Here is a 57,241-nt window from a genome sequence, read left to right on the forward strand (position 1 = left end):
TCAGAAGTGAAACGCCGTAGCGCCGATGGTAGTGTGGGGTCTCCCCATGCGAGAGTAGGGAACTGCCAGGCATCAAACAAGTGAAGAAGCCCATCCTGACGGATGGGCTTTTTTGCGTCTGTGGTCTGCGGAAAATGCCGGATGGCGCTGCGTTTCTCAGACCAGATCCGGTATACGGGTTAGTCGATCCTGCTCTGGCTTATACCTCTAAATCGTTGGCCTGCTAATTAAAAGCTAGATTCCTGTCACATATTTATATATAACAATTATATAACATTTTATTCACTTCAAGTGACAATAATAAGCGCCGATATTTTCGGTTGGATCCTTGGCAGGAGTACAATTCTAATGACTGAAAGCAGTGTAACTGCGAACGGGTCACTGACTGACAGTGATACCCGTCGTCGCATATGGGCTATTGTGGGGGCATCATCCGGGAATCTGGTCGAATGGTTTGATTTCTATGTGTACTCGTTCTGCTCTCTCTACTTCGCCCACATTTTCTTCCCATCAGGAAATACGACGACTCAGCTTTTGCAAACTGCCGGCGTTTTTGCCGCAGGGTTCCTGATGCGTCCTATCGGTGGATGGTTACTTGGTCGCATTGCCGATAAACACGGCCGTAAAAAATCGATGCTATTGTCGGTTTGTATGATGTGTATGGGATCGCTCGTGATCGCCTGCTTGCCCGGCTATGAGACCATTGGCACCTGGGCTCCGGCGCTTTTGTTACTGGCTCGTTTGTTTCAGGGCTTGTCTGTTGGCGGGGAGTACGGAACCAGTGCAACCTATATGAGTGAAGTGGCCGTAGAAGGCCGTAAAGGGTTTTATGCCTCATTCCAGTATGTCACGTTGATCGGCGGACAACTTCTGGCATTGTTGGTTGTTGTGGTTCTCCAGCAAACTCTGGATGATGCCGATCTTAGATCATGGGGCTGGCGTATACCGTTTGCGTTGGGGGCGGCATTGGCCATTGTCGCGTTGTGGTTACGTCGCCAACTGGATGAAACGTCTCAGCAAGAGACGCGCGCTCTGAAAGAGGCGGGCTCGTTGAAGGGATTATGGCGTAACCGTAAAGCGTTCATGATGGTGCTGGGTTTTACCGCTGCAGGTTCGCTCTGTTTCTACACTTTCACAACATATATGCAGAAGTATCTGGTCAATACCGCCGGAATGCATGCCAACGTGGCAAGCGGAATTATGACGGCGGCATTGTTCGTTTTTATGCTTATTCAGCCTTTGATTGGCGCGCTATCGGATAAAATCGGGCGACGGACATCAATGTTATGTTTTGGCTCTCTGGCAGCTATTTTTACTGTGCCGATCCTCTCGGCATTGCAGAACGTCACTTCGCCTTATGCCGCTTTTGGACTGGTCATGTGCGCGTTGCTCATCGTGAGTTTCTACACCTCAATTAGCGGGATCCTGAAGGCTGAGATGTTCCCGGCACAAGTGCGTGCGTTAGGCGTTGGTCTTTCTTATGCCGTGGCGAATGCGTTGTTCGGGGGTTCTGCTGAATATGTTGCGTTGTCGCTGAAGTCCATTGGTATGGAGACATCATTCTTCTGGTACGTTACGGCTATGGCTGTCGTGGCATTTTTTGTTTCATTGATGCTGCACCGTAAAGGCAAAGGTCTGCGCCTTTAGTCGTGAGCCATTTGCCAGACGGCGTAACCTGTGGTTGCGCCTGCGACATCCCAGGCAAAATCTTTCCAGCTCCAGCCGCTTCCTTCGGGGCGGCTGTCCCATAATTCTTTTGATGCTCCGAGGCTGACAGAAAACATCAGACCGAATGCGGCACTGCGATCGTGACTCATTCCCTGGCGTTGAGCGTATTCATTTCCTGCGGCGGAGAGCATAGCAGAAGCGATAAAATGTTGTGCTTTATCCTGTCCGCTCCAGCGATCATTAGCCATATGGCTACAACCGGTAAGAAGCAGAATAACGATAAGGATAAAGAAGCGCACCGACACCTCCACAGGAAAAACCCCGTCACTGGACGGGGTTTTGTTTACAGAATACGGCTAATTAATTTGTCGATTCGAATGCGGCGTAGTCGACGGATTAGCTTGCGGACTTTAACGGGGTAGTCGGCAATACTCTGCAGGTCGCGATAGTGCTTAACAATCGTGGTATGCGTGCGGATAAGCTCCAGCTCTTTCTCACGCTGAGGGGCTAATTCCTGTTTTGGATCGTGGATCAAAATCGCGTTTTCAAGATCCAGACGCCAGGCCCGAGGGTTCAGGTTGTTACCGGTGATGAGCATCCATTTGTCATCGACCCACATCCCTTTCAGATGATAAGTATTGTCGTCATCCTTCCACAGGCGCACAACGAGTTGATCGGTATTAACGTAATATTGCAGACGGCTCAGGAAGCGACGCAGGTTAATCTCGTAAAGATAAGGAAGCGCGCCGATGATTTTGAACGGTTCATTCTCGGGGATGAAAAAGTCGTTCGCCGTTTTATCACCGACAATGATCTCGACCTTTTTGCCATCACGCAGTAACTGAATAATGCTGCGCACCAGAACTGCAGGCAGGTTGAAATAAGGTGTACAGATAGTGAGCTTTTGCTCCGTGCACGGCATAAGATGGAAAATCGTCTTGTTCAGCAGACTGGATTTCCCTAATCCGACCAGGGGTGTCACGGACAGTTGCTCGTTATCGGCATCTCCCTGGAAATGGTATGACGCATCGCGTAGCTCCTGGCGGAACAAACGGATGTCATTTTTAATCTCAGGGCTTTTCGGACGATGCATATCATCCAGGCGGTTCACGCCACGGCCGTTCATCAAATTCTGAGTGACCCACTCATACATGATGTCCGCCATTTGCGCATTGCGAATGAGCTGATAACGGTCGTAACGGTATTTATCATGTTGATGCAGATAAACATCGTTCAGGCTGGCGCCGCTATAGATGACGCTGTCATCAATAATAAAGCCTTTAAAATGCAGGACACCAAGCGCTTCCCGCGTGTTAACCGGTACGCCGTAGACGGGGATCTCAATACCGGGGTTTTCTTGCGCCACTCGGCAATACCAGTCAGCGTTGGTGTTGGACGCTGCTGCGCCAATACGCCCACGCTGCGCACGATGCCAGTCGACAAGCACCCGGACATCCAGCTCGGGACGCTGCCGTTTAGCCGCATAAAGCGCGTCGAGTATGCCTTTGCCACCATCATCCTGTTCAAGATACAGGGCAATAATGCAAATACGTCGTGTCGCGCTGGCTATTTTCTCCAGCAGAGCCTCCCTGAAATTAGCGGGAGCATAAAAGAAATCTACATCATCAACTGACTGAGAAATCTTAGGTAGTTGGGCAAGGTGTTGTTGATGTTTATTACGCTTAAATTTTGACAACATCACAGTGCATTTCTTCTCTGTTCATTGAAGGGTCCTCTGTACTATGCAGACGACATAAGCGGGCAATGATAACATCAGTACCCATTAAAGTGGTCAACATTTCCAGTACCTTACTCACGATTCCTCATGCTGGGCAAGATTAAGCGTTAGCCCAACAATTCCGTCTTCGAGCTGGATATCAACCTCAAAACCGAGCTTTCTGGCCAGTGCCACCATGCCGCGATTGTTTGGCATCGTAATACCATTGAGGCGTCTCAGTCCGTGATCCCGAGTATAAGCAATCAATTTTTCCATTAATCGACGCCCCAAACCTAATCCTTTGAGATCTGAGCGCACCAGTACAGCAAACTCAGCATCAATATTATCCGGGTCGGAGATCGCGCGCGTGACGCCGAGGATCTCTTCGGTGCTGTCATGACGACGTACGGCGACAAACGCCATTTCCCGATCGTAGTCGATCTGCGTCATGTTGGCTAAATCTTCATGAGTGAATTCGTTGATCTCGCTAAAATAACGATAATAAAGATCTTCTTTTGTGACCTGGGAAATGAACTGCTGTAGCTGCGGTTCATCCTCAGGGAGGATAGGGCGGAACAGGCAACGTTCGCCATTTTTCATCTCCACCCACTCTTCGAGATGTTGCGGATACGGACGTACAGCAAGCCGGCTTTCGTTATCGCCTTCGAAAGGAGCGATATCCAGCGTCACATCAAGCGCCGTGAATTCGTCAGCGGATGCGAGCAGCGGATGGATATCCAGACGCTGAATCTCCGGGCAATCGACGATCAGGTTCGACACCTGCACCAGCAACTGGCTTAAACCTGCGACATCCAGCGGACGTAGCGCGCTCCGACCGCGGATTTTTTTATTCTTTATTCCCTGAATCACTAAATAGCGCGCCAGGTTCATGTTTAGCGGCGGCAGCGCAACGACAGCCTGTTCTTCAGGGCGCCACTCCATGCCACCTTCGCCAAGCATAATCAGAGGACCAAAGACCGGATCGTGTTCCACCACCACACGCAACTCTTGTGCACCCGCACGGTTGGCCATGCTTTGTACCAACAGGCCGTGGATCCGCGCCTGCGGCCAGGCCATTTTTACGCGATCAAATATGGCATTGGCGGCCTGCTGAACTTCATTTGCCGTACGCAGGTACAGCATTACCCCCTGAACTTCAGACTTATGCGGAATATCCGGAGAGCGTAGTTTTAACGCCACTGGATAGCCGATTTGTTCCGCGATATGCACGGCTTCCGCACTGTCACTGGCAATCCAGGTCGGCAACGTCTGCAAGCCGTAGGCCTGCAGAATAGGCTGAACTTCATGGGTATCCAGTGACGTTGCACCGTCATCAATGGCCTGCTGCAGTAGCTTGTGCGCCTCGGTCGTATTTGACGTCAGGTTCGTCGGCAGTGCTGGCGTTTCCCGCAGTTGTTTCTGGTTCCGGCGGTATTCCACCATGTGCATAAAGGCCGTGATAGTGCCTTCCGGCGTACGATAGGTGGGAAGCCCCGCTTCGCTGAACAATTTACGGGCTTCCTGAGAGGAGAATTCGCCACACCAGTTGGTCAGCAACGAAACGTATTTCCCTCTGGGATGATGCTTCACCGCTTCAATCAGCGCGTGAGCGTTTTCGGTTCCCGGGGCGACGGCGCTGGGGGAGTGGATCACCATCAAGGCATCGAAATCCTGGCTGGCCAGCAAAATGTCTACCGTTTTGACAAAATGATCGCTGCTGGCGTCATCACACAGATTCAATGGGTTAGCGATGTTGACGTGGTCAGGCAGCGCTTCTCGCAGTCTGCTACATGTCTCTTCACTCAACGTGGCCAACTTGCCATTACGTGACCAAAGCTCATCCAACGCCAGGGCGGCAGGGGCTGCACCATTGCTAATGATCATCAGCCTGTCACCGCGGAGTGGGCGCATGTGGCTTAAGGTTTCGACCGCAGAGAAGAGTTCGTGGGTATCCCGGACGCGCAACAACCCGGCACGCTGAATTGCGGCATCCCATGCGGGATCCATCCCCGCGCTGGTGTTGAGTAATTGCTGAGCCGCCGGACTTCGACCGCTTTTAATGACCAGAATCGGTTTGTTACGCGACGCGCTACGGGCGGCAGAGACAAAGCGCCGGGCATCGCTTAAATGTTCAAGATAAAGCAGGATCGCGCTGGTCTTGCTGTCTCGTGCAAGGTAGTCCAGCAATTCATCGACATCAATGTCCAGACTGTCGCCTAGCGCGATAAAGTAGGAAAAGCCCATTTCCCGCTGCTGCGCCCAGTCCAGAATGGTATTGGAGACTGCCGCTGATTGCGAAATAAACGCGAGTTTGCCGCGCTTAATCGGCACAGGCGAGAAACTGGCGTTCAGGCCCTGCCAGGGCGCCAGTAATCCCAGACTATTTGGGCCAAGCAGCCGCATGTTGAAACGGCGGGCGCAGGACTGAAGCTCTGTATGCTGAGACGCTGGTGCCGACAAGATAATGCAGGTTTTGCACCCTTTTTCTCCCAGAGCCTCCAGTAGAGCAAGATTGCGGCTGGCATTGGTACAAAGAACCGCGAGATCGGGCGTAAAAGGCAGGCTGGCAATATCTGGCCAGGCAAGAACGCCTAAAACGGCCTTCCAGGTGGGCGTCACCGGCAGGACGGGGCCGCTGAACCCTCCGGCCAGCAGGTTGCGCATCATCAGATAACCCGCACGATGGGGCTTCATTGACGCGCCAATCACCGCAATAGATTTTGGTCGCAGTAGCGCTTCCAGACCACGCTGACTCATATCGGCTTCCTTATGACACCAGTGACCGAATGATTTTAAACGCTTTCTGATAAGTCTGCTGTGACACTCCCTTGATGTTGCGTTTTTCCTGCCAGGTAGCGCGTTTTAAAGCGGGAGAAATGTTCACCCAGGCTGCTTGCTGCGTTGGCGTCGCCAGCCAGATCCAGCAGCGCAATAGCCACTTCGGCGGTGCAGTATTGTCCCTGTGCATGGACTTCGCGCAGGTGATAAGCAGAAAGTCGTGATAGATCGACTGAAATCACCGGCAGATTGTCGAGATAAGGGCTCTTACGAAACATTTTACGCGCTTCCGGCCAGGTGCCGTCGAGCATAATAAACAGCGGTGGTTTGCCTGTTGGGGGCGTGAAAATCACCTCACGCTCTTCATCTGCATAGGAGGCAGGGAACACCACCATCGGTTGATAATCCGGGTTTTTTACCAGATCGAGCAGCGCCTGTGGCGGTTCAGTGCGCGACCATTGAAACGCAGTGGTCTCGGGTAAAATATCCGCAATTAAACGCCCCGTATTGCTGGGCTTCATCGGCTCGGTATCAAACATCACCAGACAAAAGCGGCTTTTTGCCTGAGAAGGCGTTAGCGTATCGCACAGGCATTGCTTCAATGGCAGCAGGCATCGCTGACAGCGACGAATGCGGTTACCTCTGGCAAGGAAAGGACGTGTGGCGCGCGCGAGGCGTTCGGCGCGTAACTGGAGTACAGCGTTATCAGTCATGGGAGAATGCGTTGAAAAACGCTATTGTCGCAGAGGTGAAAACGGGGCACAAGATGCGCCCCGATGAGATTACAGCGATTCGTTCAACCAGCTATCAAAAGGGGCTTTTGGCACTGCGCCATTCAGCATATCGACAACTTCGCCTTTCTTGAAAATCATGATGGTTGGGATACTGCGAATGCCAAAACGGGCGCTCAGTTCACGTTCCGCTTCCGTATTCACTTTAACAAAGCGAACTTTGCCGCTACGCTCTTCGGCGACATCTTCAAAGATTGGGGCAAAATTACGGCATGGGCCGCACCACGGCGCCCAGAAATCAACCACCACCGGAAGATCGTCCTTCAGCAGTTTATCCAGCGTTTCACCGGTCGCATTAATCACTTCTCCATCAAACAAGTCGTGACCACAGCGTCCGCATTTTGCCGCTTCCTCAATACGATCATCGGGAATGCGGTTGATAGCCTGGCAGCTGGTACAAACGGTATTCATAACTAACCTCTGGAAGAGTAGGGTAGACTTCCCGACAATCACGTCCACGTCGGTATGTTTCTATTATGTTACATATTATCGGGGAGACTGTTTTAAACAACAATGTGTTTTATTCGATGAGTACAATAGTCATTAGCTTTTAAATGAAATAATGGCTAACCGATGACACATCAGGTAATCTGCGCGCTTCGCGCAGCGCAGGTGGAGAAATGAAATGAGCGACGAACTGAAGAACAAAAACGGCAAGGTCAAAGTGATGTACGTCCGCAGTGATGATGACTCGGATAAACGCACTCAAAATCCACGTACTGGTAAAGGCGGCGGTCGCCCCGGTACTTCCCGAGCCGAAGGCGGTCGTCGCCCTGCCCGTGATGACAGAAAAGGCCCGAACAGTGAACGCGGCCGTGAACGTGGTCGTGACCGCGATGTTGAACGCGACCGTAAACGTGAAGACTCACCGTGGCGTACGGTTTCCCGTGCCCCGAGCGATGACACGACGGAAAAAGCCGATCACGGCGGAATCAGCGGCAAAAGTTTTATCGATCCTGAAGTATTGCGTCGCCAACGTGCGGAAGAGACCCGCGTCTACGGCGAGAATGCTTGTCAGGCTCTGTTCCAGAGCCGTCCGGATGCGATTGTACGCGCCTGGTTCATTCAGAGCGTGACCCCGCGTTTTAAAGAAGCGCTACGCTGGATGGCGGCAAACCGCAAAGCCTATCACGTGGTTGACGAAGCGGAACTGGCGAAAGCCTCTGGTACGGAACACCACGGCGGCGTCTGTTTCCTGATCAAAAAACGCAATGGTACGACGGTTAAACAGTGGGTAGGTCAGGCGGGGGCACAGGATTGTGTGCTGGCGCTGGAAGATATTGCTAACCCGCATAACCTCGGTGGAATGATGCGTAGCTGTGCGCACTTTGGCGTAAAAGGCGTCGTGGTGCAGGATGCCGCGCTGCTGGAGTCTGGTGCGGCGATCCGTACTGCTGAAGGTGGCGCAGAGCATGTGCAACCTATCACGGGCGACAGCCTGGTTGACGTGCTGGATGATTTCCGTCAGGCGGGTTACACCGTGGTCACGACGTCCAGTGCTCAGGGTAAACCGCTGTTTGCGACCGCACTGCCTGAGAAAATGGTGCTGGTGCTAGGTCGTGAACGCGACGCTTTGCCGGAAGCAGCGCTTTCCGCAGACGACCTGTGCGTTGCGATTGACGGTACGGGTAATGTTGACACGCTCAACGTCTCAGTGGCGACAGGTGTGTTGCTTGCTGAGTGGTGGCGTCAAAACAAAGCGTAATTGCGCTTTGTGTGTTAGCCGGATAAGGCGCTTGCGCTGCCATCCGGCGATGTGCCCGGTGGCGCGATGCTTACCGGGCTCACAACCTGCAATAGGTTATTCACTCTTCTCCGGTACCACGGGCATCCAGTCAATTGGCTTTTCGCCACGCTGTTCCAGCCACTGATTTGTCAGAACAAAGTGATTGCTGCCAAAGAAACCACGATGCGCGGACAGCGGCGACGGATGTGGCGCTTTCAACACGTGATGGCGCTGGGTGTCAATAATGGCGCCTTTTTTCTGCGCGTGCGCACCCCAGAGTAAAAAGACCACCCCTTCCCGATGTTCATTGATAAGACTGATGACTTTATCGGTGAACGTTTCCCAGCCGAGGCTGGCGTGTGAATGCGCCTGGCCCGCCCGCACGGTTAGAACGGTATTGAGCAGCAGCACACCCTGACGGGCCCAGCTTTCCAGATAACCATGCGTGGGGCGCGTAAAGCCAGGTATTGAAGCCTCCAGCTCTTTATACATATTTAACAGCGACGGAGGCGGGGCGATCCCGGGAAGCACTGAAAAGGCAAGACCGTGCGCCTGGCCGGGTCCATGATAGGGGTCTTGCCCCAGAATCACGACTTTAACATCACCCAGTTCAGTGAAGCGAAATGCATTGAAGACATCCTTTTGCGGTGGATAAATCGTCATTCCTGACTGACGCTCTCCAGCGACGGTATGTAGCGTGTTAACAAAGTAAGGCTGCTGCTTTTCATCAGCCAGTACGTCATGCCAGGTTAATTCGGTGGCCATCTCGCTCTCCTGCGAATTTTTCAATGCGCCTAGCTTAACTGCTTCTTTCTACGGCGCAAAATTCTGCATGCCGCAAAGCCAGGATTCGCCTAAAGAATGTTGAAAATTCATGTAAAAAGTTTATCGATGCGTGGTGTGTAAGTTGATGTAAAACAATAAAATCCACCCATTACCCTTTTTGTGGTGTGGTTTTTGTTGATTTAAATCAAAGAATCAAGGGTGTGTGAGGGGTATATATACACTCAAGCAACAATGGTTTTACCAATTGGCCGCGATAGGCCAGCCGAAATCAATTAATTTTGCCGGGGAGGCATCACATGATTACAGGTATCCAGATTACTAAAGCTGCTAACGACGACCTGCTGAACTCTTTCTGGCTGCTGGACAGCGAAAAAGGCGAAGCACGCTGCATCGTTGCGAAAGCAGGTTTCACTGCAGACGAAGTCGTTGCCGTCAGCAAACTGGGCGAAATCGAATACCGTGAAGTTCCGGTAGACGTGCAACCGGAAGTTCGTGTGGAAGGTGGTCAGCACCTGAACGTTAACGTTCTGCGTCGCGAAACACTGGAAGATGCGGTTAAGCATCCGGAAAAATATCCGCAGCTGACCATCCGTGTTTCTGGCTATGCTGTGCGTTTTAACTCTCTGACGCCAGAACAGCAGCGCGACGTTATCGCTCGTACCTTTACTGAGAGCCTGTAAGGCTCACGGGGGAATCCCCCAGTAATCCGATAATCAAAAGCGGAGGATGCAAGCGCATCTTCCGCTTTTTGCATTCCATCAGTAAAAAATCCGCACTGCGTAGTAGGCCAACAGCATTAAAGAACTGCCATTCGACACGACACCGCCTTCAATCATGGCGTTGTGCGCGCACCATGCGGGGAAAGCCGTCAGCCCGGCGATGCAGATTTTTATGGAGTGTGTTGAGGCGTGTTTTTCAGCTGGAGATAAAAAAATGCCGGGCTAAATAACCCGGCGATTCTTTTACTCTTCGTTCTTCTGCGGTGGCGTACCCGCGTTGGCAGGCTTGCGACGCTTACCGATATTTTTAGCATCACGGTGACGTTTCTTCACGCGTGGCTTCTCTTTGTCTTTCTCTTTTTTCTTCTCAGCGCGTTTAGCCAGCACTTTTTTAGACGGTTTGCCGGTCAGTTTCTCACTCGGCGCACGCGTTGTCGGGCGAAGTTCATCAATGACACGCGCTTTCAGCGGTTCTTCAATGTAGCGACCAATCTTTAACAGCAGCAGGTGATCGTGGGTTTCGACCAGAGAAATGGCGGTACCTTTGCGACCGGCGCGGCCTGTACGACCGATACGGTGCAGATAGGTATCACCACTGCGCGGCATATCAAAGTTAATGACGTGACTCACGTCAGGAATATCGATACCGCGCGCGGCAACGTCGGTGGCAACCAGTACGTTTACGCGACCGTCGGTGAGTCGCTTAATGCCTTCGTTACGTTTGATCTGCGGCATCTCGCCTTCGAGATAGCAGTTGTTGATCCCTGCGGTGCGCAGCATCCCGGCAAGTTCGTGTACGCGCTCGCGCTTACGCACAAACACGATAGTACGTGTGGCATCGTCTTGTTTTAGCAGGTGCTTCAGCAGTTCGACTTTATGCTCTAAATTATCGGCGCGGTAGTACCATTGATGGATCTTTTTACGCTCGCGAGTGGAAGGCGTGGCAGAGACTTCAACCGGTTCTTTCAGCAGGCGCTCAGCAAAATCTTTAATGGCTTCGCCTTCAAGCGTAGCGGAGAACAGCATCGTCTGATTACGCCAGCGTGTTTCCCCAGCGATATGTTCAATATCCTGAGCAAAACCCATGTCCACCATACGATCGGCTTCGTCGAGGATCAGGGTTTCGACGGCGCGGCAGTCGAAGTTTTCTTCTTTAATATACTGCAACAGGCGACCGGTGGTGGCGACCACGATGTCCTGGTTTTCGCTAAACACTTCTGCGTGGTTCATGTATGCCACGCCCCCGGTGATGGTTGCGATATCCAGATGGGTGTTTTTCGCCAGTTCACGGGCGTGATCGGCAACCTGCATCGCCAGTTCGCGGGTCGGCGTCAGAATCAAAATTCGCGGCGGACCGGATTTTTTGCGCGGGAAGTCGAGCAGGTGCTGCAACGCTGGCAGCAGATATGCCGCCGTTTTACCGGTGCCTGTTGGCGCAGAACCGAGGACATCACGGCCATCGAGCGCAGGCGGAATGGCGGCAGCCTGAATGGCGGTCGGGCGAGTGAAACCTTTATCCTGGAGTGCTTCCAGCAGGCTTTCATCGAGTTCAAGTTCGGAAAAAGTCGTTACAGTCATGTTCTACCTCTGTGTGGGGCGCTGATTATAGACGTTACGGCTGCAATCTTCATCTGTTTGTATGGATATCGCTTCTCAGGTATTGTTTTCACTCGGTGCTATTGCCGTTTTTCCTGCAAGGTTGTGTTTTCATGCCCCAGTCTACATCCGTCGTCCGTCGTAATGGATTTACTTTTAAGCAGTTTTTTGTGGCGCACGACCGTTGCGCGATGAAAGTGGGAACTGACGGCATTCTCTTAGGTGCCTGGGCGCCAGTCGCGGGTGTAAAGCGAGTCCTTGATATTGGTACGGGTAGTGGGCTGCTGGCGCTAATGTTAGCGCAGCGTACTGACGAAAGCGTCATCATTGATGCTGTAGAACTGGACGCCGCCGCCGCCGAACAAGCGCAGGAAAATATTTTACAGTCACCGTGGGCGCATCGCGTGACGGTACACTGCGAAGACGTTGTGCAATGGGTTCCTCGTCAGACCGTTCGTTTCGATCTGATCATCAGTAATCCTCCTTATTATGAGCAGGGGGTGGAATGCGCCACACCTCAGCGTGAACAGGCGCGTTATACCACGACGCTGGATCACCAGACGTTGCTGGCCAATGCCACGGAGTGCATCACGGAAGAGGGATTCTTTTGCGTTGTGCTGCCAGAACACATTGGCAACACATTCACGCAACAGGCGTTAAGCATGGGCTGGCATTTGCGACTGCGGACCGACGTTGCGGAAACGGAAGCTCGCTTGCCGCATCGGGTGCTGTTGGCGTTCTCTCCGCAGGCCGGAGAGTGTTTTAGCGACCGGATGGTGATCCGTGGGTCAGACCAGCGTTACTCTGAAAGTTACACGGCACTGACCCAGGCTTTTTATCTGTTTATGTGAGTGCTTAATGGAGAGAGCACCGACGGGCCGGATTCAGGCAACAAGGCGGGATAATCCAGCGTGTAATGCAAACCCCGGCTCTCTTTACGTTGCATCGCACAGCGGACGATAAGTTCAGCCACCTGCACCAGGTTACGCAGTTCCAGTAAATTGTTCGACACGCGGAAATTGGCGTAATACTCGTCGATCTCTTGTTGCAGCATGGTGATGCGGCGCAGGGCGCGCTCCAGACGTTTTGTGGTGCGGACAATACCGACATAGTCCCACATAAACAGGCGCAATTCGTGCCAGTTATGCTGAATGACCACCAATTCATCCGGATTCTCAACGCGACTTTCATCCCAAGCCGGGAGTTGATTAACGCCACGGGCATAGGGCATGCGGCGGTCAATATCTTCAGCCGCTGACCAGCCGTAGACCAGGCATTCCAGCAGTGAATTAGAGGCCATGCGGTTTGCGCCGTGCAGACCGGTATAGCTCACTTCTCCGATCGCATACAGACCATCGACATCGGTGCGACCAAAATCGTCCACCATGACGCCGCCGCAGGTGTAGTGCGCGGCAGGAACGATGGGCACGGGCTCTTTGGTGAGATCAATCCCCAGGCCTAACAGCTTTTCGTAAATCATCGGGAAGTGCTGACGGACAAACTCAGCGGGTTTATGACTGATGTCGAGGAACATACAATCTGCGCCAAGACGCTTCATTTCATGATCGATGGCTCGGGCGACAATATCGCGTGGGGCCAGTTCGCCACGCGCATCAAAGTCCGGCATAAATCGTGTGCCGTCAGGTCGTTTAAGGTGCGCCCCTTCGCCGCGCAGCGCTTCGGTGAGCAGGAAATTTCGCGCCTGTGGGTGATACAGCGCCGTGGGGTGAAACTGATTAAACTCGAGGTTGGCGACGCGACATCCGGCGCGCCAGGCCATAGCAATACCATCACCCGAGGAGATATCCGGGTTGGTGGTGTATTGATACACCTTTGATGCCCCGCCCGTTGCCAGTACAACCGACTTGGCGTGGCAGGTTTCGACGGCTTCTTTATTACGATTCCAGATCCATGCGCCAACCACTCGCCGGGTTCCCGGCAAGCCGATTTTGTCGGAGATAATTAAATCAACGGCATTGCTGCGTTCCAGAACACGGATATTAGGATGGTTTTGCGCCTTGCTGACCAGCGTGGTTTCGACTTCTTTGCCGGTGGCATCGGCAGCATGCAGAATGCGGCGATGGCTATGTCCACCTTCACGGGTCAGGTGATAGCTTTCTTCCCCATTAGCCTGAACGTGGGTGTCAAACAGGACGCCCTGATCAATCAGCCATTGAACGCATGGGCGGGCATTGCTGGCGACGAACTCCACCGCGTGGCGATCGCAAATACCGGCGCCTGCAACCAACGTATCTTCGACGTGGGAGTCAATACTGTCGGTCTCATCGAAAACGGCGGCAATACCGCCTTGCGCATAAAATGTCGAGCCTTCGCTGACCGGTCCTTTACTCAGGACAATGACCTGATGCTTTTCAGCCAGGCGTAGTGCCAGAGAGAGTCCGGCAGCACCGCTGCCAATAATCAACACGTCACAGGAAAGTTCAGGAATCGTATTCATTGCGTTTGTTTAATTTACTAAACAGTGTTTGGTCAGCATAGCACCACACTGCGCTTTACAGCACGTTTTATTTTAAATTCGTTGCAACCACTAAACATGAAAGGATAAGACAGTGAGCGGTAGAATAGGGAAAATATTTTGCGAAGCAGGTCGTTAGCGCCAGATTATGTGATGAAATAAAGGCGCTGTTGGGTTACTCTGCAAGCGACTAAATGGGCATTTCTAAACAGATAGTGCGTTGTTCAGACTCTGTAGACTTATAATGAGAGATAATGACCTGTCTACAACATGACAAACAAAAACAAATGCGTAACGGAACTTTACGAAACTCTGACACTCTAACCCATTGCTTGCTCATAGTGCAGCTGATGGAGTGGCGTTTCGAGAGCGCGTGGAAATTTGGTTTGGGGAGACTTTACCTCGGATGAGCGAGCAGTTAACGGACCAGGTCCTGGTTGAACGGGTCCAGAAGGGAGATCAGAAAGCCTTTAATTTACTGGTGGTACGCTACCAGCATAAAGTGGCGAGTCTGGTTTCCCGCTATGTGCCGTCGGGCGATGTTCCCGATGTGGTGCAAGAGTCATTTATTAAGGCCTATCGCGCGCTGGATTCTTTCCGGGGAGATAGTGCTTTTTATACCTGGCTATATCGAATTGCAGTCAATACAGCTAAGAATTACCTGGTCGCTCAGGGGCGCCGCCCGCCATCCAGTGATGTGGATGCGATTGAAGCAGAAAACTTCGAAAGTGGCGGTGCGCTGAAAGAAATTTCGAACCCTGAGAACTTAATGTTGTCAGAAGAGCTGAGACAGATAGTTTTCCGAACTATTGAGTCCCTCCCGGAAGATTTACGCATGGCAATTACCTTGCGGGAGCTAGATGGCCTAAGCTATGAAGAGATAGCCGCTATCATGGATTGTCCGGTGGGTACGGTGCGTTCTCGTATCTTCCGAGCGCGGGAAGCTATTGATAATAAAGTTCAACCGCTTATCAGGCGTTGACGATAGCGGGATACTGGAAAAGGTATTAGGCATGCAGAAAGAGAAACTTTCCGCTTTAATGGATGGCGAAACGCTGGATAATGAGCTGCTTAAAGCGCTGACTCATGACCCGGAAATGCAGAAAACATGGGAGAGTTATCACCTGATCCGCGATTCCATGCGCGGAGACACAGCTGATGTTCTCCATTTCGATATTTCCGCGCGCGTTATGGCCGCGATTGAAAGCGAGCCCGTACGCCAGGCGACGCCGTTGATCCCTGAAGCCCAACCCGCACCGCACCAGTGGCAAAAAATGCCTTTCTGGAAGAAAATGCGTCCGTGGGCGGCGCAACTCACCCAAATGGGCGTAGCGGCATGCGTATCGCTTGCAGTTATTGTTGGCGTCCAGCACTATAACGGACAATCTGAAACGTCCCAGCAGCCTGAAACGCCGGTATTCAATACCTTACCAATGATGGGTAAGGCGAGCCCGGTGAGTCTGGGGGTACCTTCTGATGCAACGGCCAGCGGTGGCCAGCAACAGCAGGTACAGGAGCAGCGTCGTCGTATCAATGCCATGCTGCAGGATTACGAACTGCAACGTCGACTGCACTCCGAACAGCTTCAGTTTGAGCAGGCGCAAACACAGCAAGCCGCTGTGCAGGTGCCAGGAATTCAAACTTTAGGAACGCAATCGCAGTAATGAAGCAACTTTGGTTTGCCATGTCACTTGTGACAGGTAGCCTGTTCTTTTCTGCTAACGCCTCGGCCAACCCTGCGTCCGGGGCGTTGTTGCAGCAGATGAATCTGGCCAGCCAGTCACTCACCTACGAGCTGTCATTCGTCAGCATCAATAAACAAGGCGTTGAGTCTCTGCGTTATCGGCATGCGCGCCTCGATAACCGTCCGCTTGCACAATTGTTGCAACTGGATGGCCCGCGCCGGGAAGTCGTCCAGCGTGGAAACGAAATCAGCTATTTCGAACCTGGGCTCGAGCCGTTCACCTTAAACGGTGACTACATCGTTGATTCCCTGCCTTCTCTGGTCTATACCGACTTTAAGCGACTCGCTCCCTTTTATGATTTTATCTCTGTCGGAAAAACGCGTATCGCTGACCGTTTGTGCGAAGTGATCCGTGTTGTTGCGCGTGATGGTACTCGCTATAGCTACATCGTCTGGATGGACGCAGAGACCCGATTACCGATGAGGGTTGATCTCCTGGATCGCGATGGCGAAACGCTGGAACAATTCCGCGTGATCGCCTTTAACGTGAATAATGATATCGGTAATACGATGCAGGCCCTGGCAAAAGCTAATCTGCCGCCTCTGCTTTCTGTTCCGGCGGGGGAAAAGACTAACTTCAACTGGAGCCCATCCTGGCTTCCGCAAGGGTTCAGCGAAATATCCAGTAGCCGACGCCCGATTCCGACTATGGAAATGCCAATTGAGTCCCGTCTGTACTCCGATGGGTTGTTCAGTTTCTCGGTGAACGTTAACCGTGCGACGCAAGCCAGCACCGATCAACTGCTGCGTACCGGGCGTAGAACGGTAAGCACCAGCGTGCGTGACAACGCAGAAATCACCGTTGTGGGTGAACTTCCGCCGCAAACCGCCAAACGCATTGCAGACAACATTAAGTTCAGGGCTGCGAAATGATCAAAGAGTGGGCAACGGTTGTCTCCTGGCAGGATGGTCAGGCGAGGGTGAGTTGTGATGTTAAGGCATCCTGCAGTAGCTGCGCTTCCCGTGCGGGATGCGGCACTCGGGTGTTGAATAAACTGGGACCACAAACGACGCATACGATTGTGGTACCGAGTGCTGAACCGTTGGTCCCAGGGCAGAAAGTCGAACTGGGTATTGCCGAAGGTAGCCTGCTGGGGTCAGCGATGTTGGTATACCTGTCGCCGCTGGCTGGACTTTTTCTGTTTGCTTCCCTGTTTCAGGTCTTGTTCGGCTCAGATATGGCTTCATTGAGCGGTGCGATATTAGGCGGGGTCGGGGGATTTTTGATTGCGCGTGGTTTCTCCCGCAAACTGGCAAAGCGAGAAGCCTGGCAACCGGTGATTCTGAACGTTGCCTTACCGCCGGGAATGCTCCGCGTCGAGACCCCTCCAGCCGAAACGAGCCAGTGATTTCACTGGCTTTGTTGTATTTTGCATTGCAAAAGCGATGTTGTTTCCAGTTCCCGCTATCCTTGCTCTATGAACATTTCCTCGCCTCAGCGTTGTAGTGTAGAATGCGGCGTTTCACTTAAACAGACGTTAAGCTCAGAACAGCGACTTCTCAAAGCCTGTCGAACCAGGCGTAAGGCACAATAATTACACTATATGAAGAACATACGTAACTTTTCAATCATAGCTCACATCGACCACGGTAAATCGACGCTGTCTGACCGTATTATCCAGATCTGCGGTGGCCTGTCTGACCGTGAAATGGAAGCGCAGGTTCTCGACTCGATGGATCTTGAGCGTGAGCGCGGTATTACGATCAAAGCGCAGAGCGTGACGCTCGATTTCAAAGCATCTGATGGTGAAACCTATCAGCTTAACTTTATCGACACCCCTGGCCACGTTGACTTCTCTTATGAAGTTTCCCGTTCACTGGCGGCGTGTGAAGGTGCATTGCTGGTGGTTGACGCCGGACAGGGTGTAGAAGCACAAACCCTGGCGAACTGCTATACCGCCATGGAAATGGATCTGGAAGTGGTTCCGGTCCTTAACAAAATTGACTTACCTGCCGCCGATCCTGAACGTGTGGCAGAAGAGATTGAAGATATTGTCGGCATCGACGCCACTGACGCCGTGCGCTGCTCGGCGAAAACCGGCGTGGGCGTGACCGACGTTCTGGAACGTCTGGTGCGTGATATTCCGCCGCCGGAAGGCGATCCGGAAGGCCCGCTGCAGGCGCTGATCATCGACTCCTGGTTCGATAACTATCTTGGCGTTGTTTCGCTGGTGCGTATTAAAAACGGCACCATGCGTAAAGGCGACAAGATTAAAGTGATGAGCACCGGGCAGGTCTACAACGCAGACCGTCTGGGCATCTTTACGCCGAAGCAGGTTGACCGCACTGAGCTGAAATGCGGCGAGGTAGGTTGGCTGGTTTGTGCGATTAAAGACATCCTCGGCGCACCGGTTGGCGATACGCTGACGCAGGCGCGTAACCCGGCGGATAAAGCGCTGCCAGGGTTTAAAAAGGTTAAACCGCAGGTTTATGCGGGTCTGTTCCCGGTCAGTTCAGACGATTACGAAAACTTCCGCGATGCGCTCGGTAAACTGAGCCTGAACGACGCTTCTCTGTTCTACGAGCCGGAAAGCTCAACGGCGCTGGGCTTCGGCTTCCGCTGTGGCTTCCTGGGGCTGTTGCACATGGAGATCATTCAGGAACGTCTGGAACGTGAATACGATCTGGATCTGATCACCACCGCGCCGACCGTTGTTTACGAAGTCGAAACGACCAGCAAAGAAACTATCTATGTCGACAGCCCATCCAAACTGCCGCCGCTGAACAACATTTATGAGTTGCGCGAGCCGATCGCAGAATGTCACATGCTGCTGCCGCAGGCTTACCTGGGCAACGTTATCACGCTGTGTATCGAGAAGCGTGGCGTACAGACCAACATGGTATACCACGGTAACCAGGTTGCGCTGACCTACGAAATCCCGATGGCGGAAGTGGTGCTCGACTTCTTCGACCGTCTGAAGTCAACGTCTCGTGGCTACGCTTCGCTAGACTATAACTTTAAACGCTTCCAGGCATCGGACATGGTTCGTGTTGACGTGTTGATTAACAACGAGCGTGTTGATGCGCTGGCGTTGATCACTCACCGTGGCAATTCGCAAAGCCGTGGCCGTGATTTGGTTGAGAAGATGAAAGAGCTCATCCCGCGCCAGCAGTTTGACATCGCTATCCAGGCCGCGATTGGGACGCACATTATTGCGCGCTCGACGGTGAAGCAGCTGCGTAAGAACGTGTTGGCGAAGTGCTATGGCGGTGATATCAGCCGTAAGAAAAAACTGCTGCAGAAGCAGAAAGAAGGTAAAAAACGAATGAAGCAGATCGGTAACGTAGAGCTGCCTCAGGAAGCGTTTCTCGCCATTCTGCATGTCGGTAAAGACAGCAAATAACCCTAAGGAGTTGGCATGGCGAATATGTTTGCCCTGATTCTGGTGATTGCCACACTGGTGACGGGCATTTTATGGTGCGTGGATAAGTTTATCTTCGCGCCAAAACGTCGGGAGCGTCAGGCAGCGGCACAGGCCGCTGTCAATGAGTCGCTGGACAAAGCCACGCTAAAAAAAGTGGCACCTAAGCCCGGCTGGCTGGAAACCGGCGCGTCGGTGTTTCCGGTGCTGGCGATTGTGCTGGTTGTGCGTTCATTTATCTATGAACCCTTCCAGATCCCGTCAGGTTCGATGATGCCGACACTGTTAATCGGTGACTTTATTCTGGTGGAAAAATTCGCCTATGGAATTAAAGACCCGATTTACCAGAAAACCTTGATTGAAACCGGTCATCCTAAACGTGGCGATATCGTGGTCTTTAAATACCCGGAAGATCCGCGTCTGGATTACATCAAACGCGCTGTCGGTTTACCGGGTGATAAAGTCTCGTACGATCCGGTAGCGAAAGAAGTCACCATTCAGCCAGGGTGCAGTTCAGGCCAGGCATGTGAAAATGCGCTGGCGGTAACCTATTCCAATGTTCAGCCGAGCGATTTCGTTCAGACGTTTGCCCGTCGTAACGCAGGCGAAGCCAGCAGTGGATTCTTTGAAGTGCCGTTGAACGAAACCAAAGATAACGGTATTCGTCTGACTGAGCGCAAAGAGACGCTGGGTGAGGTAACACACCGGATCCTGACCGTGCCAATCGCACAGGATCAGGTCGGGATGTATTACCAGCAGCCAGGTCAGCAACTGGCTACTTGGATTGTGCCGCCGGGACAATACTTCATGATGGGTGATAACCGTGATAACAGCGCGGACAGCCGTTACTGGGGATTTGTACCGGAAGCAAACCTGGTCGGTAAAGCGACGGCGATCTGGATGAGTTTTGATAAACAAGAAGGTGAATGGCCTACCGGCGTGCGTTTAAGCCGTATCGGCGGTATTCATTAATTCCTGATAAATGTTCATGTTGTCGTCGTAATGGCGACAACATGAATTATTTATTGGATAAATTCCCCCAGACTAACGACATCCTTTGTCGTTGTGTATAGAATATTCCCCCGAAGTTTAAGGTTGGCGCCGTCTGGTCGCCACGGCACACGAAACAGCATTGGTTTCAAATACAGGTCTGTTTCGTGTGCTGGATTGTTGACGCATTCATTTATTGGTATCGCATGAACCCCATCGTAATTAATCGGCTTCAACGGAAGCTGGGCTACACTTTTACTCATCAGGAGCTGTTGCAGCAGGCATTAACCCATCGTAGTGCCAGCAGCAAACATAACGAGCGTTTAGAGTTTTTAGGCGACTCTATTTTGAGCTTTGTCATCGCTAATGCGCTATATCACCGTTTCCCACGTGTGGACGAAGGGGATATGAGCCGTATGCGCGCCACGCTGGTGCGTGGTAACACACTTGCGGAATTAGCCCGTGAGTTTGATCTGGGTGAATGCTTGCGTTTGGGGCCGGGTGAATTGAAAAGCGGCGGCTTCCGTCGTGAATCTATTCTGGCCGATACCGTAGAAGCGTTAATTGGTGGCGTATTCCTCGACAGCGATATTCAGACCGTCGAGAAACTGATCCTTAACTGGTATCAAAGCCGTCTGGATGAAATTAGCCCGGGCGATAAACAAAAAGATCCGAAAACGCGTTTGCAGGAATATTTGCAAGGTCGTCATCTGCCGTTACCGTCTTATCTGGTGGTACAGGTGCGTGGTGAAGCGCATGATCAGGAATTTACTATCCACTGCCAGGTCAGCGGCCTGAGTGAACCGGTGGTAGGCACAGGTTCAAGCCGTCGTAAGGCTGAGCAGGCTGCCGCCGAACAGGCGTTGAAAAAACTGGAGTTGGAATGAGCATCGATACAACCTATTGCGGATTTATTGCCATCGTCGGTCGCCCGAATGTAGGCAAATCTACCCTGTTGAATAATCTGCTTGGGCAGAAGATTTCAATTACTTCCCGTAAGGCGCAAACCACACGTCACCGCATTGTCGGTATCCATACCGAAGGGGCGTATCAGGCTATTTATGTCGATACCCCGGGTTTGCACATGGAAGAAAAACGCGCCATTAACCGCCTGATGAACAAAGCGGCGAGTAGCTCTATTGGCGACGTTGAACTGATCATTTTCGTTGTAGAAGGCACCCGCTGGACGCCAGACGATGAGATGGTGCTGAACAAACTGCGCGACGGTAAAGCTCCGGTTATCCTGGCAGTCAACAAAGTGGATAACGTGCAGGAAAAAGCGGATTTACTGCCGCACCTGCAATTCCTGGCGAGCCAGATGAATTTCCTCGATATTGTGCCGATGTCTGCGGAAACCGGTATGAACGTGGATACGGTTGCGGGCATCGTGCGTAAACACCTGCCGGAGGCCATCCATCACTTCCCGGAAGATTACATCACCGATCGTTCCCAGCGCTTTATGGCTTCGGAAATCATCCGTGAAAAACTGATGCGTTTTCTGGGTGCTGAGCTGCCGTACTCCGTTACCGTTGAGATTGAACGTTTCATTACTAACGAACGCGGCGGCTACGACATCAATGGGCTGATCCTCGTTGAGCGTGAAGGGCAGAAGAAGATGGTCATTGGCAACAAAGGGGCCAAAATCAAAACCATCGGTATTGAAGCGCGTAAAGATATGCAGGACATGTTTGAAGCGCCAGTACACCTGGAACTGTGGGTGAAAGTGAAATCTGGCTGGGCCGACGACGAGCGCGCGCTGCGCAGTCTCGGCTATGGCGACGATCTCTAATATTGCATACTCTATGACTTTCGAGGTGCAGGAAGGCGGCAAGGCCGTGAATTCCCAGGAGCTTACTCAAGTAAGTGACTGGGGTGAACGGACGCGGCCAACGCACCTGCAACTTGAAAGGCGACGAGTATGATGGAAGGCTGGCAGCGCGCATTCGTATTGCACAGCCGTCCGTGGAGCGAAACCAGCCTGATGCTGGACGTCTTCACGGAAGAGTCAGGTCGCGTGCGTCTGGTCGCCAAAGGCGCACGTTCCAAACGTTCTAATCTGAAAGGCGCTTTACAGCCTTTCACGCCGCTCCTGCTTCGCTTTGGCGGTCGCGGTGAGGTGAAAACCTTACGCAGCGCAGAAGCCGTCTCCCTGGCGCTTCCTCTCAGCGGTATCACGCTTTACAGTGGTCTCTACATCAACGAACTGGTTTCTCGTGTACTTGAGTACGAGACGCGCTTTTCTGAACTCTTTTTTGATTATCTGAACTGCATACAAACACTGGCAGGTGCTACGGGGACTCCCGAACCCGCTCTGCGTCGCTTTGAGCTCGCGTTGCTCGGTCACCTGGGTTATGGGGTGGACTTCACGCATTGTGCTGGCAGCGGTGAGTTGGTGGATGACACCATGACGTATCGCTATCGCGAAGAGAAAGGGTTCATTGCCAGCGTCGTGATTGATAACAACACCTTCACCGGACGACATCTGAAGGCGCTTGAAGCAAGAGAATTTCCTGATGTTGATACATTGCGCGCAGCGAAACGCTTTACCCGTATGGCGCTAAAGCCGTATCTTGGAGGTAAGCCGTTAAAAAGCCGGGAGCTGTTCCGGCAATTTATGCCAAAACGCGCAGTGAAAACGAATAACGATTAACGAGGATTGTCATGGCTGAATTACTGTTAGGCGTCAACATTGACCACATTGCTACTCTGCGTAATGCGCGTGGCACCGCATACCCGGACCCGGTACAGGCTGCATTTATTGCCGAACAGGCGGGTGCCGACGGTATTACCGTGCACCTGCGTGAAGATCGCCGCCATATCACTGACCGTGACGTGCGTATTCTGCGCCAGACGCTGGATACTCGCATGAACCTGGAGATGGCGGTGACGGAAGAGATGCTGGCGATTGCCGTTGAGACGAAGCCGCATTTTTGCTGTCTGGTGCCGGAAAAACGCCAGGAAGTCACTACTGAGGGCGGTCTGGATGTGGCAGGTCAGCGCGACAAAATGCGCGATGCCTGTAAACGTCTGGCAGATGCAGGGATCCTCGTATCATTGTTCATTGATGCCGATGAAGCTCAGATCAAAGCCGCCGCAGAGGTTGGGGCACCCTACATTGAAATTCATACCGGCTGCTATGCGGATGCCAAAACCGACGCTCAACAGGCGCAGGAGCTGGCGCGTATAGCCAGGGCGGCGACCTTTGCGGCCGGTCTGGGGCTGAAAGTGAATGCGGGTCATGGTCTGACGTATCACAACGTGAAAGCCATCGCGGCGTTGCCGGAAATGCACGAGCTGAATATCGGCCATGCCATTATCGGACGTGCGGTGATGAGCGGCCTGAAAGAGGCGATTGCTGAAATGAAGCGTCTGATGCTGGAAGCGCGTGGCTAATGGCGATCCTGGGTTTGGGCACGGATATTGTAGAGATTGCTCGTATTGAGGCGGTTATCTCTCGGTCAGGCGATCGTCTTGCAAGAAGAGTGCTCAGCGACAATGAATGGGCCATTTGGGAAACGCACCAACAACCGGTGCGTTTTCTCGCCAAACGTTTCGCGGTAAAAGAGGCGGCGGCAAAAGCCTTCGGCACCGGAATTCGCAACGGTCTGGCGTTTAACCAGTTTGAAGTGTTTAACGATGAACTCGGCAAGCCGCGTTTGCGGTTGTGGGGGGAGGCGTTGAAGCTGGCGGAAACCCTCGGTGTTGCCAGTATGCACGTCACGCTGGCCGATGAACGACACTACGCCTGCGCCACGGTGATTATCGAGAGTTAAGCAAGGGCCGTTTTAGAGTTTGTCCGCGTGGTGCATCAGGACAAACTTATCCCACAACTGCTCCTGCGTTTCGACGTGTGCCGGATCTTTCAGAATTGTATTCGGGATCGGGCATACTTTCTGACAGGTTGGCGTGTCGTAATGACCAACGCATTCAGTACACTTGTCGCTGTTAATCTCATAGATAGCATCGCCCATGGAAATGGCCTCGTTTGGGCATTCCGGTTCGCACATATCGCAATTGATGCATTTTTTGGTGATTAACAGCGCCATCAGGATACTCTCAAAACATCACAAATCGGGCGGGCATTATACGCGCATTCTTTGCTCAGACCAGTTTTTTTACCAGCGCCTCGCTGTGTCTGATACGTCCCGGAGCGTGTTCCAAATCCTGTTGTACCAACGCCATAAAAAGCACATCAGTGAGCATCATTTGAGCATGCGTGGATGAAATAGCCCCACTACGGGTGGCCTGCTCCTCTGCAATGGTATACAGGCAATGTGTGGCGCGCTGCTGCAATGCGTTAGGCGTAAATCCGGTGATGGCCAGGATTTTCCCTCCCACCAACAATGTTTCATCTGCCGCCAGATTAAGCTCTCTGCGTTCACCCGTGTAGGAGATGGCCAGCAGCAGATCCTCTGAAGAGAGCGCCTGAACCGTCGCCAGCAGGGCGTGCATATCGCGCTCGACGACAGCATTAAAGCCTATTTTCATGAGCTTCCAGGCAAAGTTTTGCGCAACCAGGCCTGAAGCGCCAATCCCGGTCAGGACAATCCGCCGGGCGCGACGTAGCATCGTCGCGCTCTCGATCAGCTTTTCTTCGCTGTTGACGTCGAGCGTAGCGTGCATCGCCGCCACATTTTCTTTAATCAGCTTTTCGCCCACCAGACGCATAGGATCATCGCCACGGATCAGATTGTGGACGGGAACTGACTGAGGATTCGGATTGCTCACCAGCGCTTCGCTGATCGCCAGTTTCAGTGCCGGAAATCCTTTAAATCCCATTTTTTGCGCGAATTTCACCACGCTGGACTGACTGATGCCCACTTCGGCGGCAAGCTGCTGCGAACTGAGATGCCGTGCGTTATCCGGTTGCGAAAGAAGATAATCCGCAAGCCTCTTGTCGCTTTGGGCGAGATGGGGATAACGTTGACGAATACGGCTCAAACAGTTCATGGGTTCTCCTGGCGAAAACGTGATGGCGACAGCGACACAAATTTCACTCGCCTGAATGAATATAATATTCCATTATAGGCAATTAGTATGAATTAAAAATTCCTGAGGAGAAAAAATGAATCTCGGCGCGTTAGTTTCAGAAACCCGTAATCCACAGACTATGGACCTCGATGCTTTATCCACGCTTGAGCTGGTTCATCGTTTTAATCAACAGGATACGCAGGTAGCGCTCGCAGTAAAAGAGACGCTGCCGGAGGTTGCGCGTGCAGTCGATGCCGCTGCAAATGCGTTAAAGGCAGGAGGGCGCATTATTTATATGGGTGCTGGCACCAGTGGACGGCTGGGAGTGCTTGATGCGTCTGAATGCCCGCCAACTTTTGGCGTGCCGCATGGGCTGGTCGTGGGATTGATAGCAGGGGGCCCGGGCGCGTTGTTGAAGGCGGTTGAAGGTGCCGAAGATAGTCTGCAGTTAGGGGAAGAGGATTTAAAGGCGCTCAATCTGACCGCGCAGGATCTGGTGGTTGGACTGGCGGCATCAGGTCGCACGCCCTACGTGATTGGCGGCTTGAAGTATGCCAACCTGGCTGGATGCACCACGGTCGCTATTTCCTGTAATCCTGACTCACCGATCGCGCGTGAGGCGGACATAGCGATTTCGCCGGTGGTCGGCCCCGAGGCGCTGACGGGGTCAACGCGACTGAAATCAGGTACTGCGCAAAAGCTGGTGCTCAATATGATCTCCACTGGTGCGATGGTGAAATTTGGCAAGGTCTATCAAAACCTGATGGTGGATATGAAGGCCACCAACGTCAAACTGATCGACAGAGCGTGTCGCATGGTGGTGGAAGCGACAGGAATTACGCGCGAAGACGCTGAGGCGCTACTGAAACAAACCGATTTTGACGTCAAACCCGCCATTCTGATGGCGCTCTCCGGGCTGGATGCGGCAGCCGCCAGAGAAAAACTGTCGGCTCACCAGGGATTTTTACGGGCGGCATTAGAAAACTAAACAGACGAGCATACGGCGACGGGGGAGTAAGCCGTTTATCATTGATGTGACGCGACTATGCGCATTAACGATTGTTGCCGGAAAAGTGATGTTCTATCTGTTAGGCTATTTAATAGCAGTTAGCGCCAGGTTCTCGTTGACCAGGCTTCAGAGTTCAACTTTCCAGAGGTGCAGGGTTTGACCAGCCACGAGCGTCGTGTCGTATTTTTTGATTTGGATGGTACGTTGCACCAACAGGATATGTTTGGCAGTTTCCTGCGTTATCTGTTGCGTCGCCAGCCGCTGAATGTGCTGCTCGTGCTGCCTTTACTGCCGATCATTGCGATTGCGTTGATGATAAAAGGGCGCGCCGCTCGCTGGCCCGTGAGTCTCTTGTTGTGGGGATGTACATTTGGTCACAGCGAAGCGCGTCTGAAAGCGCGTCAGGCTGAGTTTGTGCGTTGGTTTCGGGATAACGTCACCGCGTTTCCGATTGTGCAGGAACGACTCACCACCTATTTGTTGAGTTCTGATGCCGATATCTGGCTTATCACCGGCTCGCCGCAATCGCTGGTCGAGCAGGTCTATTTTGATACCCCGTGGCTGCCGCGCGTTAACCTGATCGCCAGTCAGATCCAGCGAGGCTACGGTGGCTGGGTGTTGACTCTGCGTTGCCTGGGGCACGAAAAAGTCGCGCAACTTGAGCGGCAGATTGGCACGCCGCTGCGTCTGTATAGCGGATACAGCGACAGCAAGCAGGACAACCCATTACTCTACTTTTGCCAGCATCGCTGGCGCGTCACGCCACGCGGTGAGCTCCAGCAACTGGAATAGTGCAAAGCAGAGCGTCTGTGTATAATGCGCCCGCTTTTATTACTGGAGTTTCCCTTTGTCTGAAGTTGAATTTAGCCACGAATACTGGATGCGTCATGCGTTGACGCTGGCGAAACGCGCCTGGGACGAACGTGAAGTGCCGGTGGGTGCGGTATTGGTGCACAATGATCGCGTCATCGGTGAAGGGTGGAATCGGCCAATCGGTCATCACGATCCTACTGCGCATGCGGAAATTATGGCGTTACGACAAGGGGGGATGGTGCTGCAAAACTACCGTTTGCTGGACACCACGCTGTACGTCACGCTGGAACCGTGCGTCATGTGTGCAGGCGCGATGGTCCACAGTCGGATTGGTCGGGTTGTTTTTGGCGCACGTGATGCAAAAACGGGCGCGGCAGGCTCGCTGATGGATGTCTTGCATCACCCGGGTATGAATCACCGGGTGGAAATCACCGAGGGCATCTTGCGTGATGAATGCGCGACGCTGCTGAGCGATTTTTTCCGCATGCGTCGTCAGGAGATCAAAGCACTGAAAAAGTCATCGGCGACGCCTGAATAAACGTCGCGTTACTCTTCCTCTTTTTCCTTTGGCGGTAACAGTAACGTTGGCGAAGGCGTCAGGTAGGCCGAGGACGACTGCGACAAAAACGAGGAGAGGGAGAGCCTCTCTTTACCAAAGTCCTCCGCAGACACCGCCGGGTAGTCCTGCGCCAGTTTCAGTGTTTCTGCGGCCTGTTTCTCTTTCTCCTGCAGATAGCCGACCAGGCTTATCTGATACTTTCGAATATTTTCCACATAGGCGTAAGCCTCATGCCCGCGCGCATAGCCGTAGGTCAACTTACTGTAATACGGTTTCTGGCTGAGCAGCGGCAAGCGCTGTTTTACATCGGTCCAACTGTCCGGATTCCCTTTGGTTTTTACCGTTAACGCCCGGGCGTCAAGCATGTGCGCATAACCCATATTGTAAGCGATGAGCGCAAACCAGATACGCTCTTCTTCGGGAACGGTATCAGGGACTTTGCTCATCATGTCCTGTAGATAACGCGCGCCGCCGCTGATGCTCTGTTCGGCGTCGGTCCTGTCAGTCAACCCCAGACTCTGAGCGGTATTTCTGGTGAGCATCATCATGCCGCGGACGCCGGTTGGCGAGGTGGCCTGCGCATCCCAGTGCGATTCCTGATACGCGATAGCCGCCAGTAAACGCCAGTCAATCTCCTGCGCATACTTCTGAAATAGCGGTTTCAGCTCTGGCAGCACGTTATCTACAGCGCGTAAGAAGGTGCGGGTATCAACGTAATCAAAGTCGCCGCCGTGACCCAAATATTTTTCTTCCAGTCGCGCCAGAGAACCGTCTTCATTAATGGTGTTAAAAAAATCGAGCAGGGCTGCCGAGAGCGTGTTGTCATCATCCAGTTGGCTGAACCAGGTGACCGGCTGCTCATCGGTGACATCCAGCGCAACGGCCAGCTCAGGGTGTACGCGCTGGAACAAGCTGATGGCCACCGAGTCTGCGATGGTGTACTCCAGTTCGCCGCTGATCACCGCTTCCATCAGTTCCGTCGTGCCCTTTTTGTCATCGACTTTCCAGCTGAGTTCGGGGAACTTTGTCTCTTTCAGGGTGCGTAGGTCATTCAGGACCACATGACTTGGCGCAATGGTGAGTTGGTTTTCATTCACGGTGGCAAGCGTTCGCGGGCGATATTGTCCGACCCGATAGACCACTTGCTGAGAAACAGAATAGTACGTTGGACCCGATTGGTAGTTTTTCACGCGTTCGCTGTTATAGACCAGACCTGCGGCCAGCAGGTCGGCCTTGCCATTGTCCAGATCGTCAAACAACTGGCTGATGTTCTGACGTACGGTGACCTTCAGCTTTACGCCTAAGTAGTTGGCGAACAGCTGCGCCAGCTCATAATCCAGACCGTACTTTTTTCCATTGAGGGTTGAGTAGGTTAGCGGTGAGTCAATGGTACTGACGCGCAGCTCTCCCCGCGCCTGAATGGCGGCGATACGATTATCGGCTTTACCGAACCAGGGGATTGATGGCCAGAGGGCCGCTGCCAACAGCAGCGTCAGTATGCCGATGAACAGATAATTAATCTTTAATTTTTTCAATTAGTTAATTCTCTGGATCGTGCGGTTTCTCAGCCTGAAAATGTAGTGATTAAAGCCAGTGTGAGTCATTGATGTGCGGCATTTTGCGCAACAATACGCCAGTTGGCAACTAATTCGGAATCAGTGGCGCATCGGATGATAAGAAACGGCGGTGATTTTATTTCGACGCAAACGGTTTCGTCAGCGCGCCAGATTCTTTATAATGGCGCCCGTTTCCCCACTTGGGCACACCGAAAGCTTAGAAGACGAGAGACTTATGATGGAAATTCTGCGTGGTTCGCCTGCACTGTCTGCATTCCGTATTAACAAACTGCTGGCGCGTTTTCAGGCTGCCAACCTCCAGGTCAACAATATTTACGCTGAGTATGTCCATTTTGCCTGCCTGAATGCGCCGCTGAACGATGATGAACACGCGCAGCTTGCCCGTTTGCTGAAGTATGGCCCGAGCTTACGCAGCCATACCCCGGAGGGAAAACTGCTGTTGGTTACCCCTCGTCCTGGCACCATCTCTCCCTGGTCTTCCAAAGCAACGGATATTGCACACAACTGCGGCCTGCAACAGGTGAGCCGTCTGGAACGTGGCATTGCCTGGTACGTTGACGCTGAGCCACTCACCGCTGAGCAGTGGCAAAGCGTTGCTGCTGAACTGCACGACCGCATGATGGAGACGATTTTCTCCTCGTTGAACGACGCAGAAAAACTGTTTGTTCACCACCAACCGGCACCGGTTGCCAGCGTTGATGTGCTGGGCGAAGGTCGTCAGGCACTGATTAACGCAAACCTGCGTCTGGGCCTGGCGCTGGCGGATGACGAAATTGATTATCTGCATACTGCCTTCAGCAACCTGGGCCGCAATCCAAACGACATTGAGCTTTATATGTTCGCCCAGGCGAACTCCGAACACTGCCGTCACAAGATTTTCAACGCCGACTGGGTCATTGATGGCAAACAACAGCCGAAATCGCTGTTCAAAATGATTAAAAACACCTTCGAGACCACGCCGGACCACGTGCTTTCTGCCTATAAAGATAACGCGGCGGTAATGGAAGGTTCTGAAGTGGGGCGCTACTTTGCCGACCATGAAACGGGTCGTTACGACTTCCATCAGGAACCTACACACATCCTGATGAAAGTAGAAACCCATAACCACCCGACCGCAATTTCGCCTTGGCCAGGTGCTGCGACCGGTTCCGGTGGCGAGATTCGTGACGAAGGCGCGACTGGGCGTGGCGCGAAGCCGAAAGCCGGTCTGGTTGGTTTCTCTGTTTCTAACCTGCGTATTCCGGGCTTTGAACAGCCGTGGGAAGAAGATTTCGGTAAGCCGGAGCGCATTGTTACCGCGCTGGACATCATGACCGAAGGCCCGCTGGGCGGCGCCGCATTTAACAACGAATTTGGTCGTCCGGCGCTGAACGGTTACTTCCGTACGTATGAAGAGAAAGTGAATAGCCACAACGGCGAAGAGCTACGCGGCTATCACAAACCGATCATGCTGGCGGGCGGGATCGGCAACATCCGCGCCGATCACGTACAGAAAGGCGAGATCGTCGTTGGCGCGAAGCTGATCGTGCTCGGCGGCCCGGCGATGAACATCGGTCTTGGTGGCGGCGCGGCGTCTTCTATGGCGTCCGGCCAGTCCGATGCCGATCTGGATTTCGCCTCCGTACAGCGCGACAACCCGGAAATGGAACGTCGCTGCCAGGAGGTTATCGACCGTTGCTGGCAGTTGGGCGATGCTAACCCAATCCTGTTTATCCACGACGTGGGCGCGGGCGGTCTCTCTAACGCGATGCCGGAACTGGTGAGCGACGGCGGGCGCGGCGGCAAATTTGAACTGCGTGACATCCTCAGCGACGAGCCGGGTATGAGCCCGCTGGAAATCTGGTGTAACGAATCGCAGGAACGTTATGTTCTGGCGGTTGCCGCTGACCAGTTGCCGCTGTTTGATGCGCTCTGCAAGCGCGAGCGCGCACCGTACGCCGTGATCGGTGAAGCAACCGAAGAACAGCATCTTTCGATGAATGACCGTCATTTCGATAATCAGCCTATCGATCTGCCGCTGGATGTTCTGTTGGGCAAAACGCCGAAAATGACCCGTGATGTGCAGCGCCTGCAAGCAAAAGGCGACGCGCTGGATCGTCGTGATATTACCGTTGCCGATGCGGTCAACCGCGTACTGCATTTACCTGCCGTGGCGGAAAAAACGTTCCTCGTCACCATCGGCGACCGCACCGTCACCGGCATGGTGGCGCGCGATCAGATGGTTGGCCCGTGGCAGGTTCCGGTGGCGAACTGTGCGGTTACCACCGCAAGCCTTGACAGCTACTACGGCGAAGCCATGTCGTTGGGCGAGCGTGCGCCGGTCGCATTGCTGGATTTCTCCGCGTCCGCCCGTCTGGCGGTTGGGGAAGCGCTCACCAACATTGCGGCGACGCAGATTGGTGATATCAAACGTATCAAACTGTCTGCAAACTGGATGGCGGCAGCAGGCCACCCGGGTGAAGATGCCGGCTTGTATGAAGCTGTAAAAGCGGTGGGTGAAGAACTCTGTCCGGCATTGGGTCTGACCATTCCGGTGGGCAAAGACTCGATGTCGATGAAAACCCGCTGGCAGGAAGGCAATGAGCAGCGTGAAATGACCTCGCCATTATCGCTGGTGATCACCGCGTTTGCCCGCGTGGAAGACGTCCGTCACACCATCACGCCGCAGCTCTCCACGGAAGATAACGCCCTGCTGCTGATTGACCTGGGCAAGGGCCACAACGCGCTGGGGGCAACTGCGCTGGCGCAGGTTTACCGTCAGCTTGGCGACAAACCGGCAGACGTGCGTGACGTCGCACAGCTGAAAGGCTTCTATGATGCGATGCAGGCGCTGGTGGCGCAGCGTAAACTGCTGGCTTACCACGACCGTTCTGATGGCGGTTTGCTGGTGACGCTGGCTGAGATGGCCTTTACCGGTCACTGTGGCATTCAGGCGGATATCGCTGCTCTGGGCGACGATCGTCTGGCGGCGCTGTTTAACGAAGAGCTTGGGGCCGTCATTCAGGTTCGTGCGGCGGATCGTCAGGCCGTCGAAACCCTGTTGGCGCAACATGGTCTTGGCGACTGCGTTCACGCGTTAGGTCAGGCCGTTTCCGGTGACCGTTTTGTTATCGAAGCGGACGGTCAGGTTGTCTTCAGTGAAAGCCGTACCACCTTACGCACCTGGTGGGCTGAAACCACGTGGCAAATGCAGCGTCTGCGAGACAACCCTGAATGTGCCGATCAGGAACATCAGGCGAAAACCAACGATGCCGATCCTGGTCTTAATGTGAAGCTGTCGTTTGATATCAGCGAAGATATCGCTGCGCCATACATCGCGACCGGCGCACGTCCAAAAGTCGCGGTGCTGCGCGAACAGGGCGTCAACTCGCATGTGGAAATGGCAGCTGCTTTCCACCGTGCGGGCTTTGATGCAATCGATGTACACATGAGTGACTTGCTGGCGGGGCGCACTGGTCTTGATGACTTCCAGGCGCTGGTGGCGTGTGGCGGCTTCTCTTACGGCGACGTGCTGGGGGCGGGTGAAGGTTGGGCGAAATCGATCCTCTTTAACAACCGCGTGCGCGATGCGTTCGAAACCTTCTTCCACCGTCCGCAAACGCTGGCGCTTGGCGTGTGTAATGGCTGCCAGATGATGTCCAATCTGCGTGAGCTGATCCCGGGCAGCGATCTGTGGCCGCGCTTTGTGCGTAACCATTCCGACCGTTTTGAAGCGCGCTTTAGTCTGGTGGAAGTGACCCAAAGCCCATCCCTGTTACTGCAGGGAATGGTGGGCTCACAGATGCCGATTGCGGTTTCTCATGGGGAAGGGCGTGTGGAAGTGCGTGATGGTGCGCATTTGGCTCAGCTTGAGAGCAAAGGTCTGGTGGCGCTGCGCTATGTCGATAACTTCGGCAAAGTGACCGAAACCTACCCGGCGAACCCGAACGGCTCGCCGAACGGGATTACGGCGGTGACTACTGAAAATGGCCGCGTGACCATCATGATGCCGCACCCGGAGCGCGTTTTCCGCACGGTAAGCAACTCCTGGCATCCGGAAAACTGGGGCGAGGACAGCCCGTGGATGCGCATCTTCCGTAACGCGCGTAAGCAGTTAGGTTAATCAACACCTGCGAAAGGCCCGGTAGCCTGATGCTTACCGGGCCAGCTAAACGGCAGGCCGGATAAAACGAAATAGCCAACCGTGGACGCTTTTTGTCGGGGAATCACGACAAAGGGTAGTTTGCAGTGTCTCCAAAAGGAGACGTTTAATTGATTGATTTTTATAGAGTGTGCTGAGTTTGAGATTGGGTGTCTCTTTTTGACGACACAATGGCGAAATCTTACTCACTTTGGCTTTGCTGCTTTTTTGTCGTAAAGTTAAATAAAATCATGATGTTAATATAATGCTTTAACTATTGGCATGGTTTCTGCATAATACTAAGCAGTGGCTCATTCACCTTCTTATGTCAGCCCCTTCGGGACGTGCTACATAAACTTCGAATGACGCACAACAAGGTGCCTGCCGTCCAACATCTGATAATAGCGCTGCTTTATCAACCATCGGGCGAAACGTCGAGTTAGGCACCGCCTTATTCCATAACAGAGCCGGGTTAAGCCCGGCTTTGTTGTATCTGAGGTTTCCCTCAGTTAGCATCCTTCTATTCGTCTCCGATGAGAGTAACGCTTTGAAGCGCTGGTCTGTATTTCCCCGGTCATTACGTCAATTGGTTATGCTGGCATTCCTGCTGATCCTGCTTCCTTTATTGGTGCTGGCATGGCAGGCATGGCAAAGTCTCAACGCCCTGAGTGCGCAGGCGGCGTTAACCAACCGCACAACTCTGATTGATGCCCGTCGCAGCGAGGCGATGACCAATGCGGCGCTCGGGATGGAGCGCAGTTATCGTCAGTACTGTGTGCTGGACGATCCTACGCTTGCGAAGGTCTATCACGGCCAACGAAAGCGCTACAGTGAAATGCTGGACGCGCATGCCGGCGTATTGCCGGATGACAAACTTTATCAGGCATTGCGTCAGGATCTGAATGCGCTCACCCAACTACGCTGTACAAACAGCGGTCCGGATGCGGCGGCGGCGGCGAGCCTGGAAGCCTTTGCTCACGCCAACACCGAGATGGTGCAGGCGACGAGAACCGTTATTTTCTCCCGCGGCCAACAGCTTCAGCAGGAAATTGCCGAGCGCGGACAGTTCTTTGGCTGGCAGGCGCTGGTGCTGTTTCTGGTCAGCCTGGCCATGGTGCTGCTCTTTACCCGTATGATCATTGGGCCGGTAAAGGGGATTGAGCGGATGATCAATCGACTGGGGGAAGGGCGTTCGCTGGGGAATGCCGTTTCGTTTACCGGTCCCCGTGAACTACGCTCAGTGGGCCAACGTATTATCTGGTTGAGCGAGCGTTTGTCCTGGCTTGAATCACAACGTCACCAATTTTTACGCCATCTCTCACATGAACTGAAAACGCCACTGGCCAGTATGCGTGAGGGCACAGAGCTGTTGGCCGATCAGGTTGTGGGGCCGCTGACGCCTGAGCAAAAAGAGGTGGTCGGCATTCTCGACAACAGCAGCCGTAACTTACAGAAGTTGATTGAGCAACTGCTTGATTACAACAGAAAACTGGCAGATAGCGCCATTGAACTGGAAAGCGTTGAGATTGAACCGCTGGTCGATATGGTGGTTTCCGCTCACAGTTTGCCAGCCCGCGCTAAAATGATGCATACCGACGTCAGACTGGATGCGAATACGTGCCTGGCGGAGCCGATGCTATTGATGAGCGTGCTGGACAATCTTTACTCCAATGCGGTGCACTATGGTGCTGAATCCGGTAACATTTGTATCAGTAGCCGTCTGCATGGCGCCACGGTACATATTGATGTCACAAATACCGGTACCCCGATTCCAGAAACAGAAAGAGCCATGATTTTCGAGCCGTTTTTCCAGGGGAGCCATCAGAGAAAAGGGGCTGTGAAGGGCAGCGGGCTGGGATTAAGCATCGCCAGGGACTGTATCCGTCGTATGCAGGGAGAACTTTATCTGGTCGATGAGAATGCGCAAGAGGTGTGTTTCCGCATAGAGCTGCCGCTATCTGCATCGAAAAACCATTAAAAATGAAGCTAAGTCTGGTGAGTATGCCACACGTTTTTGTTCGAGTGTTTAAACGACTTTTTTCCCGACGGATGTTATTCGCGAGCGTGCCGTGTCTGGCGCTGATGGGGTGTGCCCCGCACGCGGCTAAACATCTCGTCGGCGATCCGTCTCAGGAAAAAATCCCGCCTTATCAACTGGCGGATTACCTTTCTACCGAGTGTGCTGACATCTGGTCATTACAAGGGAAGTCCACGGAGAGCAACCCGCTTTACTGGCTGCGGGCGGTTGACTGTGCCGATCGTCTGCTGCCGATTCAGTCGCGTAACGAGGCGCGTGCGCTTGAGGATGATACCTGGCAGAGTGCCTTTAAGCGTGGGATTTTACTGGCGGATGCCAAAATCTCGCCCATTGAGCGACGCGTTGCGGTTACCCAACTGGATGCCCTGAGTTCACAGATCCCCGCCCAGGTTCGCCCTCTTTATCAACTTTGGCGCGATGGGCAGATGCTGCAATTACAGCTTGCCGAAGAACGGCAGCGTTACAGCAAGCTTCAGCAAACGACGGACAGCGATCTCGATACGTTGCGTCAGCAGCATCAGCATTTACAGGCTCAGCTCGATCTCACTACCCGCAAGCTGGAGAATTTGACCGATATTGAGCGCCAGCTTTCCACGCGTAAACCCGCCGGTAACTACAATCCTGACGCGACGCGCGGCAGCGACAAACCTGACGAAACAACACCAGCGCCATCACAAGATGAGGTAACGCCATGATCAGCCGCAAACCGGCGCATTTACTGCTCGTGGATGACGATCCGGGCTTGCTAAAACTGCTCGGGATGCGACTGACCAGTGAAGGTTACAGTGTCGTAACGGCAGAAAGCGGCCAGGAAGGGCTGCGCGTACTGAATCGTGAAAAAGTAGATTTGGTGATAAGCGACCTGCGTATGGACGAAATGGACGGCATGCAGCTGTTTATTGAGATCCAGAAAGTGCAGCCGGGTATGCCGGTCATTATTTTGACCGCGCACGGTTCGATTCCCGATGCGGTAGCGGCAACCCAGCAAGGTGTTTTCAGCTTTCTGACCAAGCCGGTAGACAAAGACGCGCTGTATAAGGCGATCGACGAAGCGCTGGAGCAGTCGGCTCCCGCGACAGATGATCGCTGGCGTGAATCTATCGTCACCCGTAGCCCCTTAATGCTGCGCGTGCTGGAGCAGGCGCGCATGGTGGCGCAGTCGGACGTCAGCGTCCTGATTAACGGACAAAGCGGCACCGGGAAAGAGATCTTCGCGCAGGCTATCCATAACGCCAGTCCGCGCAGCAGCAAACCGTTTATCGCGATTAACTGCGGTGCATTGCCGGAGCAGTTGCTGGAGTCTGAATTGTTTGGTCACGCGCGCGGAGCATTTACCGGCGCGGTAAGCAATCGCGAAGGGCTGTTTCAGGCGGCAGAAGGCGGCACGCTGTTTCTGGATGAGATTGGCGACATGCCCGCACCGCTACAGGTCAAACTGCTGCGTGTCCTACAGGAGCGCAAAGTCAGGCCGCTCGGCAGCAATCGCGATATCGACATTGATGTGCGGATCATTTCTGCCACCCACCGTGACCTGCCCAAAGCGATGACGCGGGGCGAATTCCGTGAAGATTTATACTATCGCCTGAACGTGGTGAGCCTGAAAATTCCTGCTCTGGCCGAGCGTGCGGAGGATATTCCACTGCTGGCGAATTATCTGCTGCGTCAGTCGGCAGAGCGGCATAAACCGTTCGTACGCGCTTTTTCAACGGATGCCATGAAGCGGCTGATGACAGCTGGCTGGCCGGGGAACGTCCGTCAACTGGTGAACGTTATCGAACAATGCGTGGCGCTCACCTCTTCGCCGGTGATCAGTGATGCGCTGGTGGAACAGGCGCTGGAAGGGGAGAATACTGCGCTGCCAACCTTCGTTGAAGCGCGCAACCAGTTTGAGCTGAACTATTTGCGAAAACTGCTGCAAATCACCAAAGGCAATGTGACCCATGCAGCGAGAATGGCCGGGCGCAACCGGACCGAATTTTATAAATTACTCTCCCGTCACGAGCTGGATGCAAACGACTTCAAAGAGTAGTTTCCATGCCGTAAAGTAGCGTGAATTGTGGTACGGTAACTCGATTAAAAGACAGGCGACCTTTTCAAGGAATAGCATGAAAAAGATTGATGCGATTATTAAACCCTTCAAGCTGGACGACGTCCGTGAGGCGTTGGCAGAGGTGGGTATCACCGGTATGACGGTTACGGAAGTGAAAGGTTTTGGCCGCCAGAAAGGCCATACCGAGCTGTACCGTGGCGCGGAATATATGGTGGATTTTCTGCCGAAGGTGAAAATTGAAATTGTGGTGACCGACGACATCGTGGACACCTGCGTCGACACCATTATTCGTACTGCACAGACGGGTAAAATCGGCGACGGTAAGATCTTCGTCTTTGACGTGGCTCGCGTGATCCGTATTCGCACTGGCGAAGAAGACGACGCGGCGATTTAATTTCAATGCCCTCTCTGACGAGAGGGCATCTTATTGTTACAGCACCTTATGCGGGCCAAAACATTCGTAATGAATGTTTTCGTTTTTCACACCGAGATTCACCAGCTGCTTCGCGGCAAATTGCATAAAGCCGACCGGACCGCAGAGATAAAACTGCATTGCCGGATCGCTGATTGCGCCTTCCAGTTTGTTTAAATCCATCAGACCCACGCTGTCAAACCCGCCTTTGGCGCGATCGTCTGCGCTCGGCTCACGATACCAGGTATGTGCGGTAAAGCGCGGCAGCGTTTTGCCCAGTTCGTTTACTTCATCGGCAAAGGCATGTACGTCGCCATTTTCCGCCGCGTGGAACCAGTTCACCTGCGCGGTGTGATGCGTTTTCGCCAGCGTGTCCAGCATCGCCAGCATTGGCGTTTGTCCGACGCCTGCGGAAATCAGAGAAACAGGGGTATCGTTGGCAACGGCCATAAAGAAATCCCCCGCCGGGGCCGCTAAATGCACCACGTCGCCCACGTTTGCATGGTTGTGCAGCCACGTTGAAACCTGACCGCCATCTTCGCGCTTAACGGCAATACGATAGCCTTTGCCGTCCGGCTTGCGGGTCAGTGAATACTGACGAATCTCCTGATGCGGGAAACCTTCCGGCTTCAGCCAGACTCCCAGATATTGTCCAGGATGGTACTCTGCGACGGCGCCGCCATCGACAGGCTCGAACTCAAAACTGGTAATCAGCGCACTACGCGGCGTTTTATTCACGATACGGAACGGACGCGTCCCTTCCCAGCCGCCGGTTTTGCCTGCGTTCTCGCTGTAAATTTGCGCTTCACGATTGATAAAGACATTAGCCAGTACACCGTAGGCTTTTCCCCACGCATCCAGCACTTCCTGACCCGGGCTGAACATCTCATCCAGCGTCGCCAGCAGATGGGCGCCCACGATGTTGTATTGCTCGGGTTTGATCTGAAAACTGGTGTGCTTCTGCGCAATTTTCTCGACCGCAGGCAGCAGGGCCGGCAGGTTTTCGATATTGCTGGCATACGCGGCAATCGCATTAAACAACGCTTCACGTTGATCGCCATTGCGTTGATTACTCATGTTAAAAATTTCTTTGAGTTCAGGATTATGCGTAAACATGCGATCGTAGAAATGGGCGGTCAGTTTAGGACCCGTTTCAACCAGCAGGGGAATGGTGGCTTTTACAGTGGCGATAGTTTGAGCGTCAAGCATGCGGGCTTCCTTTTAATTAAATCTTTAATGATGTATATCAAATGCATCTTATAAAAATACCCCTGCATTGTAAATGGTTCTTTGTGATTTTGCGTTTGTAACGTTACAAAATGAAAAGTATGCATCACAAACCTGAAAAGAATTCCGCTAAAATCCGTAAGACCTTAATTCGGCAAAGCCTTGTGCTGCTTGAAGGTAATCGTTTGCGTAAAATCCTTTGTCAAGACCTGTTATCAACGGATGATTCAGTTATACTGTTGGTCGTTGTCCAACGGGACTGCCTTTTAAGGCCAAATTTTATCGTTAGCTGAGTCAGGAGATGCGGATGTTAAAGCGTGAAATGAACATTGCCGATTATGATGCCGAACTGTGGCAGGCTATGGAGCAGGAAAAAGTACGTCAGGAAGAGCATATCGAACTGATCGCCTCCGAAAACTACACCAGTCCGCGCGTCATGCAAGCGCAGGGTTCTCAGCTGACCAACAAGTATGCTGAAGGATATCCGGGCAAACGCTACTACGGCGGTTGCGAATATGTGGATGTCGTCGAGCAACTGGCGATCGATCGCGCGAAAGAACTGTTTGGCGCTGATTACGCTAACGTCCAGCCGCACTCTGGCTCTCAGGCGAACTTCGCGGTCTACACCGCGCTGCTGCAGCCGGGCGATACCGTGCTGGGGATGAACCTGGCGCAGGGCGGTCACCTGACTCACGGTTCTCCGGTTAACTTCTCCGGTAAACTGTATAACATCGTGCCTTACGGCATCGATGAGTCCGGTAAAATTGACTACGCCGACATGGCGAAGCAGGCTCAGGCCCACAAACCAAAAATGATTATCGGCGGCTTCTCTGCCTACTCCGGTATCGTTGACTGGGCAAAAATGCGTGAAATCGCCGACAGCGTTGGCGCGTACCTGTTCGTCGACATGGCACACGTCGCGGGTCTGATTGCCGCTGGCGTTTACCCGAACCCGGTTCCACACGCTCACGTTGTCACCACCACCACCCACAAAACGCTGGCTGGCCCGCGCGGTGGCCTGATCCTGGCGAAAGACGGCAGCGAAGAGCTGTACAAAAAACTGAACTCCGCAGTCTTCCCAAGCGCTCAGGGCGGCCCGCTGATGCACGTTATCGCGGCGAAAGCCGTGGCGCTGAAAGAGGCGATGGAGCCTGAGTTCAAAACCTACCAGCAGCAGGTAGCGAAAAACGCCAAAGCGATGGTAGAAGTGTTCCTGAACCGTGGCTACAAAGTGGTATCTGGCGGTACTGAGAACCACCTGTTCCTGCTGGATCTGGTCGACAAAAATCTGACCGGTAAAGAAGCTGACGCAGCCCTGGGTCGCGCCAACATCACCGTCAACAAAAACAGCGTACCAAACGATCCGAAGAGCCCGTTTGTGACTTCAGGTATCCGTATCGGTTCTCCGGCTGTAACACGTCGCGGCTTTAAAGAAGCGGAAGCGAAAGAGCTGGCGGGTTGGATGTGTGACGTGCTGGACAACATCAACGACGAAGCAGTTATCGAACGTATTAAAGGTAAAGTGCTGGATATCTGCGCACGTTTCCCTGTTTACGCGTAATTCTGCTCTCAGAAATAACAAAGGCCGCGAAAGCGGCCTTTTTGCTTTTAATGTCTCGGTGCCAGTTCTGACATCTATTGTTCCTGACGCAGCGCCCGATGCTTTACGGCTGCGGTTTTCATCCGTTTTTTGTGTTTGATGCGCAAAGCACCGTGCAGTTTTCCGCCAGCGGGTATTGGCCGGAAGATGCACAGCATCTACCGTTGGCGTGGCAGGCGAAAATCCCCGGGGCTGCGAATTTCGCCCATGCACAATACGGCGAGGATACCTGGCTAAATGTGGGATATTCCGGCTGGAGCGGGAAGGCGGTTATACAACGTGATGTGATGAGCGTCACGCTTTTAGCGCAAACTCCGTGGCTGATGCTTTTCAGAATGTCGGGTGGCGGGTTCCTTTGTCTTGAGCCGCAGTCGCATCCGGTCAACGCCCATAATATGCCGGGGCAACCGGGATTGCGGGTCTTGGCTCGGGGGGATAGCTGTCATTTCACTATGCAAATCATCGTCGATTAGCGTAAAAGCGCATGTTATATCACTGTTAATACTCACTTGCGCCAGCCAGCGTTTATCGCCAGACTATCGCCTCCTAACGGGAGGGAATCATGGTTTTGCACTCCACGCGCTGGCTGGCGCTCGCTTATTTCACCTATTTCTTTAGCTACGGTATTTTTTTACCTTTCTGGAGCGTCTGGCTCAAAGGTCTGGGATTAACGCCTGAAACCATTGGTCTTCTGCTGGGCGCAGGACTGGTGGCGCGTTTCCTCGGTAGCTTGCTGATTGCCCCTCGTGTGAGCGATCCTTCCCGTCTGATTTCCGCGTTGCGTGTTTTGGGCTTGCTGACGCTGGTCTTTGCCCTGGCGTTTTGGGCAGGAACACACGTTGCATGGCTGATGGTGGTGATGGTTGGTTTTAACCTCTTCTTCTCACCTCTGGTGCCGTTGACGGATGCGCTGGCAAACACCTGGCAAAAACAGATAACGATGGACTATGGCCGGGTCAGACTGTGGGGGTCGATTGCGTTTGTGATTGGTTCCGCGCTGACCGGTAAGCTGGTGAGCCTATTCGACTATCAGGTCATTCTCGCACTGCTGAGTCTTGGCGTGGCCTCTATGCTGTTGGGAATGCTGTTGCGCCCGAGCGTGTTACCGCAAGGGGAAAGTCGTCACCAGGAGAGCGCAGGCTGGCCAGCCTGGCGTGCGTTGATAACACAAAGCTGGCGCTTTCTGGCCTGTGTGAGCCTGTTGCAGGGGGCGCACGCCGCATATTACGGCTTTAGCGCGATTTACTGGCAGGGGGCGGGGTACTCCGCGTCGGCTGTCGGCTATTTATGGTCGCTGGGCGTGGTCGCGGAAGTCATCATCTTTGCGCTCAGTAATAAGCTGTTCCGTCGTTTTAGCGCCCGTGATTTGTTGCTACTTTCCACCGTTTGTGGGGTTGTACGCTGGAGTTTGATGGGCTGGAGCACCGCGTTGCCGTGGCTGATTGTGGTGCAGATCCTGCACTGTGGTACTTTTACCGTTTGCCACCTGGCGGCGATGCGTTACATTGCCGCGCGTCAGGGTAGCGAAGTGATCCGCCTGCAGGCCATTTATTCCGCTGTGGCAATGGGCGGGAGTATTGCCATCATGACCGTCTTTGCCGGGTACCTCTATCAGCATCTGGGGAGCGGCGTGTTCTGGGTGATGGCGCTGGTTGCGCTGCCCGCGATAGCCATCCGGCCAAAAGTGGCAGCGCGCTCGCCAGCGCTATGATTCGAGGATACGGCGGATCTGCTGTTGCTGATGCGTCGTTAACGCCTGCTCGGCATGAATCAGCGGGGGTGAAAAGAGCGGAAGCGGTGTGGTGTAGGGGGTGACAATCAGCGTCACCCCACGCAGCGAACCTTCTTTTTGAAACGCCAGCATGGGCATGCGTTTAATATTGAGCGGCAGAAGCGTGAGTTCACGCAGTTGCTGCTCGATGTCTTCCTCGCGGTTTTTGTCATTGCCCGTCAGGAGAACAATTTGCTTTTCGTGCAGATCGTTTTCCTGCATCAGCCATGCGCCGAAAATCACCGCGACCAGTCCGGCCTCTTCTTCAGAAAACTGCACATTGTATTCCGCCTCAAGCCCACTGAGCGCATCGCGGGTGGTACGCACCAGTCGCGGATAAAGCTTTGCGAACTCTTCAGGTAACGTATTATCGATACCGATAGCGAACATGCTGCGGTGCAACGCCTGTGCGAGATGGATGTAGAGCTGATCGTGCAACCCTTGCTCGTCGTTGAAGCGAGTGTTGCCCATCTCTCTAAAGCGCAACACCAGTCTGGCGACGGCCAGGCGTAGCTGTCGATCCTGCTGATGATTGTCGCGGATGGGATCAGGGATGCGAATCATGGAAAACAGCAGGGCGATAAACAGCGACTCATTCAGTGGCGCATTTTGCATTACGCGGCGTTGCCAGTGACGGCCAATCTCCAGAGCAAGTTGATACTCTGCGCAGGATTGCGCCCACCGTTGCTGTATCGGGTTAAATTCCGGGGAGATACCTGCATGGTGTTGCAGCAGGCAATACTGCAAAAACAGCCGCAAAAACTGGATATCACGGCACTCAAACGGTTTTTGCAACCGCCGCGAGCAGAGATTAATCAGTGCGTGAAGATTCGTGTCGTCATATAACGTACGCGCAATACCTCGCTGTTTAAGCTCGGTTTTCAGCGCATGCGTAAACTGTTGCGTAACAAACGTCGGACACAGCCGTAGGCCGCGTCGTAACCACTGTACCAGGCACAGACGTTGATTGAGCGCTGAACCTTCAATCCGGTAGCGACCGTTTTGGCCAGTGGTGATGGTGAGCTGATGATAGCGCTGGATCTCCAGGCGGGTTTCGGTGATATCCTCACGAACAATCTCATCATCAACGCCATTTAGCGCGCTGAGGGTTTCCGTAGTGGCATTTTGCCCCGGCTGGAAAAGCGTCAGTAGCACCTGGCAGCGGCGCTGGGGACCGGAAAATACAGATGGTGTAGTGAGTGTTGGCATCATCCGTCTGGCCTCCCGTTAGTATGTTAGATAAGAATAGCTAAAGTTTGCCTGTGAAAGTGGGGTTAAGGTCGCTTTACACCAGGAATGCTGAAGAGCATCACAGAATTTTTAACGTGAGGAAGAGATGCAGGTAGTGAAACGCAGCGCATTAACACACTTTTTCGCTGTTTTATCTTTTGCTTAAGGTAATAAAAACCGCCAATTGCTGGCGGGGTTGGAAAGGTGAGTAGAAATGCCCTTTCTATATCTTCTGTTCCTGGCTCAGCGTTAATCCCACATCACCGCCGGGATGCACGGCCAGCAGGGTTTCCTTTGAGTATCCACTCTCGCTCATCAGACAAGCGCAGGCGGCATCAAATATCGCCAGTACCAGAATAATTGAAGTGGTTGCCAGCATATTCAGTGGATCGGCCTCACGCTGTACTCCCGTGGAAATAACCAGTCTGGAAGCGCTGGCGATGGCTGAGTTCGGGTTTTCAGTCACGCTAATTATAGGCACATTTTTTTTGGTAAGCCCTGGCAACAGACGGGTCAGTTCATCCGAATTCCCCCCGCGTGAAAGCATGATCACCAGATCATCGGTGCGTAAAAAACCCAGGTCGCCATGCGCTGCATCAGTGGCATTGAGGTAAATCGCCGGACGTTCAACGCAGGCGAGCATATGCGCCACTTTACGCGCCGCAATACCGGAGGTGCCCACGCCGGTCACCACGATTTTCCCTGTGCAGCTACGCAGTTCGGCCATTAAAGACTGCCAGATCTGTTCATTCAGATGCTGCTGCAGACCGGCGAGGGCATCGCTGTAGAGATGCCACACGCCGGTGGCCTGAGGCCATGAATCACTCATGCCTCCTCCTGCATCAGCTGGCGATATTTCATATGGTCCTGATACATCTCGTGGAAAACCCGATATTTGCGATCGTAGTACTGCTTAATTCGGTTGGTTTGCGGGGTGACCGTTTTACCAATTCGGCTCATGGCAGACATCGCCTCAGGGAAGGTATCGAATACGCCCGCCGCGATAGTCCCCATCATAGCGCCGCCCAGCAGCATGGCTTCACTCTCTTCCGGTAGCAGCATGGCGCAGCCGGTAGCGTTGGCATGTTCCTGAACGAAAATCGGGTTTTTCGTGCCGCCGCCGCTGGCCATAATCGTATCAATGGTGTAACCGCTTTGATTCATCGTTTCGATGATATGACGAGTTCCCAGGGCAATGGACTGGATGGTCGCCAGATACTGTAGCGCCATATCTTCCGGCGTGCGGGACAGCTTAAGCCCGGTGATGGCACCCGTGAGTGTCGGGTTTGCACGCGGTGAGCGGTTGCCGTGGAAATAGGGGAGAATATGCATGTCGCGGGTCAGAAATGCGATATCTTCCGGCTCGCCGGCCATTTTGCGCAATAGCGCATTCAGCACTTCGTAAATGGTCTGTCCCTGCGATTTTGCCTGTGCCAGCAGGGTATCGTAGCAAGGGTGCGACTGAATAACATGGTCGATTAACGCCCCCGTCGCTGACTGCCCGCCTTCGTTGAGCCAGTATTCCGGCAGGACGGCAGAGTAGTAAGGACCCCAGACGCCGCCGATAAAACGCGGTTCTTTGGAAATTGCCATATGACCGGTGGAGGTACCGCCAATCAGCGCAACACGGCGGTCGAAATCTGCTATCTCGCCAGTAACGCCGCAGGCGCCAAGCGTGCCGAGCGTACCGGCGTGTGCGTCAATAATCGATACGCTGACCGCGGTTCCTGGAATCAGCCCCATTTCGCTGGCGGCACGCGTGGAGAGTCCATGACCGAGCGGCTCACCCATGGTTTTTACGTAGCGGCCAATTTTTTCCGCATCGTGCTCGAGCAAGTCTTCCAGCCCAATCTGGCGGAAATAGCTGGCATCCCATTTGTCCTCATGGCCCATATAGGTCCATTTACACACCGTTGAGCACAGTGAGCGCGTGTCATCCCCGGTGGCGCGCCAGGTCAGGAAATCAGGCAGGTCAAAATAGTAGCCCGCATTCGCCCAGGTGTTGGGCATATGCTGTTTCAGCCACAGCAGTTTTGGCGTTTGCATTTCTGGCGAAATAATCCCGCCGACGTAGTCCAGCACCCGATGATGCAGCGCGTTAATTCGCTCCGCCTGAGTGATGGCGCGGTGATCCATCCACACAATAATGTTCTGCTCGCTGCGCCCGGAGGGGCTGACAGTCAGTGGCTTACCGTCTTTATCCAGCACCACCAGCGAACAGGTGGCATCGAAGCCCAGACCTTTAACCTGAATCGGGTTGATATCTGACTGGTTAATCGCATCGCGAACCGCGTTACACACGGCCTGCCAGATATTATCAGAGGACTGCTCAACAAAATCAGCTTGCGGGCGGTAAATCTCAATAGCCCGACTGGCCTGACCGACCATCCTGCCGTTGAGATCAAACACGCCAGCACGGGCGCTCCCGGTACCTACATCCACACCGATAAAGTAACTTGCCATAATTTTTTCTCCTGAAATCAGGCTTTACGATTCTGTAATGCAATAAAGAGGATCAGCACCGCGCCCCAGAGCGCCATCGTCAGATAGCTACTGACCCCCAGCAAGTTAAGGCCGCTTTCCAGCATTTGCAGCACAATGAGCGCCAGCACCAGGCCGATAATGCGCCCGAAGCCGCCATCCGGGTTGATGCCGCCAAGTACGGAAGCAAGGATGGTAACCAGCAGGTATGATTCACCGTATCCGGCTTTTGCCGAGTTGAATTTTGCCATCATCAGAATGGCGGCAACCCAGCCGAGCAGGGCAGAAATGACGTACACGGAAATCTGCACCCGAACCGTATTCACACCGCTATAGCGGGTAGCCTGTTCATTGGAGCCGACGAGGTAAAGGCTGCGTCCCAGCGTGGTGTGCTCCAGCAGAACCCACAGCAAGATGGCCACCAGCAAAAAGAGCAACAGCGCCACAGGGATACCGGCAATCGTGGCGTTACCGAGGTATTGAATCGCGGCCGGGAACCCGGAGATGACCGTTCCGTTGGAGAGCAGAATATTAAGCCCGGAGATCAGCGTCATCGTGCCGAGCGTGGCGAGAATAGGCGAGACGCCGACCCAGGCGATCAGCGCGCCGTTCAGCGTGCCAATGGCAACCGCCACGGCGGCACCCGCCAGCAGGGCGAGAGCCAGAAAAAGTGGGTTATCCGGATGAGTGACGATCACCGCTGCCATCACTAGCGAGCAGGCGTTAGCCCCGGCGATAATCGACAGGTTAATGCCGCCGGTCAGCATAGTCATACCCATTCCCAGAGCCAGCATACCGAGGATCGGTAACTGCGAGCCGATGGACTGGAAGTTGGCTACGCTGAAAAAGCGGCTGCCGAGCAGGGCCGAGAAGACCAGCGCCACGACGATAATAATCACGCATTGCAGACGAATGATGGCATCACCGGGTAAAAATCTGGCGAACGTTTTCATCTCAAAGCTCCCTTGCCAGTTTGCGTTTTTCGTTCCAGGCCGTGGCGCTAATGCTGACCAGAATAATGGCGCCGCTGAAAACGGTGTGCCAGTAAGAGGAGACGCTCAGCAGCGTCAGGCCGTTTTGTAAGAAGGCCAGCAGAATAACGCCCAGCAGCGTACCGGTGAGCGTCCCGCGCCCACCGCTCATGCTAGTACCACCGAGTACCACTGCCGCCAGCACCGTTAGCTCAAAGCCGAGCAGAGAGTTGGGCGCGACGGATTGGGTTATCTGCGCCTGCACCACGGCGGCAACGCCCGCCAGAATGCCCATGTAGCCATACACATAGAAATGCAGCTTCAGCAGATTCAGTCCCAGTCGTGATGCAGCGTCGCGGTTGCCGCCCATGGCGTAAACCTGGCGCCCGAGGCGGGTATAGTTCATCAGCACGGCGGTAAAAATAATCACCGCTGCCAGGCACAACAGGGGCAGGGTAAGACCGTAGTCGTAGCCGTCCGCCGCGGTGAACGAAAACCAGTTGATGCCGTTCATAAACCAGTCCGGGAAGCCGTACAGCCAGGTGCCTTTGGTGGTGTAAACCAGCAGACCGTAGTAGACGTTCAGCGTGGCGATGGTAATGATGATCGCCGGAACGCGTAGCCAGTAGACCAGAAAACCATTGATAAGCCCGAGCAGCAGCCCGACGGCAATGGCGATAACCAGCGCCAGCGCGAAGTTGCCGCCGTGGCCGATAACCCAACTGGCCATCGCATACTGGGCTATGGCGGTCATGGCTGGAAATGAGATGTCGATACCGCCAGAAATCAGCACCACAAACAGCCCGCAGGCGAGGATGCCGAGTATGGCGTAGCTGGTGGCAACATCCGTCAGGTTCCCCAGTGACAGAAACTCATCGGTGCTGACGCTCAGGCCGACGGCGAGGGCAACCACCAGCAGCCCCAGCCAGAATTCATGTTGCCCAATTAAACGGGAGAAACGCAGACTATTCATTGATTACCTCGACCACTTCAGCAATCTCCTCTTCACGACAGTGATGAGGATTAAATTCCGCCACCAGTTTGCCGCGACGCATCACCAGCACGCGATGGCTGTTGTAATACGCTTCCGGAATTTCATCGCAAATCATCAGCACGGCCATCCCCTGTTCGGCCAGATCGCGGGCAATCTGGTAAATGCCTTCTTTGTTGGCGATATCGACGCCAACGGTGGGGGAGTCAAGGATCAGGATGCGCGGATGGGTTGCTACCCATTTGGCAATCGCAATGCGCTGAGCATTACCGCCGGAAAGTGTTTTAACCGGCAGGTGCGGATCGGACACTTTAATATTCAGTTCGCGGATAAGGTCGGCAACACGTTGTTGCGCTTTGCTGTGATCGAGCAGACCGCTTCGGGTATGCAGTTTGTCGAATATTGTCACGATGGTATTGTCGTAGATCGACTGTTCCATGATCAGCCCTTGCGTCAGGCGATCTTCCGAGACATAACCGATCCCGTGTTTAATGGCATCGTGATTATTACGAAGCTGGACGGGCTGACCGTTAATACGTATTTCACCGCTTTCCGGGGGCGTCATGCCAAACAGGCTGAGGCAAAGCTCGGTACGCCCGGCGCCAAGCAGGCCGACAATCGAGACAATCTCGCCGCTGTGCAGCGACAGATTAATATTCTGGTATTTTCCTTGACGACTCAGGTTGCGCAGTTCCAGCAGAGGCTCCTGCTCAATGGACGGTTTCTCTGGCAGCGGGCTGTAGTGGAAGCGCTGTCCGGTCATCAGGAAGGCCAGCTCGTTGCTGTCCAGCTCGCTGGCAGGGAAAGTGCCTACCAGTTTACCGTCGCGCATGACGCTAATGCGGTCTGCTACTTCCATGACTTCATCAAGACGGTGGCTGACAAACACCACGCAGATTCCGGCGGCTTTTAGTTCATTAACCACCCGCAGCAGGCCGTTGACTTCCTGTCGGGTTAACGAGGCAGTAGGTTCATCCATGATAACCAGACGTGCGTCGGCAGCAATCGCGCGGCAAATAGCCACCAGTTGACGGTCTGCGATAGAGAGTTTTTCGACTTTTTTATCGGGATCGATTGTCACGCCGATGCGCTTCATTGCTGCCAGCGCCTGCTGCTTCATGGCACCGCGACGCACCCAGATATCGCCACCGGGCAGGTAGCGGTTTACCGCAATATTTTCCGCGACGCTAAAATTGGGAAACAATGACAAATCCTGGTAAATAACCTGAATGCCGTAATGTGAAGAAAGCTGTGGCGTCAGATGATGGAACAATTTGCCATCGAGTAAAATCTGCGCCCCTTTTTCAGGGTGATAGACGCCAGAGATTACTTTAATGATGGTGCTCTTGCCGCAGCCGTTTTGACCCGCCAGACAGTGAACTTCGCCTTTTTTCAGCGTCAGATTCACGTTATCCAGCGCCAGCACGCCCGGGAATTGTTTGCTGATATTCTCAAGGGTGATAAATGCGGTGGTGTCTGTCATGGACAATACCCCTGCGAGCGTCCTGGTGGACGCTGAGTGTTAGTGTTGTGGATAGCGCCGACCAGGCGGTCGGCGTGAGGTTCCCTGGTGTTGGCTAAGGCCTTAGAAACCGAGCGATTGTGCGTTGTCTTTGGTGACTTCGAGGATCTTGTTAAAGCGGATCACTTTCTTCTCCATGTCGATATCGGCTTTCCCTAAACCATCAATGCTCAGATCGGCGTTGACGTCTTTGCCCTGTAACAGTTGGTCAGCAACCGTGACCAGCGCGTAGCCCGCGTCTTTCGGATCCCACAGCAGCGCTTTTTTGATATCGCCGCGCATCAGGTAAGGTGCAGCCTGTGCTGGCATGGCAATACCGACGACGGCAATCTTATCTTTGGCGCGTTTTTTCTGCACAGCCTGTCCTGCACCGATTGGCCCCAGCGAACCGAAACCAATAATGCCCTTCATCTGTGGATAGGTTTTCATCAGGTCAAGTGTCGTGGAGTAGGACTTATCGATACTCTCTGCGACCGGCAGGCGTGAGGTAACTTCGAACATCTCTGGGTATTTTTCTTTTTGATACTTAATCGCATAGTCAGCCCACGCGTTATGCAACGGCACCGTCAGCGATCCGACATAGATGGCATAACCCCCTTTACCACCCATATTTTTCGCCAGCTCATCGACGTTGGCCTGCGCGTATTTTTCACTGTCGATGGTTTCGATATCCCACTGACCAATGTGCTCGTCCGGGGATTCGTGCGTCAGGACGACGATGCCTTTCTCGCGCGCTTTTTTCAGTACCGGCTCAAGGACTTTGGCATCATTCGGTACCACGATGATCGCATTGACGTTTTTGGCGATCAAATCTTCAATCACTTTCACCTGCTGCGCCGGATCCGGCGTAGAAGGGCCGGTCTGGTAGGCGTTCACATCCAGTTTTTTTGCTGCTTCATTGACGCCGGTTTCCATCCGGTTAAACCAGGGAATACCGGTGACTTTGGCAACCACAGCAATCTCATATTTTTCCGCCGCAAAGGACGTGCCGGACAACATGCATGCAGAAACCAGGGTTGCACTGAGTAATGCGAGTTTGAATTTCATCGTTGTACCTTTAGTAGGGGGGTAGGGCATGTCACGGCGCGAGGTTAACAACGAAGGGAAGAGGGAATGAACCATAGATTTTGTAAATGTGATCTATGCCCATTTTTGTAAATACACAGATAATCCGCTGTTATTATTTAGTTAAATTCTAATGCGTTGGTATTCACTCGATTAAATTTATTGTTAATAAAACATTGAAATGAAACCACGTATTAACAACTTATTATCATTTGACGTAAGTTAACGCGTTCATGACGCCGTTTTCGTTTCACCGTCAGAAAAGAAAGTTTCAGAATTGAGAACTGAATCGAGACCGGAAAACGGTGCTCAACATTTTTTCGTTCAATGATATCCTCACCGCACTTTCGCCAACGACGTCATTTCCGTGGCGGTCTGGATTTTTCTCGTGGAGAGCTCATGCAACGCGTTAAATGTATTGCCGTAACGTTGTTTCTCGCGGTCCTGTCGTTTGGAGCCGGAGCGCATCCCCACAGCTTTATTCGGCTGCAAACAGAGATCGTTAGTGAAAATAACCAGTTTGTGGCGTTGAAAATGCGCTGGACGATGGATGAAATCACCTCGGCCGATCTGCTTTATGACGCGGGCAATGCGAAACCCGGTGATGAAATCTGGAAAAAGCTGGCGGCGGAAGTGATGGCCAACGTACTTGGGCAGCACTACTTCACCGAGGTCTGGCATCGCGGACAAAAGGTGAAGTTTAAAAATCGCCCGACGGAATACGGTATGGAGCGTGAGGAACACCAGGCGGTGCTGACGTTCGTTTTGCCTCTGGCCCAGCCGCAACCGCTTACCGGACAGACCTATCTCATTTCCACGTTCGACCCCAGCTACTACGTGGATATGAGCTACGACAAAGACAGCGATGCGACACTGCCGCAGACGTTGAACAAGCAGTGCCAGATGGTGATGCACACGCCGACGCCCAATGAAGAGACGCTGAGCTTTGCCCAGTCGCTCGATAAAGAAGATGCCCCGCCAGAGGATATGAATTTGGGCCAACAGTTTGCACAGAAGGTGACGCTGACATGTCAGTAATGTACTCATCACGTCGTCGCCCGAGACGTTGGTGGGCATTGTGGCCGCTGGCGCTCTTCGTATTACTGGCCATCGGCGGCGGATATTGCTTGTGGCAGAACTGGCCGCAGGTCATGGTGAAAAGCATTCTCTGGCAACGAGAAGTGAACCAGCAGATAAGCGGTTTGCTGAAAGCGGTGGTGGAGAACCCGACACAGGCAGGTGGGTCGCTGTTGTTGTTTAGTTTTACCTATGGCGTGCTGCATGCGCTGGGGCCGGGGCATGGAAAAGTGGTGATCACCACCTGGCTGGCGACACATCCCTCAAAGCTGAAATCCAGTATCGGCCTGACGCTGGCCTCTTCCTTATTACAGGGACTGGTGGCGATTGGGCTGGTGGTTGTGGTGCTAACGGTACTGCAACTGCCCGCGCGACAACTGCATATGAGCAGTTTTTGGCTGGAGAAAGGGAGTTATGCGTTGGTTGGCGTGCTGGGTATTTTGCTGTGCTGGCGGGCGTTGAAAAAATTACGCATGCTGATGCGTCGACCGAAATTTACCGCCTTCTCACCGCATCATGAGCATCATGAAAACTGTGGCTGCGGACATCAGCATTTGCCCAATCCTGAACAGATGCAGAGCGGGGATGACTGGCGCGCCCGGCTGATGATTATTCTGTCGATGGGGATGCGCCCTTGTTCCGGCGCGATCATGGTGCTGTTGTTCAGTAAAGTGATTGGCGTCTTTAGTTGGGGAATGGCGTCGGCGCTGGCGATGGCGGCAGGTACCTCATTAACGATAACCTCTCTGGCCTTGCTGGTGCACAGTTTTCGAACGCTGGCGGTCAAGCTGAGCGGTAACAGAACGCCGGTATTATGGCGGCAGATTGGTTGGACAACGCTGGCATTAGCCGGTGGCGCGGTGCTCATTGTTGCTGCCGTGGTGATGTGGGTGAGTGCGGTGCCGGTGGGAAGGGGATTACGACCGTTTTAAAAAAGCCGGATAGTGGCTGACGCCTTATCCGGCTTACGTGAACGGTATGCATTGATGGCCGGATAAGACGTCTCCGGCACAACAACAGATTAGCGCTTCAGCGCATCGCTCAGTTCGTCACGCATGTTCGCCAGCATCGCTTTAACGACGCGTGGGTTGCCTGCAACGATGTTACCGGTCGTCATATAGTTATGACCGCCGGTAAAGTCGCACACCAGCGCGCCTGCTTCACGGGCAATCAGTTCACCTGCGGCAAAATCCCACGGCTTGAGGCCGATTTCGAAGTAACCGTCAACGCGAGCGGCGGCGACATAGGCCAGATCCAGCGCAGCGGAACCGGTGCGACGGAAGTCGGCGCATTCGGTATACATTTTGCCGAGAATCTTCATATAAGAAGGGGCGTGCTGTTTGGCTTTGAACGGGAAGCCGGTGGCGATAATGGTGCCATCCAGATCGCGAGCGGTGCTGCCGCGCAGACGGTAGCCGTTCAGCTGTGCGCCCTGACCGCGAGTGGCGGTGAACAGTTCGTTACGCATTGGATCGTAAACAACGGCGACTTCAGTACGGCCTTTAATGCGTACTGCGATGGATACCGCGAAGTGCGGCAGGCGTTTTACGAAGTTAGTGGTGCCATCCAGTGGATCGATAACCCATTGAACATCCAAATCTTCACCAACATGTTCACCGCTTTCTTCGGTGATGATGGTGTGCTGAGGGTAAGATTTACGGATCGTTTCGATAATAATCGCTTCGGCGGCTTTATCGACGTTAGTCACGAAATCATTGCTGCCTTTCTGGCTGGTTTCTACAGAGTCTGGAGTTTCGTAGTGTTTGGCAATTACATTACCCGCCTTGCGCGCTGCGCGCACGGCGATGGTCAGCATCGGATGCATCGGTCTCTCTCACTGGATGTTAAAGAACGGGAAAACGGCGCAGAGTATAGCAGCGAGATCGGAATATGTCTTCGATTTATGATAATATGGCCGAATAATCTTTAGCTGAAGAAAGACAATGCTGCAAAATATTCGAATTGTACTGGTGGAAACCTCCCACACGGGCAACATGGGCTCTGTTGCCCGCGCAATGAAAACCATGGGGTTAACCAATCTGTGGCTGGTGAACCCGTTGGTAAAACCGGATTCCCAGGCCATCGCCCTGGCAGCTGGCGCCAGCGACGTGATCGGCAATGCGCAAATCGTTGACACGCTGGATGAAGCGCTGGCGGGATGCAGCCTGGTCGTAGGCACCAGTGCGCGTTCTCGTACACTGCCGTGGCCGATGCTTGACCCGCGTGAATGCGGCTTAAAAAGTGTCTCAGAGGCAGCCAATTCGCCTGTTGCGTTGGTTTTTGGGCGTGAACGTGTTGGCCTGACCAATGACGAACTGCAAAAGTGTCATTATCATGTCGCGATTGCGGCGAACCCGGAGTACAGCTCGCTTAACCTCGCCATGGCGGTTCAGGTGATTGCCTATGAAGTGCGTATGGCCTGGCTGGCCACGCAGGAATCCGGCGATGCGGAGGAGTACGAAGAGACGCCGTATCCGCTGGTGGACGATCTGGAACGTTTTTATGGCCACCTGGAGCAAACGCTGCTTTCAACTGGCTTTATTCGTGAAGGCCATCCGGGGCAGGTGATGAACAAATTGCGCCGTCTGTTTACCCGCGCGCGTCCGGAAAGTCAGGAATTAAATATTCTGCGCGGAATTCTGGCGTCGATTGAGCAGCAGAGTAAAGGAAAGTAAGTGCGAGCAACAGGCCGGGTAAGCGTAGCGCTATCCGGTTGCAGAAAATGGCACTGAAGGTTAAATACCTGACTAAATCAGTCAAGTAAATAGTTGACCAATTTAGTCAGGAATGTCAGACTTGGCCCTGCTATGCAATACCCCCATTTTACAATAAAAACCCCGGGCAGGGGCGAGTTTGAGGTTAAGTAAGACATGAGACTGACATCTAAAGGGCGCTATGCCGTGACCGCAATGTTGGACGTTGCGCTCAACTCTGAAGCGGGCCCGGTACCGTTGGCTGATATTTCTGAACGTCAGGGAATCTCCCTTTCTTATTTGGAACAGCTGTTTTCGCGTTTGCGGAAAAACGGTCTGGTTTCCAGCGTACGTGGACCTGGCGGTGGTTATCTGCTGGGCAAAGATGCAGGCAGCATCGCAGTAGGTGAAGTGATCAGCGCTGTTGACGAGTCGGTTGATGCGACCCGTTGCCAGGGCAAAGGCGGTTGTCAGGGCGGCGATAAATGCCTGACGCATGCGCTGTGGCGTGATTTGAGTGACCGTCTGACCGGTTTTCTCAACAATATTACTCTGGGCGAACTGGTGAATAACCAGGAAGTTCTGGATGTGTCTGGTCGCCAGCACACCCATGACACCCCGCGCAGTGCTCGCGCACAAGACGCAATTGACGTGAAGTTGCGCGCCTAATTTGCCCGTCATATTTCGTGCTGCAACTGCGTTGGCCGCACTTGCTCGCCCCAGTCACTTACTTGATGTAAGCTCCTGGGACTCTCAAGTTTGCCGCCTTGCTGCAACACGAACTATTTAGGGCAAATAATTATAAAGAATTCAGAGTCAGGCCGGGGTGTTCCGCACCCCGTTAACGCGGTCGTACATCCAGCCGGTTGCCTGACTCCTTGCATTGAGTGATGTACGGAGTTTAAGAGCAATGAAATTACCGATTTATCTCGATTACTCCGCAACCACGCCGGTGGATCCGCGTGTTGCCGAGAAAATGATGCAGTGTCTGACTCTGGACGGAAACTTTGGTAACCCAGCTTCCCGTTCACACCGTTTTGGCTGGCATGCTGAAGAGGCGGTCGATATCGCCCGTAATCAGATTGCTGACCTGGTAGGTGCCGACCCGCGTGAAATTGTTTTCACCTCCGGTGCAACCGAATCCGACAACCTGGCGATCAAAGGTGCAGCCAACTTTTATCAGAAAAAAGGCAAGCACATCATCACCAGCAAAACCGAACATAAAGCCGTGCTGGATACCTGCCGTCAGCTGGAGCGCGAAGGGTTTGAAGTGACCTACCTGGCGCCGCAGAGCAACGGTATTATCGACCTGAAAGAACTGGAAGCGGCGATGCGTGATGACACCATCCTCGTTTCTATTATGCACGTGAACAACGAAATCGGCGTGGTACAGGATATCGCGACGATCGGCGAAATGTGCCGTGCGCGCGGCATCATCTACCACGTAGACGCCACCCAGAGCGTGGGCAAACTGCCTATCGATCTGAGCCAGCTGAAAGTGGATCTGATGTCCTTCTCCGGCCACAAAATCTATGGCCCGAAAGGCATCGGCGCGCTGTACGTGCGTCGTAAACCGCGTATCCGCATCGAAGCACAGATGCACGGCGGCGGTCACGAGCGCGGTATGCGTTCCGGTACGCTGCCTGTACACCAGATTGTCGGCATGGGTGAAGCCTATCGCATCGCGAAAGAAGAGATGGAAACCGAGATGGCGCGTCTGCGCGGTCTGCGTAACCGTCTGTGGGAAGGCGTGAAAGATATGGAAGAGGTTTACCTGAACGGTGATCTCGAGCAAGGCGCGCCGAACATTCTTAACGTCAGCTTCAACTATGTTGAAGGCGAATCGCTGATTATGGCGCTGAAAGATCTGGCTGTCTCTTCCGGTTCCGCATGTACCTCTGCAAGCCTCGAGCCATCCTATGTGCTGCGTGCGCTGGGGATGACCGACGAGTTGGCACATAGCTCTATCCGTTTCTCTTTAGGTCGTTTTACTACCGAAGAAGAAATTGATTACACCATCGATCTGGTTCGCAAATCCATTGGTCGTCTGCGTGAACTTTCTCCGCTGTGGGACATGTTCAAGCAGGGCGTGGATCTGAACAGCATCGAATGGTCACATCATTAATCGGTACCGATAAGGGGAATTCATCATGGCTTACAGCGAAAAAGTAATCGATCATTACGAGAATCCACGTAACGTGGGTTCTTTTGACAACAGCGACGAGAACGTGGGCAGCGGTATGGTGGGTGCACCAGCCTGTGGCGACGTAATGAAGTTGCAGATTAAAGTCAACAATGAAGGTATCATTGAAGACGCGCGTTTCAAGACTTACGGCTGTGGTTCCGCCATTGCCTCCAGCTCCCTGGTCACCGAATGGGTAAAAGGGAAATCGCTGGACGAAGCACAGGCAATTAAAAATACAGACATCGCCGACGAGCTTGAACTGCCGCCAGTGAAAATTCACTGTTCTATCCTGGCAGAAGACGCAATTAAAGCCGCCATTGCGGACTACAAAAGCAAACGTGAAGCAAAATAAAAAGAGTTGAGGTTTTGTTATGTCGATTACACTTAGCGACAGTGCAGCAGCGCGAGTCAATACCTTCCTGGCCAACCGTGGTAAAGGGTTTGGTCTGCGTCTGGGCGTGAGAACCTCTGGCTGCTCGGGTATGGCTTATGTACTGGAATTTGTCGATGAACCGGCGGCTGAAGA

Annotated in this window: 52 protein-coding genes and 4 pseudogenes (1 of these 56 cut by a window edge); 36 read left to right on the forward strand and 20 right to left on the reverse strand. The window is 53.4% G+C overall.

Translation table 11 applies throughout. The features are described from left to right. Positions 1–348 precede the first annotated feature (348 nt). On the forward strand, positions 349–1,647 hold the full coding sequence (gene kgtP / locus AC07UY_RS11070) for an alpha-ketoglutarate permease (RefSeq protein WP_494701234.1): 1,299 nt from the start codon (positions 349–351) through the stop codon (positions 1,645–1,647). On the opposite strand, the gene AC07UY_RS11075 is transcribed toward kgtP, so the two are convergent. The 5 genes from AC07UY_RS11075 to trxC form a co-directional block, all read right to left on the reverse strand. Continuing rightward, complete coding sequence (locus AC07UY_RS11075) at positions 1,644–1,967, reverse strand: YfiM family lipoprotein (RefSeq protein WP_494701233.1); 324 nt, start codon at positions 1,965–1,967, stop codon at positions 1,644–1,646. The genes kgtP and AC07UY_RS11075 overlap by 4 nt on opposite strands. Before the next feature lie 44 nt (positions 1,968–2,011). Next, positions 2,012–3,367 carry a CDP-diacylglycerol--serine O-phosphatidyltransferase gene (pssA, locus tag AC07UY_RS11080; protein WP_203361226.1) on the reverse strand — a complete coding sequence of 452 codons (1,356 nt, stop codon included), beginning with the start codon at positions 3,365–3,367 and terminating at the stop codon, positions 2,012–2,014. A gap of 114 nt (positions 3,368–3,481) precedes the next feature. Further along, entirely contained in the window at positions 3,482–6,142 is a 2,661-nt protein-coding gene (locus tag AC07UY_RS11085) for a bifunctional acetate--CoA ligase family protein/GNAT family N-acetyltransferase (protein ID WP_494701232.1), read from the reverse strand. Between the two features lie 35 nt (positions 6,143–6,177). After that, positions 6,178–6,876, reverse strand: coding sequence for a tRNA-uridine aminocarboxypropyltransferase (tapT, locus tag AC07UY_RS11090; protein ID WP_494701231.1), 699 nt, complete (start codon positions 6,874–6,876; stop codon positions 6,178–6,180). A 69-nt stretch (positions 6,877–6,945) separates the two neighbouring features. After that, entirely contained in the window at positions 6,946–7,365 is a 420-nt protein-coding gene (trxC, locus tag AC07UY_RS11095; protein WP_192613116.1) for a thioredoxin TrxC, read from the reverse strand. A gap of 214 nt (positions 7,366–7,579) precedes the next feature. Between trxC and AC07UY_RS11100 the strand changes: the two genes are divergently transcribed. Next, a complete protein-coding gene (locus tag AC07UY_RS11100; RefSeq protein WP_203360371.1) occupies positions 7,580–8,659 on the forward strand; it encodes a tRNA/rRNA methyltransferase in 1,080 nt (359 codons plus the stop codon). Between the two features lie 96 nt (positions 8,660–8,755). On the opposite strand, the gene ung is transcribed toward AC07UY_RS11100, so the two are convergent. Further along, positions 8,756–9,445, reverse strand: a complete 690-nt coding sequence (gene ung, locus AC07UY_RS11105) for a uracil-DNA glycosylase (protein WP_203360372.1) — start codon at positions 9,443–9,445, stop codon at positions 8,756–8,758. Between the two features lie 317 nt (positions 9,446–9,762). Here ung and grcA point away from each other — a divergent pair, with 317 nt between their 5' ends. Continuing rightward, positions 9,763–10,146: an autonomous glycyl radical cofactor GrcA gene (grcA, locus tag AC07UY_RS11110; protein WP_494661046.1), complete on the forward strand. Its 384-nt coding sequence runs from the start codon at positions 9,763–9,765 to the stop codon at positions 10,144–10,146. A gap of 115 nt (positions 10,147–10,261) precedes the next feature. After that, positions 10,262–10,411, forward strand: a pseudogene (locus AC07UY_RS11115) (LysR family transcriptional regulator); the annotation flags it as partial. A gap of 17 nt (positions 10,412–10,428) precedes the next feature. Here the strand turns inward: AC07UY_RS11115 and srmB are convergent. After that, positions 10,429–11,763: an ATP-dependent RNA helicase SrmB gene (gene srmB / locus AC07UY_RS11120; protein ID WP_203360373.1), complete on the reverse strand. Its 1,335-nt coding sequence runs from the start codon at positions 11,761–11,763 to the stop codon at positions 10,429–10,431. A 131-nt stretch (positions 11,764–11,894) separates the two neighbouring features. Here srmB and trmN point away from each other — a divergent pair, with 131 nt between their 5' ends. Then, positions 11,895–12,632 (forward strand): tRNA(1)(Val) (adenine(37)-N(6))-methyltransferase TrmN, encoded by a 738-nt coding sequence (gene trmN / locus AC07UY_RS11125; RefSeq protein WP_494661045.1) that lies wholly within the window; start codon positions 11,895–11,897, stop codon positions 12,630–12,632. On the opposite strand, the gene nadB is transcribed toward trmN, so the two are convergent. Beyond that, positions 12,617–14,239, reverse strand: a complete 1,623-nt coding sequence (gene nadB / locus AC07UY_RS11130; protein ID WP_494701230.1) for an L-aspartate oxidase — start codon at positions 14,237–14,239, stop codon at positions 12,617–12,619. The two genes, trmN and nadB, sit on opposite strands and share 16 nt — an antisense overlap. Before the next feature lie 272 nt (positions 14,240–14,511). On the opposite strand from nadB, the gene rseD reads away from it, so the two are divergent. From rseD to acpS, 12 genes are all read left to right on the forward strand, one after another. After that, the gene (gene rseD / locus AC07UY_RS11135) at positions 14,512–14,667 is read left to right on the forward strand and encodes a rpoE leader peptide RseD (RefSeq protein WP_203360376.1); all 156 of its coding nucleotides are present in this window, start codon (positions 14,512–14,514) and stop codon (positions 14,665–14,667) included. Beyond that, on the forward strand, positions 14,664–15,239 hold the full coding sequence (gene rpoE / locus AC07UY_RS11140) for an RNA polymerase sigma factor RpoE (RefSeq protein WP_000003307.1): 576 nt from the start codon (positions 14,664–14,666) through the stop codon (positions 15,237–15,239). The genes rseD and rpoE overlap by 4 nt, the downstream gene beginning before the upstream one ends. 31 nt (positions 15,240–15,270) lie before the next feature. Then, entirely contained in the window at positions 15,271–15,921 is a 651-nt protein-coding gene (gene rseA / locus AC07UY_RS11145) for an anti-sigma-E factor RseA (protein ID WP_162379149.1), read from the forward strand. After that, positions 15,921–16,874: a sigma-E factor regulatory protein RseB gene (rseB, locus tag AC07UY_RS11150; RefSeq protein ID WP_203360377.1), complete on the forward strand. Its 954-nt coding sequence runs from the start codon at positions 15,921–15,923 to the stop codon at positions 16,872–16,874. The genes rseA and rseB overlap by 1 nt, the downstream gene beginning before the upstream one ends. Continuing rightward, on the forward strand, positions 16,871–17,350 hold the full coding sequence (gene rseC, locus AC07UY_RS11155) for a SoxR-reducing system protein RseC (RefSeq protein WP_494661043.1): 480 nt from the start codon (positions 16,871–16,873) through the stop codon (positions 17,348–17,350). Before rseB ends, rseC begins: the two co-directional genes overlap by 4 nt. A gap of 195 nt (positions 17,351–17,545) precedes the next feature. Beyond that, complete coding sequence (lepA, locus tag AC07UY_RS11160) at positions 17,546–19,345, forward strand: translation elongation factor 4 (RefSeq protein ID WP_494661042.1); 1,800 nt, start codon at positions 17,546–17,548, stop codon at positions 19,343–19,345. Positions 19,346–19,360: 15 nt separating this feature from the next. Then, entirely contained in the window at positions 19,361–20,335 is a 975-nt protein-coding gene (gene lepB, locus AC07UY_RS11165; RefSeq protein ID WP_192613105.1) for a signal peptidase I, read from the forward strand. Between the two features lie 224 nt (positions 20,336–20,559). After that, complete coding sequence (gene rnc, locus AC07UY_RS11170) at positions 20,560–21,240, forward strand: ribonuclease III (protein WP_162379144.1); 681 nt, start codon at positions 20,560–20,562, stop codon at positions 21,238–21,240. Continuing rightward, on the forward strand, positions 21,237–22,142 hold the full coding sequence (gene era, locus AC07UY_RS11175; RefSeq protein WP_494661041.1) for a GTPase Era: 906 nt from the start codon (positions 21,237–21,239) through the stop codon (positions 22,140–22,142). The genes rnc and era overlap by 4 nt, the downstream gene beginning before the upstream one ends. A 132-nt stretch (positions 22,143–22,274) precedes the next feature. After that, positions 22,275–23,003 carry a DNA repair protein RecO gene (recO, locus tag AC07UY_RS11180; protein WP_494661052.1) on the forward strand — a complete coding sequence of 243 codons (729 nt, stop codon included), beginning with the start codon at positions 22,275–22,277 and terminating at the stop codon, positions 23,001–23,003. An 11-nt stretch (positions 23,004–23,014) separates the two neighbouring features. Next, positions 23,015–23,746 carry a pyridoxine 5'-phosphate synthase gene (gene pdxJ / locus AC07UY_RS11185; protein ID WP_494661040.1) on the forward strand — a complete coding sequence of 244 codons (732 nt, stop codon included), beginning with the start codon at positions 23,015–23,017 and terminating at the stop codon, positions 23,744–23,746. Beyond that, a complete protein-coding gene (gene acpS, locus AC07UY_RS11190; RefSeq protein WP_203360382.1) occupies positions 23,746–24,126 on the forward strand; it encodes a holo-ACP synthase in 381 nt (126 codons plus the stop codon). The genes pdxJ and acpS overlap by 1 nt, the downstream gene beginning before the upstream one ends. A 12-nt stretch (positions 24,127–24,138) precedes the next feature. Here acpS and AC07UY_RS11195 read toward each other — a convergent pair whose 3' ends face one another. Both AC07UY_RS11195 and AC07UY_RS11200 read right to left on the reverse strand, forming a co-directional pair. Beyond that, positions 24,139–24,399 (reverse strand): YfhL family 4Fe-4S dicluster ferredoxin, encoded by a 261-nt coding sequence (locus tag AC07UY_RS11195; protein ID WP_162379139.1) that lies wholly within the window; start codon positions 24,397–24,399, stop codon positions 24,139–24,141. A 55-nt stretch (positions 24,400–24,454) separates the two neighbouring features. Beyond that, a complete protein-coding gene (locus tag AC07UY_RS11200) occupies positions 24,455–25,303 on the reverse strand; it encodes a MurR/RpiR family transcriptional regulator (RefSeq protein WP_494661039.1) in 849 nt (282 codons plus the stop codon). 115 nt (positions 25,304–25,418) lie between these two features. On the opposite strand from AC07UY_RS11200, the gene murQ reads away from it, so the two are divergent. The 4 genes and pseudogenes from murQ (at position 25,419) to tadA (ending at position 27,684) form a co-directional block, all read left to right on the forward strand. Further along, positions 25,419–26,312: an N-acetylmuramic acid 6-phosphate etherase gene (murQ, locus tag AC07UY_RS11205; RefSeq protein WP_494661038.1), complete on the forward strand. Its 894-nt coding sequence runs from the start codon at positions 25,419–25,421 to the stop codon at positions 26,310–26,312. A gap of 61 nt (positions 26,313–26,373) precedes the next feature. Beyond that, positions 26,374–26,493, forward strand: a pseudogene (locus AC07UY_RS11210) (hypothetical protein); the annotation flags it as partial. Further along, positions 26,490–27,125, forward strand: a complete 636-nt coding sequence (yfhb, locus tag AC07UY_RS11215; RefSeq protein ID WP_494661037.1) for a phosphatidylglycerophosphatase C — start codon at positions 26,490–26,492, stop codon at positions 27,123–27,125. The pseudogene AC07UY_RS11210 and the gene yfhb, both read left to right, overlap by 4 nt. Before the next feature lie 17 nt (positions 27,126–27,142). Beyond that, positions 27,143–27,684: pseudogene (gene tadA / locus AC07UY_RS11220) on the forward strand (tRNA adenosine(34) deaminase TadA). 8 nt (positions 27,685–27,692) lie between these two features. Here tadA and mltF read toward each other — a convergent pair. Further along, a complete protein-coding gene (mltF, locus tag AC07UY_RS11225) occupies positions 27,693–29,240 on the reverse strand; it encodes a membrane-bound lytic murein transglycosylase MltF (protein ID WP_494661036.1) in 1,548 nt (515 codons plus the stop codon). A gap of 256 nt (positions 29,241–29,496) precedes the next feature. On the opposite strand from mltF, the gene purL reads away from it, so the two are divergent. The 5 genes from purL to glnB all read left to right on the forward strand — a co-directional run bounded on the left by purL (position 29,497) and on the right by glnB (position 37,884). Further along, a complete protein-coding gene (gene purL, locus AC07UY_RS11230; protein ID WP_494701229.1) occupies positions 29,497–33,384 on the forward strand; it encodes a phosphoribosylformylglycinamidine synthase in 3,888 nt (1,295 codons plus the stop codon). Positions 33,385–33,949: 565 nt separating this feature from the next. Next, positions 33,950–35,380 carry a two component system sensor histidine kinase QseE/GlrK gene (gene qseE / locus AC07UY_RS11235; RefSeq protein WP_494661034.1) on the forward strand — a complete coding sequence of 477 codons (1,431 nt, stop codon included), beginning with the start codon at positions 33,950–33,952 and terminating at the stop codon, positions 35,378–35,380. A 23-nt stretch (positions 35,381–35,403) separates the two neighbouring features. Beyond that, positions 35,404–36,135 (forward strand): two-component system QseEF-associated lipoprotein QseG, encoded by a 732-nt coding sequence (gene qseG / locus AC07UY_RS11240; protein ID WP_494661033.1) that lies wholly within the window; start codon positions 35,404–35,406, stop codon positions 36,133–36,135. Further along, positions 36,135–37,469, forward strand: a complete 1,335-nt coding sequence (glrR, locus tag AC07UY_RS11245; RefSeq protein WP_271446457.1) for a two-component system response regulator GlrR — start codon at positions 36,135–36,137, stop codon at positions 37,467–37,469. Before qseG ends, glrR begins: the two co-directional genes overlap by 1 nt. Before the next feature lie 76 nt (positions 37,470–37,545). Beyond that, entirely contained in the window at positions 37,546–37,884 is a 339-nt protein-coding gene (glnB, locus tag AC07UY_RS11250; RefSeq protein WP_002914032.1) for a nitrogen regulatory protein P-II, read from the forward strand. A 36-nt stretch (positions 37,885–37,920) separates the two neighbouring features. Here glnB and hmpA read toward each other — a convergent pair whose 3' ends face one another. Then, on the reverse strand, positions 37,921–39,111 hold the full coding sequence (gene hmpA, locus AC07UY_RS11255; RefSeq protein ID WP_494701228.1) for an NO-inducible flavohemoprotein: 1,191 nt from the start codon (positions 39,109–39,111) through the stop codon (positions 37,921–37,923). Between the two features lie 325 nt (positions 39,112–39,436). Here hmpA and glyA point away from each other — a divergent pair, with 325 nt between their 5' ends. The 3 genes and pseudogenes from glyA to AC07UY_RS11270 all read left to right on the forward strand — a co-directional run bounded on the left by glyA (position 39,437) and on the right by AC07UY_RS11270 (position 42,440). Beyond that, on the forward strand, positions 39,437–40,690 hold the full coding sequence (glyA, locus tag AC07UY_RS11260) for a serine hydroxymethyltransferase (RefSeq protein ID WP_494701227.1): 1,254 nt from the start codon (positions 39,437–39,439) through the stop codon (positions 40,688–40,690). 95 nt (positions 40,691–40,785) lie between these two features. Beyond that, positions 40,786–41,202 (forward strand): annotated as a pseudogene (locus tag AC07UY_RS11265) (aldose epimerase family protein); the annotation flags it as partial. An 89-nt stretch (positions 41,203–41,291) separates the two neighbouring features. After that, positions 41,292–42,440 carry a 3-phenylpropionate MFS transporter gene (locus tag AC07UY_RS11270; protein WP_203360396.1) on the forward strand — a complete coding sequence of 383 codons (1,149 nt, stop codon included), beginning with the start codon at positions 41,292–41,294 and terminating at the stop codon, positions 42,438–42,440. Here AC07UY_RS11270 and csiE read toward each other — a convergent pair. From csiE to AC07UY_RS11305, 7 genes are all read right to left on the reverse strand, one after another. After that, positions 42,435–43,712: a stationary phase inducible protein CsiE gene (gene csiE, locus AC07UY_RS11275; protein ID WP_494661030.1), complete on the reverse strand. Its 1,278-nt coding sequence runs from the start codon at positions 43,710–43,712 to the stop codon at positions 42,435–42,437. The two genes, AC07UY_RS11270 and csiE, sit on opposite strands and share 6 nt — an antisense overlap. A gap of 241 nt (positions 43,713–43,953) precedes the next feature. Then, positions 43,954–44,559, reverse strand: coding sequence for an SIS domain-containing protein (locus tag AC07UY_RS11280; RefSeq protein ID WP_494701226.1), 606 nt, complete (start codon positions 44,557–44,559; stop codon positions 43,954–43,956). After that, positions 44,556–46,193, reverse strand: coding sequence for an FGGY-family carbohydrate kinase (locus AC07UY_RS11285; RefSeq protein ID WP_494701225.1), 1,638 nt, complete (start codon positions 46,191–46,193; stop codon positions 44,556–44,558). Before AC07UY_RS11285 ends, AC07UY_RS11280 begins: the two co-directional genes overlap by 4 nt. 17 nt (positions 46,194–46,210) lie before the next feature. Next, positions 46,211–47,164, reverse strand: a complete 954-nt coding sequence (locus AC07UY_RS11290; RefSeq protein ID WP_494701224.1) for an ABC transporter permease — start codon at positions 47,162–47,164, stop codon at positions 46,211–46,213. A gap of 1 nt (position 47,165) precedes the next feature. Next, positions 47,166–48,155: an ABC transporter permease gene (locus AC07UY_RS11295; protein WP_276294324.1), complete on the reverse strand. Its 990-nt coding sequence runs from the start codon at positions 48,153–48,155 to the stop codon at positions 47,166–47,168. Further along, complete coding sequence (locus AC07UY_RS11300; RefSeq protein WP_494661028.1) at positions 48,148–49,656, reverse strand: sugar ABC transporter ATP-binding protein; 1,509 nt, start codon at positions 49,654–49,656, stop codon at positions 48,148–48,150. The genes AC07UY_RS11295 and AC07UY_RS11300 overlap by 8 nt, the downstream gene beginning before the upstream one ends. Positions 49,657–49,758: 102 nt before the next feature. Continuing rightward, complete coding sequence (locus AC07UY_RS11305; protein ID WP_203360403.1) at positions 49,759–50,742, reverse strand: autoinducer 2 ABC transporter substrate-binding protein; 984 nt, start codon at positions 50,740–50,742, stop codon at positions 49,759–49,761. Between the two features lie 417 nt (positions 50,743–51,159). On the opposite strand from AC07UY_RS11305, the gene AC07UY_RS11310 reads away from it, so the two are divergent. Continuing rightward, positions 51,160–51,798, forward strand: coding sequence for a DUF1007 family protein (locus AC07UY_RS11310; RefSeq protein WP_494701223.1), 639 nt, complete (start codon positions 51,160–51,162; stop codon positions 51,796–51,798). Beyond that, complete coding sequence (locus tag AC07UY_RS11315) at positions 51,789–52,769, forward strand: nickel/cobalt transporter (protein ID WP_494661026.1); 981 nt, start codon at positions 51,789–51,791, stop codon at positions 52,767–52,769. The genes AC07UY_RS11310 and AC07UY_RS11315 overlap by 10 nt, the downstream gene beginning before the upstream one ends. Positions 52,770–52,858: 89 nt before the next feature. Here AC07UY_RS11315 and suhB read toward each other — a convergent pair whose 3' ends face one another. Continuing rightward, positions 52,859–53,662, reverse strand: coding sequence for an inositol-1-monophosphatase (gene suhB / locus AC07UY_RS11320; protein ID WP_203360406.1), 804 nt, complete (start codon positions 53,660–53,662; stop codon positions 52,859–52,861). 118 nt (positions 53,663–53,780) lie between these two features. Here suhB and trmJ point away from each other — a divergent pair, with 118 nt between their 5' ends. The 5 genes from trmJ to iscA form a co-directional block, all read left to right on the forward strand. Continuing rightward, positions 53,781–54,512, forward strand: a complete 732-nt coding sequence (gene trmJ / locus AC07UY_RS11325) for a tRNA (cytosine(32)/uridine(32)-2'-O)-methyltransferase TrmJ (RefSeq protein WP_494661025.1) — start codon at positions 53,781–53,783, stop codon at positions 54,510–54,512. Positions 54,513–54,707: 195 nt separating this feature from the next. Continuing rightward, the gene (iscR, locus tag AC07UY_RS11330) at positions 54,708–55,199 is read left to right on the forward strand and encodes a Fe-S cluster assembly transcriptional regulator IscR (RefSeq protein ID WP_494661024.1); all 492 of its coding nucleotides are present in this window, start codon (positions 54,708–54,710) and stop codon (positions 55,197–55,199) included. A 241-nt stretch (positions 55,200–55,440) separates the two neighbouring features. After that, on the forward strand, positions 55,441–56,655 hold the full coding sequence (iscS, locus tag AC07UY_RS11335) for a cysteine desulfurase (RefSeq protein WP_203360408.1): 1,215 nt from the start codon (positions 55,441–55,443) through the stop codon (positions 56,653–56,655). A gap of 25 nt (positions 56,656–56,680) precedes the next feature. Further along, complete coding sequence (gene iscU, locus AC07UY_RS11340) at positions 56,681–57,067, forward strand: Fe-S cluster assembly scaffold IscU (protein ID WP_002913991.1); 387 nt, start codon at positions 56,681–56,683, stop codon at positions 57,065–57,067. 19 nt (positions 57,068–57,086) lie between these two features. Continuing rightward, a protein-coding gene (iscA, locus tag AC07UY_RS11345) for an iron-sulfur cluster assembly protein IscA (RefSeq protein ID WP_003037681.1) crosses the window boundary here: on the forward strand, positions 57,087–57,241 show its 5' end (the start). Its footprint extends 169 nt past the window's final position; 155 of the gene's 324 nt are visible here — the first part of the coding sequence; its start codon is at positions 57,087–57,089; the stop codon falls past the right edge of the window.

It is taken from the genome of Citrobacter sp. GW821-FHT02E08 (genome assembly GCF_059421685.1).

Bases quoted from the DNA above. Each gene is read 5' to 3' on its own strand.
- rnc (WP_162379144.1), top strand. From the start codon at position 20,560: ATGAACCCCATCGTAATTAATCGGCTTCAACGGAAGCTGGGCTACACT.
- AC07UY_RS11195 (WP_162379139.1), bottom strand. From the start codon at position 24,399: ATGGCGCTGTTAATCACCAAAAAATGCATCAATTGCGATATGTGCGAA.
- AC07UY_RS11200 (WP_494661039.1), bottom strand. From the start codon at position 25,303: ATGAACTGTTTGAGCCGTATTCGTCAACGTTATCCCCATCTCGCCCAA.
- rseC (WP_494661043.1), top strand. From the start codon at position 16,871: ATGATCAAAGAGTGGGCAACGGTTGTCTCCTGGCAGGATGGTCAGGCG.
- rpoE (WP_000003307.1), top strand. From the start codon at position 14,664: ATGAGCGAGCAGTTAACGGACCAGGTCCTGGTTGAACGGGTCCAGAAG.
- iscR (WP_494661024.1), top strand. From the start codon at position 54,708: ATGAGACTGACATCTAAAGGGCGCTATGCCGTGACCGCAATGTTGGAC.
- pssA (WP_203361226.1), bottom strand. From the start codon at position 3,367: ATGTTGTCAAAATTTAAGCGTAATAAACATCAACAACACCTTGCCCAA.
- kgtP (WP_494701234.1), top strand. From the start codon at position 349: ATGACTGAAAGCAGTGTAACTGCGAACGGGTCACTGACTGACAGTGAT.
- nadB (WP_494701230.1), bottom strand. From the start codon at position 14,239: ATGAATACGATTCCTGAACTTTCCTGTGACGTGTTGATTATTGGCAGC.
- glnB (WP_002914032.1), top strand. From the start codon at position 37,546: ATGAAAAAGATTGATGCGATTATTAAACCCTTCAAGCTGGACGACGTC.
- iscU (WP_002913991.1), top strand. From the start codon at position 56,681: ATGGCTTACAGCGAAAAAGTAATCGATCATTACGAGAATCCACGTAAC.
- recO (WP_494661052.1), top strand. From the start codon at position 22,275: ATGGAAGGCTGGCAGCGCGCATTCGTATTGCACAGCCGTCCGTGGAGC.
- AC07UY_RS11305 (WP_203360403.1), bottom strand. From the start codon at position 50,742: ATGAAATTCAAACTCGCATTACTCAGTGCAACCCTGGTTTCTGCATGC.
- trmN (WP_494661045.1), top strand. From the start codon at position 11,895: ATGCCCCAGTCTACATCCGTCGTCCGTCGTAATGGATTTACTTTTAAG.
- lepA (WP_494661042.1), top strand. From the start codon at position 17,546: ATGAAGAACATACGTAACTTTTCAATCATAGCTCACATCGACCACGGT.
- pdxJ (WP_494661040.1), top strand. From the start codon at position 23,015: ATGGCTGAATTACTGTTAGGCGTCAACATTGACCACATTGCTACTCTG.
- trmJ (WP_494661025.1), top strand. From the start codon at position 53,781: ATGCTGCAAAATATTCGAATTGTACTGGTGGAAACCTCCCACACGGGC.
- srmB (WP_203360373.1), bottom strand. From the start codon at position 11,763: ATGACTGTAACGACTTTTTCCGAACTTGAACTCGATGAAAGCCTGCTG.
- AC07UY_RS11295 (WP_276294324.1), bottom strand. From the start codon at position 48,155: ATGAATAGTCTGCGTTTCTCCCGTTTAATTGGGCAACATGAATTCTGG.
- trxC (WP_192613116.1), bottom strand. From the start codon at position 7,365: ATGAATACCGTTTGTACCAGCTGCCAGGCTATCAACCGCATTCCCGAT.
- AC07UY_RS11100 (WP_203360371.1), top strand. From the start codon at position 7,580: ATGAGCGACGAACTGAAGAACAAAAACGGCAAGGTCAAAGTGATGTAC.
- rseA (WP_162379149.1), top strand. From the start codon at position 15,271: ATGCAGAAAGAGAAACTTTCCGCTTTAATGGATGGCGAAACGCTGGAT.
- suhB (WP_203360406.1), bottom strand. From the start codon at position 53,662: ATGCATCCGATGCTGACCATCGCCGTGCGCGCAGCGCGCAAGGCGGGT.
- AC07UY_RS11270 (WP_203360396.1), top strand. From the start codon at position 41,292: ATGGTTTTGCACTCCACGCGCTGGCTGGCGCTCGCTTATTTCACCTAT.
- grcA (WP_494661046.1), top strand. From the start codon at position 9,763: ATGATTACAGGTATCCAGATTACTAAAGCTGCTAACGACGACCTGCTG.
- rseD (WP_203360376.1), top strand. From the start codon at position 14,512: ATGACCTGTCTACAACATGACAAACAAAAACAAATGCGTAACGGAACT.
- qseG (WP_494661033.1), top strand. From the start codon at position 35,404: ATGCCACACGTTTTTGTTCGAGTGTTTAAACGACTTTTTTCCCGACGG.
- purL (WP_494701229.1), top strand. From the start codon at position 29,497: ATGATGGAAATTCTGCGTGGTTCGCCTGCACTGTCTGCATTCCGTATT.
- AC07UY_RS11315 (WP_494661026.1), top strand. From the start codon at position 51,789: ATGTCAGTAATGTACTCATCACGTCGTCGCCCGAGACGTTGGTGGGCA.
- era (WP_494661041.1), top strand. From the start codon at position 21,237: ATGAGCATCGATACAACCTATTGCGGATTTATTGCCATCGTCGGTCGC.
- AC07UY_RS11310 (WP_494701223.1), top strand. From the start codon at position 51,160: ATGCAACGCGTTAAATGTATTGCCGTAACGTTGTTTCTCGCGGTCCTG.
- AC07UY_RS11280 (WP_494701226.1), bottom strand. From the start codon at position 44,559: ATGAGTGATTCATGGCCTCAGGCCACCGGCGTGTGGCATCTCTACAGC.
- acpS (WP_203360382.1), top strand. From the start codon at position 23,746: ATGGCGATCCTGGGTTTGGGCACGGATATTGTAGAGATTGCTCGTATT.
- hmpA (WP_494701228.1), bottom strand. From the start codon at position 39,111: ATGCTTGACGCTCAAACTATCGCCACTGTAAAAGCCACCATTCCCCTG.
- iscS (WP_203360408.1), top strand. From the start codon at position 55,441: ATGAAATTACCGATTTATCTCGATTACTCCGCAACCACGCCGGTGGAT.
- rseB (WP_203360377.1), top strand. From the start codon at position 15,921: ATGAAGCAACTTTGGTTTGCCATGTCACTTGTGACAGGTAGCCTGTTC.
- lepB (WP_192613105.1), top strand. From the start codon at position 19,361: ATGGCGAATATGTTTGCCCTGATTCTGGTGATTGCCACACTGGTGACG.
- glyA (WP_494701227.1), top strand. From the start codon at position 39,437: ATGTTAAAGCGTGAAATGAACATTGCCGATTATGATGCCGAACTGTGG.
- AC07UY_RS11285 (WP_494701225.1), bottom strand. From the start codon at position 46,193: ATGGCAAGTTACTTTATCGGTGTGGATGTAGGTACCGGGAGCGCCCGT.
- AC07UY_RS11290 (WP_494701224.1), bottom strand. From the start codon at position 47,164: ATGAAAACGTTCGCCAGATTTTTACCCGGTGATGCCATCATTCGTCTG.
- ung (WP_203360372.1), bottom strand. From the start codon at position 9,445: ATGGCCACCGAATTAACCTGGCATGACGTACTGGCTGATGAAAAGCAG.
- tapT (WP_494701231.1), bottom strand. From the start codon at position 6,876: ATGACTGATAACGCTGTACTCCAGTTACGCGCCGAACGCCTCGCGCGC.
- murQ (WP_494661038.1), top strand. From the start codon at position 25,419: ATGAATCTCGGCGCGTTAGTTTCAGAAACCCGTAATCCACAGACTATG.
- AC07UY_RS11085 (WP_494701232.1), bottom strand. From the start codon at position 6,142: ATGAGTCAGCGTGGTCTGGAAGCGCTACTGCGACCAAAATCTATTGCG.
- csiE (WP_494661030.1), bottom strand. From the start codon at position 43,712: ATGATGCCAACACTCACTACACCATCTGTATTTTCCGGTCCCCAGCGC.
- AC07UY_RS11300 (WP_494661028.1), bottom strand. From the start codon at position 49,656: ATGACAGACACCACCGCATTTATCACCCTTGAGAATATCAGCAAACAA.